Annotated in this window: 41 protein-coding genes (1 of these 41 running past the window's edge); 21 read left to right on the top strand and 20 right to left on the bottom strand. The window is 60.5% G+C overall.

All coding sequences use genetic code 11. From position 1 onward, the window contains the following. Positions 1-240: 240 nt before the first annotated feature. The 6 genes from msrQ to QWI20_RS24655 form a co-directional block, all read right to left on the bottom strand. A complete protein-coding gene (msrQ, locus tag QWI20_RS24630; protein ID WP_369307628.1) occupies positions 241-861 on the bottom strand; it encodes a protein-methionine-sulfoxide reductase heme-binding subunit MsrQ in 621 nt (206 codons plus the stop codon). Then, complete coding sequence (msrP, locus tag QWI20_RS24635; RefSeq protein ID WP_369307629.1) at positions 861-1,874, bottom strand: protein-methionine-sulfoxide reductase catalytic subunit MsrP; 1,014 nt, start codon at positions 1,872-1,874, stop codon at positions 861-863. The genes msrQ and msrP overlap by 1 nt, the downstream gene beginning before the upstream one ends. A 71-nt stretch (positions 1,875-1,945) precedes the next feature. Next, the gene (gene pssA / locus QWI20_RS24640) at positions 1,946-2,794 is read right to left on the bottom strand and encodes a CDP-diacylglycerol--serine O-phosphatidyltransferase (RefSeq protein ID WP_133776150.1); all 849 of its coding nucleotides are present in this window, start codon (positions 2,792-2,794) and stop codon (positions 1,946-1,948) included. Positions 2,795-2,943: 149 nt separating this feature from the next. Continuing rightward, positions 2,944-3,960: a ketol-acid reductoisomerase gene (gene ilvC, locus QWI20_RS24645; RefSeq protein WP_037018564.1), complete on the bottom strand. Its 1,017-nt coding sequence runs from the start codon at positions 3,958-3,960 to the stop codon at positions 2,944-2,946. Between the two features lie 46 nt (positions 3,961-4,006). Continuing rightward, positions 4,007-4,498 (bottom strand): acetolactate synthase small subunit, encoded by a 492-nt coding sequence (ilvN, locus tag QWI20_RS24650; protein ID WP_093469284.1) that lies wholly within the window; start codon positions 4,496-4,498, stop codon positions 4,007-4,009. Positions 4,499-4,500: 2 nt separating this feature from the next. After that, the gene (locus QWI20_RS24655) at positions 4,501-6,225 is read right to left on the bottom strand and encodes an acetolactate synthase 3 large subunit (protein WP_192174626.1); all 1,725 of its coding nucleotides are present in this window, start codon (positions 6,223-6,225) and stop codon (positions 4,501-4,503) included. Positions 6,226-6,636: 411 nt separating this feature from the next. On the opposite strand from QWI20_RS24655, the gene QWI20_RS24660 reads away from it, so the two are divergent. After that, a complete protein-coding gene (locus QWI20_RS24660) occupies positions 6,637-7,065 on the top strand; it encodes a DUF4124 domain-containing protein (protein WP_369307630.1) in 429 nt (142 codons plus the stop codon). Between the two features lie 3 nt (positions 7,066-7,068). On the opposite strand, the gene QWI20_RS24665 is transcribed toward QWI20_RS24660, so the two are convergent. From QWI20_RS24665 to mrcB, 3 genes are read right to left on the bottom strand one after another with little or no spacing between them, the layout of a single operon-like run. After that, a complete protein-coding gene (locus QWI20_RS24665; RefSeq protein WP_192174624.1) occupies positions 7,069-7,398 on the bottom strand; it encodes a YqcC family protein in 330 nt (109 codons plus the stop codon). Beyond that, positions 7,391-8,146 carry a hypothetical protein gene (locus QWI20_RS24670; protein ID WP_346627726.1) on the bottom strand — a complete coding sequence of 252 codons (756 nt, stop codon included), beginning with the start codon at positions 8,144-8,146 and terminating at the stop codon, positions 7,391-7,393. Before QWI20_RS24670 ends, QWI20_RS24665 begins: the two co-directional genes overlap by 8 nt. A 31-nt stretch (positions 8,147-8,177) precedes the next feature. Next, entirely contained in the window at positions 8,178-10,499 is a 2,322-nt protein-coding gene (mrcB, locus tag QWI20_RS24675) for a penicillin-binding protein 1B (RefSeq protein ID WP_369307631.1), read from the bottom strand. A 133-nt stretch (positions 10,500-10,632) separates the two neighbouring features. Here mrcB and QWI20_RS24680 point away from each other — a divergent pair, with 133 nt between their 5' ends. The 3 genes from QWI20_RS24680 (at position 10,633) to QWI20_RS24690 (ending at position 13,136) form a co-directional block, all read left to right on the top strand. Further along, positions 10,633-12,168, top strand: coding sequence for a bifunctional aminoglycoside phosphotransferase/ATP-binding protein (locus tag QWI20_RS24680; RefSeq protein ID WP_369307632.1), 1,536 nt, complete (start codon positions 10,633-10,635; stop codon positions 12,166-12,168). A gap of 102 nt (positions 12,169-12,270) precedes the next feature. Further along, entirely contained in the window at positions 12,271-12,615 is a 345-nt protein-coding gene (locus QWI20_RS24685) for a pentapeptide repeat-containing protein (protein WP_369307633.1), read from the top strand. Positions 12,616-12,857: 242 nt separating this feature from the next. Continuing rightward, a complete protein-coding gene (locus tag QWI20_RS24690) occupies positions 12,858-13,136 on the top strand; it encodes a TfoX/Sxy family protein (protein WP_369307634.1) in 279 nt (92 codons plus the stop codon). A gap of 189 nt (positions 13,137-13,325) precedes the next feature. On the opposite strand, the gene deoC is transcribed toward QWI20_RS24690, so the two are convergent. The 4 genes from deoC to QWI20_RS24710 form a co-directional block, all read right to left on the bottom strand. Then, positions 13,326-14,102, bottom strand: coding sequence for a deoxyribose-phosphate aldolase (gene deoC, locus QWI20_RS24695; RefSeq protein WP_369307635.1), 777 nt, complete (start codon positions 14,100-14,102; stop codon positions 13,326-13,328). A 191-nt stretch (positions 14,103-14,293) separates the two neighbouring features. After that, positions 14,294-15,061, bottom strand: coding sequence for a heme ABC transporter ATP-binding protein (locus QWI20_RS24700; protein ID WP_369307636.1), 768 nt, complete (start codon positions 15,059-15,061; stop codon positions 14,294-14,296). Continuing rightward, positions 15,061-16,044, bottom strand: coding sequence for a FecCD family ABC transporter permease (locus tag QWI20_RS24705; RefSeq protein WP_369307657.1), 984 nt, complete (start codon positions 16,042-16,044; stop codon positions 15,061-15,063). The genes QWI20_RS24700 and QWI20_RS24705 overlap by 1 nt, the downstream gene beginning before the upstream one ends. Before the next feature lie 50 nt (positions 16,045-16,094). Further along, positions 16,095-16,988, bottom strand: coding sequence for a hemin ABC transporter substrate-binding protein (locus QWI20_RS24710; RefSeq protein WP_369307637.1), 894 nt, complete (start codon positions 16,986-16,988; stop codon positions 16,095-16,097). A gap of 172 nt (positions 16,989-17,160) precedes the next feature. Here QWI20_RS24710 and QWI20_RS24715 point away from each other — a divergent pair, with 172 nt between their 5' ends. Beyond that, positions 17,161-17,490: a Rieske (2Fe-2S) protein gene (locus tag QWI20_RS24715; RefSeq protein ID WP_369307658.1), complete on the top strand. Its 330-nt coding sequence runs from the start codon at positions 17,161-17,163 to the stop codon at positions 17,488-17,490. Here QWI20_RS24715 and sfsA read toward each other — a convergent pair. Further along, complete coding sequence (gene sfsA, locus QWI20_RS24720; RefSeq protein ID WP_369307638.1) at positions 17,468-18,211, bottom strand: DNA/RNA nuclease SfsA; 744 nt, start codon at positions 18,209-18,211, stop codon at positions 17,468-17,470. The genes QWI20_RS24715 and sfsA overlap by 23 nt on opposite strands. After that, positions 18,211-19,383 (bottom strand): pyridoxal phosphate-dependent aminotransferase, encoded by a 1,173-nt coding sequence (locus QWI20_RS24725; protein ID WP_369307639.1) that lies wholly within the window; start codon positions 19,381-19,383, stop codon positions 18,211-18,213. Before QWI20_RS24725 ends, sfsA begins: the two co-directional genes overlap by 1 nt. Before the next feature lie 362 nt (positions 19,384-19,745). Between QWI20_RS24725 and dksA the strand changes: the two genes are divergently transcribed. From dksA to pgi, 10 genes are all read left to right on the top strand, one after another. Continuing rightward, positions 19,746-20,189, top strand: a complete 444-nt coding sequence (gene dksA / locus QWI20_RS24730) for an RNA polymerase-binding protein DksA (protein WP_065988293.1) — start codon at positions 19,746-19,748, stop codon at positions 20,187-20,189. Between the two features lie 176 nt (positions 20,190-20,365). Further along, a complete protein-coding gene (gene gluQRS, locus QWI20_RS24735; protein WP_369307640.1) occupies positions 20,366-21,253 on the top strand; it encodes a tRNA glutamyl-Q(34) synthetase GluQRS in 888 nt (295 codons plus the stop codon). Positions 21,254-21,374: 121 nt separating this feature from the next. Further along, positions 21,375-21,551 (top strand): hypothetical protein, encoded by a 177-nt coding sequence (locus QWI20_RS24740; protein WP_002552060.1) that lies wholly within the window; start codon positions 21,375-21,377, stop codon positions 21,549-21,551. Continuing rightward, positions 21,535-24,489: an ATP-binding protein gene (locus tag QWI20_RS24745; RefSeq protein WP_369307641.1), complete on the top strand. Its 2,955-nt coding sequence runs from the start codon at positions 21,535-21,537 to the stop codon at positions 24,487-24,489. Before QWI20_RS24740 ends, QWI20_RS24745 begins: the two co-directional genes overlap by 17 nt. A gap of 22 nt (positions 24,490-24,511) precedes the next feature. Then, the gene (locus tag QWI20_RS24750; protein ID WP_369307642.1) at positions 24,512-25,951 is read left to right on the top strand and encodes a sigma-54-dependent transcriptional regulator; all 1,440 of its coding nucleotides are present in this window, start codon (positions 24,512-24,514) and stop codon (positions 25,949-25,951) included. Between the two features lie 759 nt (positions 25,952-26,710). Then, positions 26,711-28,108: a polynucleotide adenylyltransferase PcnB gene (locus tag QWI20_RS24755; protein WP_369307643.1), complete on the top strand. Its 1,398-nt coding sequence runs from the start codon at positions 26,711-26,713 to the stop codon at positions 28,106-28,108. 6 nt (positions 28,109-28,114) lie between these two features. Further along, positions 28,115-28,597 (top strand): 2-amino-4-hydroxy-6-hydroxymethyldihydropteridine diphosphokinase, encoded by a 483-nt coding sequence (gene folK, locus QWI20_RS24760; protein WP_369307644.1) that lies wholly within the window; start codon positions 28,115-28,117, stop codon positions 28,595-28,597. A gap of 210 nt (positions 28,598-28,807) precedes the next feature. After that, positions 28,808-29,608: a 3-methyl-2-oxobutanoate hydroxymethyltransferase gene (gene panB, locus QWI20_RS24765; RefSeq protein ID WP_369307645.1), complete on the top strand. Its 801-nt coding sequence runs from the start codon at positions 28,808-28,810 to the stop codon at positions 29,606-29,608. Continuing rightward, complete coding sequence (panC, locus tag QWI20_RS24770) at positions 29,605-30,456, top strand: pantoate--beta-alanine ligase (protein WP_369307646.1); 852 nt, start codon at positions 29,605-29,607, stop codon at positions 30,454-30,456. Before panB ends, panC begins: the two co-directional genes overlap by 4 nt. 345 nt (positions 30,457-30,801) lie before the next feature. Next, positions 30,802-32,466 (top strand): glucose-6-phosphate isomerase, encoded by a 1,665-nt coding sequence (gene pgi / locus QWI20_RS24775; RefSeq protein ID WP_192174607.1) that lies wholly within the window; start codon positions 30,802-30,804, stop codon positions 32,464-32,466. A gap of 70 nt (positions 32,467-32,536) precedes the next feature. Here pgi and QWI20_RS24780 read toward each other — a convergent pair whose 3' ends face one another. Further along, entirely contained in the window at positions 32,537-33,106 is a 570-nt protein-coding gene (locus QWI20_RS24780) for a hypothetical protein (protein WP_369307647.1), read from the bottom strand. Between the two features lie 186 nt (positions 33,107-33,292). Between QWI20_RS24780 and QWI20_RS24785 the strand changes: the two genes are divergently transcribed. Continuing rightward, the gene (locus QWI20_RS24785) at positions 33,293-34,162 is read left to right on the top strand and encodes an oxygenase MpaB family protein (protein ID WP_369307648.1); all 870 of its coding nucleotides are present in this window, start codon (positions 33,293-33,295) and stop codon (positions 34,160-34,162) included. A 155-nt stretch (positions 34,163-34,317) separates the two neighbouring features. After that, positions 34,318-35,499: an acetyl-CoA C-acetyltransferase gene (locus QWI20_RS24790; protein WP_369307649.1), complete on the top strand. Its 1,182-nt coding sequence runs from the start codon at positions 34,318-34,320 to the stop codon at positions 35,497-35,499. A gap of 266 nt (positions 35,500-35,765) precedes the next feature. Here QWI20_RS24790 and mgtA read toward each other — a convergent pair whose 3' ends face one another. Then, positions 35,766-38,501, bottom strand: coding sequence for a magnesium-translocating P-type ATPase (mgtA, locus tag QWI20_RS24795; RefSeq protein ID WP_369307650.1), 2,736 nt, complete (start codon positions 38,499-38,501; stop codon positions 35,766-35,768). Positions 38,502-39,264: 763 nt separating this feature from the next. Between mgtA and QWI20_RS24800 the strand changes: the two genes are divergently transcribed. The 3 genes from QWI20_RS24800 to QWI20_RS24810 all read left to right on the top strand — a co-directional run bounded on the left by QWI20_RS24800 (position 39,265) and on the right by QWI20_RS24810 (position 43,682). Further along, positions 39,265-40,281, top strand: coding sequence for a class I SAM-dependent rRNA methyltransferase (locus QWI20_RS24800; RefSeq protein ID WP_369307651.1), 1,017 nt, complete (start codon positions 39,265-39,267; stop codon positions 40,279-40,281). 111 nt (positions 40,282-40,392) lie between these two features. After that, complete coding sequence (locus tag QWI20_RS24805) at positions 40,393-43,365, top strand: DUF748 domain-containing protein (protein WP_369307652.1); 2,973 nt, start codon at positions 40,393-40,395, stop codon at positions 43,363-43,365. A gap of 26 nt (positions 43,366-43,391) precedes the next feature. Next, positions 43,392-43,682, top strand: a complete 291-nt coding sequence (locus tag QWI20_RS24810) for a DUF2845 domain-containing protein (RefSeq protein ID WP_369307653.1) — start codon at positions 43,392-43,394, stop codon at positions 43,680-43,682. 175 nt (positions 43,683-43,857) lie between these two features. Here QWI20_RS24810 and QWI20_RS24815 read toward each other — a convergent pair whose 3' ends face one another. The 3 genes from QWI20_RS24815 to QWI20_RS24825 are packed head-to-tail and all read right to left on the bottom strand — an operon-like array spanning position 43,858 to position 48,773. Next, positions 43,858-45,231: an HlyD family type I secretion periplasmic adaptor subunit gene (locus tag QWI20_RS24815; RefSeq protein WP_369307654.1), complete on the bottom strand. Its 1,374-nt coding sequence runs from the start codon at positions 45,229-45,231 to the stop codon at positions 43,858-43,860. Then, positions 45,221-47,374, bottom strand: coding sequence for a type I secretion system permease/ATPase (locus QWI20_RS24820; protein ID WP_369307655.1), 2,154 nt, complete (start codon positions 47,372-47,374; stop codon positions 45,221-45,223). The genes QWI20_RS24815 and QWI20_RS24820 overlap by 11 nt, the downstream gene beginning before the upstream one ends. A gap of 49 nt (positions 47,375-47,423) precedes the next feature. Next, the gene (locus QWI20_RS24825; RefSeq protein ID WP_192174598.1) at positions 47,424-48,773 is read right to left on the bottom strand and encodes a TolC family outer membrane protein; all 1,350 of its coding nucleotides are present in this window, start codon (positions 48,771-48,773) and stop codon (positions 47,424-47,426) included. A 401-nt stretch (positions 48,774-49,174) separates the two neighbouring features. On the opposite strand from QWI20_RS24825, the gene QWI20_RS24830 reads away from it, so the two are divergent. Continuing rightward, positions 49,175-57,671, top strand: the 5' portion of a protein-coding gene (locus tag QWI20_RS24830) for a retention module-containing protein (RefSeq protein WP_369307656.1). The gene runs 5,975 nt beyond the window's last position; the window shows 8,497 of its 14,472 coding nt (coding positions 1-8,497); the start codon lies at positions 49,175-49,177; its stop codon lies off the right edge, out of view.

Genomic DNA, 57,671 nt, shown 5'->3' on the forward strand with positions numbered 1-57,671 from the left:
CAACTTCAACCACTTGCGCTTCGTTCGACTTGACGTCTCACATCAGCGGGAGGCGAATTCTACAGCGTTACAACCTGCTGTCAACTGCCTTTTTCACCGCTGTCGATTCAAGCATCTGAACCTAAGCATTCCTCGCTGCTTACTTCGTCCAACTCTTTGATTACCAAGGAGTTTTCCGTTTCGTCTGCGCCGGAAGTGGGGCGAATTATAGACAGATCCAGAGGAGCGTCAAGCACTTATTTAAACTTTAGTGGCAACGTTGCTGCTCTTGGCCCGACGACGCTGGATACGCCCAGCAATGACGGGGACCCTAGCCGCTAGAAGCAACACGCCAATCGTTGCATATATAGCCCACTCCTTCAGATCAGCTCGCACAATCCACAACATGTGCAGCAACCCCAGCCCGAGAATCAGGTAACTGAGTCGATGCAGCTTTTTCCAGCGAGCGCCCAAACGGCGCTGGCTATAGCGATTGGAAGTGACCGCCAGTGCCAGCAAGCCAAGAAATCCTAAAGCGCCGACAATGATGTACGGCCGTTTGACCAGCTCCACGCCCAATTGCGCCCAGTCGAAGCCCAGGATAAAGAAGCCATACCCCAACAGGTGCAGCGACACATAAGTAAAACACCACAGCCCCAGCTGCCGGCGGACCGAGATCCAGCCGGGCCAGCCTGTCGTGCGCTGCAATGGGGTCATCGCCAGCGTGATTAAAAGCAGAGTCAATGTTCCAAGGCCCAAGCGATCAACAAGCACTTTCCCGGGATCAGGCCCCAACGCAAAAATCCACGCCTGGTAGAGCCAATACATGGGGACTAACGCTGCTGCGATGAACACCGACACTCGCCAGTAGATGAAGCGCATCAATAGTTTTTCCGTAGATCCAGGCCTGTATAAAGAGAAGCGACCTGCTCCCCATACCCATTGAACATCTCGGTCTGGCGAATATTCGGGCTGAACAGCCCGCTAGGCAGACGTCGCTCGTGTGCCTGGGTCCAGCGCGGGTGGTCAACAGTCGGGTTCACATTGGCATAAAAACCGTATTCGCTTGCCGCGATGCTTTGCCAGGTCGTCTTCGGCTGCTCACTTGTCAGGCTGATGCGCACGATGGACTTCACGCTTTTGAAGCCGTATTTCCAAGGCACCACCAGGCGCAACGGCGCGCCGTTCTGATTAGGCAGCTCCCCGCCATACATACCCACCGCCAGAATCGCGAGCGGGTTCATCGCCTCATCCAGGCGCAACCCTTCTACATAAGGCCAGTCGATCAACGCAAAGCCGGAGCGCTGGCCAGGCATGGTCTTCGGGTCCTGCAGCGTCTCGAAGCGGATGTACTTGGCATTCGCCGTCGGCTCAACCTGCTTGAGCAACTCGGAGATCGGGAAACCCAACCACGGGATAACCATCGACCACGCCTCTACGCAACGCAGACGATAAATACGCTCTTCCAGCTGATAAGGCTTCATGAAGTCTTCAAGCGCATAGCGGCCAGGCTTGCCAACCTCCCCGTCAATGACCACGCTCCAGGGCTCGGTTTTCAAAGAGCCGGCGTTTTGCGCAGGGTCGCCCTTGTCGGTGCCGAATTCGTAGAAGTTGTTGTAGTGGGTCGCATCCTTGAACGGCGTGATCGTCTCGTCCTTGAGGGTAACGGCTTGCCACTTGGTCGCAGGCAATTTGGCTTTGAACCAGTCAGGAGCGGCACCAGCTTCAACGTCGGCGTAGCGCGAAGCTTCTTCGGCTTGGGCCCAACGAGGCATCGCACTGACGGCGAGCCCTGCAAGTGAGCTGCCAAGCAACGCGCGGCGGGAGAGATAAATGGATTCGGGCGTGACATCCGATTCTTTGCAATCAGATGTGGAGGGGATCTTGATCAGCATGATGACTCCGCAGTTATAGAGAACTGAAGCATCTATAGCTGCGGAGTATGCGGGAAATGCAGGCCGACTAACTACCTCTGGCGACGCAGACGCAGCAGGTACTGGATCGGACCAGACGCTGCATAGCCGAGGAATATCAGCAGCAGAATACGCGGAGGATCACTGAACACGACGGCGAACACCAGAACCACCGCCAGGATCGCAACAAACGGCACTCGCCCCTTGAGATCCAGCTCTTTGAAGCTGTTGTATTTGATGTTGCTGACCATCAGCATCCCGGCAGCAGCAACCAATAGAGCGACCAGGAACGACAATTTCGAACCCTGAATGCCGTAATCGCTGAAGGCCCAGACGGTGCCTGCGACTACGCCCGCGGCGGCAGGACTTGCCAGGCCGATAAAGTAACGCTTGTCCGCCTTGCCTACCTGAGTGTTGAAGCGCGCCAGACGCAATGCTGCGCCCGCGACATAGATGAAGGCGACCATCCAGCCGACCTTGCCCATGTCGCCCAGGGCCCAGCCAAATGCCAGCAACGCCGGCGCCACACCAAAAGCGACCATATCGGACAGCGAGTCATACTCTGCGCCGAATGCGCTCTGGGTGTTGGTCATCCGCGCCACGCGGCCATCCAGACCGTCCAGGACCATGGCAACGAAGATCGCGATGGCGGAGAACGCGAAATATTTGCTCGCGCTCACCTGATCACCCGCACTCAATGCGCTCTGCGCACTCATGGCGCTGATGATTGCGTAGAACCCGGCGAACAGGTTTGCGGTGGTGAACAGATTGGGCAGCAGGTAGATGCCGCGATGGCGCACCTTGCGCCCTTCGGCGTCATGGCCCTCTTCAATGTGTTCATCAATCGGTAGCAGGCTTTCGGCGTCAGAAGCCTTGTTCGGCTCTTCGGGACGTTCGCTCATGGACAATACCTTGCAGCTGAAGAATTTCGACAAATGCTTGCGACCGGCCGGCCGTCAAACGATGGAGCTTTATACCAGATGAGCCCCCATAACGAAAAAACGCGACCCTAGGGCCGCGTTTTTTTCATGCAAGAACCTGATTCGGGACCTTAGTTCTTGGCTTGGTCGACGATCTTGTTCTTGGCGATCCAAGGCATCATCGAGCGCAGTTGCTCACCGATGATTTCCAGACCATGCGCCTTGTTGTTACGACGCTTGGCGGTCATCGACGGGTAGCCGCTGGCGCCCTCGGCGATGAACATCTTGGCGTACTCGCCGTCCTGGATGCGCTTCAGAGCGTTGCGCATGGCCTGACGGGATTCGGCGTTGATGACTTCCGGGCCAGTTACGTACTCGCCGTATTCGGCGTTGTTGGAGATCGAGTAGTTCATGTTGGCGATACCGCCTTCGTACATGAGGTCGACAATCAGCTTCAGTTCGTGCAGGCACTCGAAGTAGGCCATTTCCGGCGCGTAACCGGCTTCCACCAGGGTTTCGAAACCGGCTTTGACCAGCTCAACGGTACCGCCGCACAGAACGGCTTGCTCGCCGAACAGGTCGGTTTCGGTCTCGTCCTTGAACGTGGTTTCGATGATGCCGGTACGGCCGCCGCCAACGCCCGAAGCGTAAGACAGAGCGACGTTCTTGGCGTTGCCCGACGCGTCCTGGTAAACGGCGATCAGGTCAGGAATGCCACCGCCTTTGACGAACTCGGTACGCACGGTGTGGCCCGGTGCTTTTGGCGCGATCATGATCACGTCGAGGTCGGCACGAGGAACAACCTGGTTGTAGTGAATCGCGAAGCCGTGGGAGAAGGCCAGTGTCGCGCCCTTCTTGATGTTCGGCTCGATTTCATTCTTGTACAGCTGAGACTGGAATTCGTCCGGGGTCAGGATCATGACCAGGTCTGCAGCGGCGACAGCGGAAGCCACGTCGGTCACTTTCAGGCCGTGAGCTTCAGCTTTGGCGACAGTGGCCGAACCCTTGCGCAGGCCAACGGTGACATCAACGCCGGAGTCTTTCAGGTTGCACGCTTGAGCGTGGCCCTGAGAACCGTAACCGATGATGGCAACTTTTTTGCCCTGGATGATCGAAAGGTCGCAGTCTTTGTCGTAATAAACTTTCATGAAATTCCCCTGATAACTTGGCCGCAAGGCCATTTGCAAAATTAGGTTAGATGCTCAGCACTTTGTCGCCGCGGGCAATGCCCGTGACGCCGCTTCGTACGGTTTCCAGAATGGCGGTGGTGCCAATCGCCTGGATAAAGCTGTCCAGCTTGTCGCTTGTCCCGGTCAACTGCACGGTATAGACGCTGCTGGAGACGTCGACGATCTGGCCGCGGAAGATGTCGGTGGTACGCTTGATCTCAGCACGTTGTGCGCCAGTGGCTTTCACTTTGATCAGCATCAGCTCGCGCTCGATGTGGGCGCTTTCCGACAGATCGACCAGCTTGACCACCTCGACCAGCTTGTTGAGGTTCTTGGTGATTTGCTCGATCACTTCATCATGGCCAACGGTGGTCAGCGTCAGACGCGAGAGAGTCGGGTCCTCGGTTGGCGCCACCGTCAGGCTCTCGATGTTGTAATTGCGCTGCGAAAACAGGCCGACCACACGAGACAGCGCGCCCGGTTCGTTTTCCAGCAATAGCGAAATGATGTGGCGCATGGTTATGTCCGCTCCGTCTTGCTCAGCCACATGTCACGCATGGACCCGTCTCTGATCTGCATCGGATAAACGTGCTCGCTGACGTCGACCTGGATGTCGAGGAACACCAGGCGATCTTTCATGGCGAACGCTTCTTCCATCTTCGGCTTCAGGTCCTTGAGATCGGTGATCCGCATGCCGACATGACCGTAGGCCTCGACCAGCTTCACGAAGTCAGGCAGCGACTCCATGTAGGAGTGCGAGTGACGGCCGCTGTAGCTCATGTCCTGCCACTGACGGACCATGCCGAGCACGCCGTTGTTGAGCAGGATGATTTTCACCGGCAGGTTGTACTGCAGGCAGGTCGAGAGCTCCTGAATGTTCATTTGAATGCTGCCTTCGCCGGTGACGCAGGCGACATTGTCATTCGGGAAACTCAGCGCAACGCCCATCGCGGCAGGCAGGCCAAAGCCCATCGTGCCGAGACCGCCGGAGTTGATCCAGCGATTGGGCTTGTTGAAACGATAGTACTGAGCCGCGAACATCTGGTGCTGACCCACGTCGGAGGTGACGTAGGCATCGCCTTTGGTCACTTCGCACAACGTCTCGATCACGGTCTGCGGCTTGATGACGCTTCCGTCGCCACGGTTGTACGGGAACAGGTCACCGCCGGCGCGCCACTCTTCGATCTGCTTCCACCACGTCTCGACCGAATCCTTGTTAGGGGTTTCGGCAAGCTCTTTGAGGGTCGCAACCATTTCGGTCAGGACGCTTTCCACCGGACCAACGATAGGCACGTCGGCCTTGATGGTTTTGGAGATGGAAGCAGGGTCGATGTCGACGTGAATGATTTTGGCGTTCGGGCAGAACTTGGCCGGGCCGTTGATGACGCGATCGTCGAAACGTGCGCCGACCGCAAGGATCACGTCGGCGTGGTGCATCGCCAGGTTGGCGGTGTAGCTGCCATGCATCCCCAGCATGCCGACGAACTGGCGATCAGTGCCCGGGTAGGCTCCCAGCCCCATCAGCGTGTTGGTGACCGGGGCGTTCAATTGCTGCGCCAGTTCGGTCAATGGCGCCGAACCGTTGCCCATGATCACACCGCCACCGGCGTAGATGACCGGGCGCTTGGCTGCGACCAGCATTTCCACGGCTTTGCGGATTTGACCGGAGTGGCCACGGACCGCCGGGCTGTAGGAACGCAGCTTGGCTTTCTTGGGGAAAATGTATTCGAACTTTTCAGCCGGGTTGGTCATGTCTTTCGGGATGTCGACGACGACAGGACCAGGACGACCGGATTGGGCGAGGTAGAACGCCTTTTTCAGGACTTCCGGGATTTCCGACGGATGCTTGATCATGAAGCTGTGCTTCACGATCGGCCGGGAGATACCGATCATGTCGGTTTCCTGAAACGCGTCGGTACCGACCATGTTGCTCGGGACTTGACCGGACAGCACCACCATCGGAATCGAGTCCATGTAGGCGGTCGCGATACCGGTGATGGCGTTGGTTGCGCCGGGACCTGAAGTTACCAGCACCACGCCTGCCTTGCCGGTGGCGCGGGCATAACCGTCGGCCATGTGAGTCGCGGCCTGTTCGTGACGAACGAGGATGTGGCTCACAGCCGGTTCTTTGAACAGCGCGTCGTATATATGCAGAAGGGCCCCGCCAGGGTACCCGTAGATATGCTCTACGCCCTCGTCACGCAAAAAGCGGACGACCATTTCAGCGCCAGATAAAAGCTCCACGTTGTTCACCTCTAAAACGCCAGAATACCGTCCACACAAGCGAGGAGACGGGTCTTAATAGGTTTACTGCAAAGCAGAGCATGAGCGACGGTGGTCGCCGACTACGTCAGCACTGACTGAGCAAGTATTGGGATCGCCCCTTTAAGTGTTTCGGGGTCTTCCCACCCAGCGCGAGGTAACGCGTTGCGGGTGTTACGGGTCGGCGCGGGTGTGCGCCTCATGATCTACCGAGACGGTCTGCTTCTGGCAGTCCCTCTACAGCGAACTTTGGATTGTTCGGATTCGACCCCCGCAAGTCAAGTCATCGATGCGCTTTCTTCGTCCGCCGTCCGCCAAAAGGCACCGAATGAGGTCGTGGCGCCGCGCTTGTGATAGGTTTCCGGCCAATGCCACAGAAGTAAGGAACCGGGAATGCGCTGGATGATGCTTGCAGCGACGCTGACACTTGCCGTCGCCCCGGCGGTAAGCCAGGCCGCGCAGATATACAAATGGGTCGACGCTCAAGGCGTCACGCATTTCGACGCCCAGCCGCCCGCCGGGCAGACAGCACAGGAAATCAATACAGGGAGCCCCGTTGCCGCCCCCCCTGCCCCGCCGCCGCCGAATCAGGACGGGGTACGGGAGCAGGAGGCGGTCGATGCCAAGGTCAGGAAGCAGGTCGCCGCTCAGGAAACGAAGCGCAAAGAGGCGTGTGACGAGCAGCGCACCAACCTCGCCCAACTGCAGAACAACCCGCGTGTGCGACAAGAGGTGAATGGTGAGTTCAGGCGGTTCACGGAAGAAGAGCGCCAGGCTCGTATTGCCGAGGTCAAGAAGTACCTCGACGACCAATGCAACTGAGGGTCAGACCGCCTCTGTGATCAGCCGGTCAAAGCCTTTCAGCAGGGCAAGCAGCTCGCGCGCTTCCCCGATACGGCTGGCGTACACCATCTCGGCCATTTCCAGAATGCCGGACGCCGTGGGCAACGGCAGATCCCGCTCAAGGATGATCTTCATGCGTGGCAAGAAGATCCATTGCAGCCACTGATCAAAATCCAGCGTATCGACGCAGAAGGGTTCACGACTGGACAGCGACTCATCGCTGGGCGGCACATCCTTCCACCATCCCAGCACTCTCAATTCGCGCTCGATCAACAGCAACTGGTCGGCGATTTTCGGGAAGCGTTTATCCATTGGCTTTCTGCCGCGCCAGCGCTGCGCCAGCGGCGTCACCCTGTTTTTCACGCGACTGGGCAATCAACCCCCAAAGACTGGCTTGAAGGCTGGCACGGCCATTGGCGTAGGTCAGACCGCGACGCGCCAGTTGCTCGGCCTGAGGCGCATCGCCCTGAGCCAGACGTACCTGCGCCAGACGGTAAAGAACCTGGGGCTCGCGGGGGGCAACGCGTTGCGCACGCTCAAGGCTGGACGCCGCGCCGTTGAGGTCACCACCGGACTGCTGTTGCTGAGCGGTGGTCAGCAAGGCCAGCACCGGGCCATCGAGTTGCTCGTCTTCCGATAACCCGCCGCTGGACGCAGACGGAATGCCCGTCGGGGCCGACGCCGGCATGTTGTAGGTATTGCTGGTCGCTGGCGGCGGTGTGTACGTGTTGTTCACCGGCGCCTGATTGACCGGCGACGTGCTAATCGGAGCGGTGCTGATCGGCGCCGTGGTGGGCGGCACGAACGTCGATATCGGCGCACCACTGGCGTTGGCGCCGCCGGGCACCATGACCGTGACACCGGAATCTTCCTGAATCGATTGGGACTGCGCTGGCGCCTGCACGGGCGCGCGATAAGTGTTGTTGCGTGTCGACGAAACACGCTCGCCGTTTGAAACGCGTGACCCTGAATCCACAACCGGAATCGCACTGCGCGTCTGGGACGCGCAACCGTTGAGCAAAGCCAGAGCCGTTACAGCCGGAATCCACCACTTGTTCACGTCACATCCTCTTTGCTTAATTCAACCAGGCTCAATTCAACCAGCCCTTGACCCAGTCCATTACCGAGTCGGCAGGCGCTGATGGCCCACCGCAGGTCGGGCCGGGTTGCGGCTCACTGCCGCGAATATACGGCATCTGTACGGCGTTCGGGCAGCTGGCGTCGGTGCCTTCGCCGGTGCTGGCATTGACCCATGCCTGCACGACGTTATCGGGCATCGCCATGTCCAGCGGCAGCGGATCGGCCTTCTTCATGAAGCTGGTCCATATCTGCAAGGCGCCGGTGGCCCCAGTGAACGGCGTCTTGCCGTTGTCATCGCGGCCCATCCAGACGATCGCCAGCAAATCCTGACTGAAACCGGCAAACCAGCTGTCGCGGGAGTCGTTGGTGGTGCCCGACTTGCCCGCCAGATTCAGGGTGCTCGGCAGCACGTTGTACACCGATTTACCGGTGCCTTCGCGCATCACCCGCTGCATGGCGTTCTGCAGCAGATAGATCGAACCCGGGTCAAAGCGTTGCTGAATCTGGAAAGGATAGCGCTTGAGCGGCTCGCCTTCAGCGGTCAGTACGCTGCGAATCCCGCGCAATGGCGTATTGAAGCCGCCGCTGGCGATGGTCTGGTACATCGTCGCCACTTCGATCGGCGTCAGCGCGCCAGCACCCAGGAGCATCGACGGGAAGGCCGGCCACTCGCGCGTCACGCCCAGCTTGGTCAGGGTTTTGAAGACATTCGGTATGCCCAGGTCCAGGCCCAGCTTCGCGCTGGACAGGTTGTAGGAATGCGCCAGGCCCTGATAAAGGAAAATATTACCGTGGGCTTTGTGATCGTAGTTCTGCGGCTTCCAGATCTGGCCGTCGGCGCCTTTCACCTGAAAGGGTTCATCGGGTACCCAACTGGTCAGCGTGTATTGCTGCGGACGTTCGAGGGCGGTGAGGTAGATGGCCGGCTTGACCAACGACCCAATCGGCCGAACGGCATCCAGCGCCCGGTTGAAACCCGCAAAGCCTGCCTGACGGCTGCCTATCAGCGCCTGGACTTCGCCGGTTTCCGGATTGGTCACGACCATGGCCGTCTCCATCTCGTCCGCGCCTTTGCGGCCAGAAATCTTGGCGAAGCTTTCGCGCACGGCAGCTTCGGATTTCATCTGCAGAATCGGGTCGAAGCTGGTGAAGATCCGCAGGCCTTCCTCGGTCAAGTCTTCGTCGCGGTAGTCCTGACGGAGTTGGCGTTTGACCAGATCAAGGAAGTCCGGGAACGAGCTGTCGGCCAGCGATCCGACTTTGCTCACGCCCAGCGGCATCTTCTTCGCCGCCGCAACCACTTCCGGCGTGGCGACACCCTGTTGCTCCAGCAGATCGAGGACCAGATTGCGCCGTTCCAGCGCTCGCTCCGGGTTGCGGCGCGGGTTGTAATAGGAAGGCCCCTTGACCAGGCCGACCAGCAAGGCGACTTGATGCAGCTTCAACTCCGATAGCGGCTGGCTGAAGAAATACTGACTCGCCAGACCAAAACCGTGAACCGCCCGCTGACCGTCCTGACCGACGAACACTTCGTTCAGATAAGCCTCGAGAATCTCCTGCTTGCTGTAATGGATCTCCAGCAGAACAGCCATCATCGCTTCGGTCAGCTTGCGGGTGATGCTGCGCTCGTTGGTCAGGTAGAAGTTCTTGACCAGTTGCTGAGTCAGCGTCGATCCGCCCTGGCGCATCTGGCCAGCGGATGCGTTGATCCAGAAAGCGCGCACGATCCCCTTCGGGGATACACCGAAGTGATGGTAGAAATCCCGATCTTCGACGGTGACGAGCGTGTCGAGCAAATAAGGCGGCGCCTGATCTAGCTTGATCAGAATCCGGTCTTCGAGATTCTTCGGGTACAAGCCGCCGATCATCAGAGGCTCAAGCCGCGCGACAGCCAGCTTGGCGCCATTGGCGGCGGTCAGTTCCGCGACGTAATCGCCGGAGAAGCGCACATGGATCTGCTGTGCCGGATCAGCGCCTTCATAGAACTGGAAGCCGCGGGTGTTGAGATCGACAGTGTTGCCGTTGACCGCAGCAGCGCCCGGCCCGTTGGCCACGCCTTCGCGGCGATAGCCCAGCGCATCGAGCTCCAGAAGGAAGTCGTCGCGTGAAAGCTTCTGGCCGACGAACAGCTCCAGTGGCCGTGCATAGACCTTGGCCGGAATGGTCCAGCGCTTGCCGGAGAATTTTTCCTGGACGATGGAATCCAGGTAAACGGCGAAGCAGCCAAGGATCACCAGCCCGACAAGACTGAGTTTCAGGGCCCAGCCCAACAGGCTGCGCAGGCGGCTGTTGGTGGGTTTGGGGGATTTTTTCGGGGTGCGGGATCGGGTCATGGCGGCGGATTATACGCACTTTCAAAGCCCCCGACAGACCACCCTATAAGCGGTTTGCAGCAATGCCTCCAGCGGCCATAATGGCCGCCTTTCGCTACTTCTCTATCGACTTATCACTCTTCAAGGATCGTCCGTGAGCCAGACACTGATAGCCGCGCTGCAAAACCCCGCCCTGTTTCCTCACCCGGTCGAACAGTTTCAGGTCATCGAGACGCATATTTCCTGGGTGCTGCTCACTGGCCCGTACGTCTACAAGATGAAGAAGCCGGTCAATTTCGGTTTTCTGGACTTCACCAGCCTGCCGGCGCGCCAGCATTTCTGTGAGCAGGAGCTGATGCTGAACCAGCGCCTGACGGACGATCTGTACCTGGAAGTGCTGCCGGTTACCGGCAGCATCGAGGCTCCGCAGCTCAATGGTGAGGGCGAGGCGATCGAGTACGTGCTGAAAATGCGCCAGTTCCCGCAGGACGGCCTACTCAGCACCTTGCAAGCCAAAGGCGAACTGACCACCGCGCACATCGACGACATGGCCCGGCAGATCGCAGAGTTTCATCTCAAATCGCCCAAAGTCCCGATGGAAAACCCACTCGGCAGTGCTGACAGCGTCATGGCGCCGGTCACGCAGAACTTTGAGCAGATTCTGCCCTTCCTCAGCGAAAAGTCTGACCTCATTCAGCTGGAAGCGCTGGAAGCCTGGGCCAACACCAGTTTCGAGCGCCTCAAGCCATTGATGAACCAGCGCAAGCTGGACGGGTTTGTCCGCGAGTGCCATGGCGACATCCACTTGGGCAACGCAACGCTGATCGATGGCAAGGTCGTGATTTTCGACTGCATCGAATTCAACGAGCCCTTCCGCATGACAGACGTCTATGCGGACATCGGCTTCCTGGCCATGGACCTTGAGGATCGGGGCCTGAAAAGCCTGTCCCGTCGATTCGTCAGTCAGTACCTGGAGCTGACCGGCGACTACGCAGGCCTGCAGTTGCTGAATTTCTACAAAGCCTACCGCGCACTGGTCCGCGCCAAAGTGGCGCTGTTCAGCCTGAATGCCGATGCGGACCAGGTGCAGCGCGCCGCAACCCTGCGCCAGTATCGTAACTACGCCAACCTGGCCGAGAGCTACAGCGCGATTCCGTCCAATTTTCTGGCCATCACCCACGGTGTTTCCGCTGTCGGGAAAAGTCAGGTGGCGATGCGGCTGGTGGAAGCGCTCGGTGCTATCCGCCTGCGTTCGGATGTCGAGCGCAAGCGTGTATTTGCAGACCATAGCGACCTGTATTCCGCCGATGTCAGCGCTGCCACCTATCAGCGCCTGAACGAGCTGGCCGGTGTCGTGCTCCGCGCAGGCTTGCCGGTGGTCATCGATGCAACGTATCTGAAGCTCGCACAGCGTCAGGCGACCGCCCAGATTGCCGAGGCGATGGGCGTTCCTTTCCTGATCATTGATTGCGCCGCGCCAAAGGCGGTTATCGAGGGTTGGCTGGCGCAACGCCGGGCACAGAATCAGGACCCTTCCGATGCAACGATGGAAGTGATTGAGGCGCAGCTGGCCAGTCGCGAAGCGCTGACCGCCGACGAGATCCTGCGCAGCCGGCACGTCGAGACCAACGTCAGCGGCGATCTGGACAAGCTGGTCGCGGACATCCGTCAGCATCTGCCGGGCCTGTAACCCGCCGGCCAAACCAGTGGTCGAGTCGTGAAGGATATCGCTTCACGGCTCGACACTGGTGGCATTATAGTGGCGTCAGAATTCCAACAAAGGAGACGTCAGATGAACCAGCCCAAACAGCTCGACTCGCCTCTGTTCGCGCTACTGCGGAAAGACGACGTGACCGCCTTCAATCTCGAACGGCCCAAGCAGGGCCCTGTTGATCTTTCGGGTGGGGATTTTCGTGGTCTCGACCTGCGTGAGCTCAATGCCGAAGAGGTCGATTTCAGCGACGCTTACTTCAGATCTGCGGACCTGCGTGGCGTTGACTTCCGGACAACCAGGCTCGAGGGTGCGAGCATTGCCCACGCGCAGATATCCGGGGCGTACTTCCCGCCAGAGCTGAGTGCTGACGAAATCCTCATGTCGGTCAATTTCGGTACGCGCCTGCGTTATCGCACCCGCTAACGTCATCGCAGCCGCCAAACCTCGCTCTATGCCTCGCCCCGCATGCGCCGCCGTGCCGGGCCCGTACCCGCCTTTCCTCCTCACTTGACCCCTACCGTTCGGCGGCGTGCGCCGCGTTCCACTGACGATTTCTCGCAGACCGATTCGAGGGCGTCTACGCTCAAGAGCATGGTTCGCCTTTTCAGTTTGTGTCGAGCCTACGGAGAGGTTATTACATGGAATGACTAGAAAGGGCTGCAATCATGGACGATGAGTTATTGGGTATGAAGAATCTGGGGAAGACCTCGGTTCAATGGCTTCACGCTGCGGGCATTCACACTGTCGCCGACCTGCGACGTCTTGGCGCAATCCAGGCCTACCGGGCCGTCAAGGTCAGGGGCTTCCGAGCATCCAAAGCGCTGCTGTATTCACTCGAAGGCGCGTTGTCGAATCGCCCTTGGAGCGAGCTGCCTCAAGAATATAAAGACTCTCTGGACACCGAATTGAGGAACGTGAGCCCTGGGGCAATAGGGGAACGCTGAGCTCGCACAGCAAAATAGCTGCAGAACATTGTTGACTTACAAATGAGAATCACTATGATTATCACATCCGGTCGCGAGACTGGCCGATAACCTGAAAGGCTCCTTGGTTCGGACTCTCAGATTATCTCCTCATCAGGCTAATCACGGTTTTTGACCCGGCTCTTTGCCGGGTCTTTTTTTGCCTGCGATTCAAGGGCCTACGCCCAGACGGACCAACAGATCATCCAGCAGGCTGGTCGCCCCGAGCCGCAATCTCCCCTGCTCAAGCCAGCGTGGGCCGAATCGTGCCTTGACCAGATCCATGTGTACCCGCGCTTCATCGAGCGTCCGCACATTTCCGGAAACGTTGATGCCCACATGCGCGCCTGACTCGGCGATGGCCGCAATCAAAATCCGGCTGGCCTGAGGCGTCGCGTTGATGATGTGTTTGCCCGTGCTGGTTTTCAGAAAGTTGGCGCCCTCCTGAATTGCCACACAGCTTGCGCCGTGAATGACCTGCGGATCACGCAGCACGCCGGTTTCCAGCGTAACGGTCAATGCTGCCCGACCGCACCTGGCTTTGCAGGCATTAATGATGTCCGCGCCAATCTGCCTGTCCCCGCCAAGCAACGCGTGAAAGGGGTAGACCAGATCGATTTCGTCGGCACCCGCGAGGATCGCCGCCAGGGTTTCCGACTCGGCGGAGCTGACAGAAGGCGAACCGCTCGGAAAGTTGACCGCGGCCACGACTTTGATCTCCCGCGCATGAAGGCTGTCGAGCGTGCGCCGCGCCAGTCCTGCGAATCGGGGCATTACGCAGACGGCAGCAACATACCCCACAGGTGTCAGGGCTCGATGACACAACGCAATAATCTTTTCCGGCGTGTCGTCGGCGTTCAGCGAAGCCAATTCCATCAGGCCAATAGCCAGTTGCGCCAGTGACGCATCGACCTCATACACGTCAATCGCTTCATTTATATCGTTCATTACACACCCTCAATGCCTTTGCTTGGGGCGACGATAGTCGAGAACGGCTGTGCCTGAACGGCCACAAAGACGCAAAAGAGCAGGCCTACATGATTACAAGAATTGTCCGAAGGACGTTGCCCGCACGAGCAACGGAAGTGGGGCGGCTACGCCGATAAAAGCAGCTGATGCCGTTCGATACGGAGCCCACTTCAGCGAGCGATCACCAGCGGATGCCCACGCTCGGGATGGGGCTGCACCAGAACATCCAGACCGAACACCGACTTTAGCGCTTCAGGCGTCAGCACTTGCTGTGGTGTACCAGACAGATATGCAAGCCCTTGATCCAGCAGCAACAGGCGATCGCAATAACGGGCGGCCAGGTTCAAGTCATGCAGGATTACCATCACCGCGCCGCCACGGTCGGCGAATGCGCGAACGGCCGACAGCGTGGTGTGCTGATGCAGCGGGTCGAGCGCCGAGGTTGGCTCGTCCAGCAACAAAATCTGACCTTCCTCGCCTGGCCACACCTGAGCCAGCACCCGCGCCAGATGAACCCGCTGACACTCGCCTCCCGACAGCGTCAGATAGCTGCGGCCCAGCAGGTGCAGCGCATCGGCGGCCTTAAGGGCGTGCTGGGTGATTTCATCGTCACGTTGCTGACCGCTGTCATGAGGCAAGCGGCCCATCGCAACCACTTCCTCGACCTTGAACGCGAAACTCAATGTCGAACTCTGCGGCAGTACGGCCAGCCGCCGCGCACGCTCGGGGCCACGCCATTGATTGAGGGGAATGTCGTCCAGCAACACTTGGCCGTGGGTCGGGGCAAGCTCGCCGCACAGGGTAGCCATCAGCGTACTTTTCCCGGCACCATTGGGGCCCAGCACGCCAAGCATCTGACCGGGCGCCAATGCCAAGTCGATGTTGACGACCACCTGTTTGCCATCACGCATGATGCCCAGGTCATTGGCGATCAACATCAGCGACGCCCTCGAACCAGCAGGAAAAGGAAAAACGGCGCGCCAATGAACACGGTGACAATCCCGATCGGCAGCTCCGCCGGCGCCATCACCAGTCGGGCGAAGATATCTGCCAAGAGCAGCAGCGTGGCGCCTGCCAGCGCTGAGGCGGGAAGAACAACGCGGTGGTCCGGCCCGGTCAGCAGTCGCACCAGGTGCGGCACGATGAGGCCGATGAAACCGATCAGCCCCGCCGCCGCGACGGCGGCCCCCACACCGAGGGCGATGCACAAAATCAGCTCACGCTTGAGGCGTTCGACCTCGATGCCCAGGTGACGCGCCTCCGATTCTCCCAGCAGCAATGCATTGAGCGCCTTGGCTCGACGCGGCAGCCAGAGGGTAACCGCCACGCAAACCAGCAAAAGAGGCCAGAGCCGGGCATAACTGGCGCCGTTGAGCGTGCCCAGATTCCAGAACGTCAGCGTTCGCAGGCTGGCGTCATCGGCCAGATACGTGAACAGGCCGATGATCGAACCGGCCAGCGCGGTCATCGCCACCCCCGCCAGCAGCATGGTGCTGACGCTGGTTCGGCCATCGCGGCGTCCGAGCCGATAGACGATTGCGGTCACCCCAAGCCCACCGGCGAAAGCGCAGATGGACAGCAGATACGGCTGGAACGCCTCAGGCAAACCGCCCAGGGATGCTCCGGCGACAATGGCCACCGCAGCGCCCAGCGCCGCGCCACTGGAGACCCCGACCAGACCGGGATCGGCGAGGGGATTGCGAAACAACCCTTGCATGGCCACGCCAGACAACGCCAGCACAGCACCGACAGCCAGTCCGAGCAACGTCCGGGGCAGGCGGATCTGGCCCACGATCAGTTCCGCCTGCTGCAGGTTGTCACCCGCCACCGGCACGCCTGCCAGATGAAGAAGTGCGCGCAAGGTGTCCATCATCGGCAGACTGACAGGCCCGAGCGCCAGGGACAGCCATATGGCCAGCAAACAGGCCAGGGCCAGCGGGATGAACAAGGTTCTGGAGCCGAAATCAAACTTCATGGGGTGTTCGAGACCCTGGCGCTAAGGGGGGCTACGTCGGGATAAAACGCATCTGCCAGTGATCTGACTGCGTCCGGCAATCGAGGCCCAAGACCGCCCACCAGTAACGTCGGATCAATTTCGATCACGCGGTTATCCCGAACAGCCTTGGTTGCCCCGAGCAGCGGATTTTCACGCAACAATGCCTCGCGGGGCTGAACACCGTTTTGAGCCCGGTCACTGATAACGAGCACAACAGGACTTAACCCGCTCATGGCCTCAGTGGAAAATACCTTGTAGCCGTTATGGGTCGCCAGATTGCGGCCGCCCGCCTGGTTGATCAGCCAGTCGCCAACAGTCCCGGCCCCAGCCACCATCGGCGCGCCGCCTGCATGGCTGACCAGCAACAGAACACCCGGCACGGCGCGCTTCAGCTGTGTCACTCGGTCATGCTCCTTCGCCAGGCGCTGCAGGTATTGGTCGCTCAACCGCCGTGCCTCGCCCTCCTTCCCCATCAACGCGCCGAGCCGTTCCAGGTTAGCCTGAAGCGCGGGCAGCGCTGCGTTGGCCGATAACACCTCGACCTGCACGCCTGCCGCTTGAATTTGCTGAATGACCGGAGGCGGCCCCATTTCGTCGGTGCCTATCAGCATCTTCGGACGCAACGCGAGGATGCCTTCCGCCGACAATTGCCGTTGATAGCCGATGCCCGGCAGCGATTTGACCGACGCCGGGTGCTGACTCGTGCTGTCCACGCCCACCAGACGCGACTCTCCGCCCAGAGCAACGATCCACTCCGTCAAGGCGCCGCCGGCACTGACCCACCGTTGCGGTTCAGGTGAAGCGGCCGCGGCCAGATGGGCGATAAACAGTCCTGCCATGATCGCGATCAGTTGGGATGCCAAGCGCATAAAAGGTGCGTCCTCTATAAATGAAAGCGCAGTCGATCACCTCTAGTAGGCGCGACTGGCTGGATTTCGTTCATCGACTGGCGGGTTTGACTGCTGGCAGAATGCGCAGCCTGCTACGGCCAGGCATTTGATAATTATTTGCATTTGAGCGTCAAGCGCCAAGGAGACCACGCTGAAATATCTGTGCGACAGCGCTGCGCTGATTGAAGGCAAAAGCCTCGGGTTCGATGTCGATGAGCTCAAGATTCTGGCCGTCCGGCGAGGGGGTCAGGTTTATGTGTACGCCAATCGGTGTCCCCATCGCGGTGTGGCGCTGGAATGGCAGCCCGATGAATTTCTCGATGCCAGCGCCAGTCTGATCCAGTGCGCCACTCACGGTGCGCTGTTCCTGATCGAGAACGGCGAGTGCGTCGCCGGCCCCTGCGAGGGCAAATCCCTGAGGGCTATCGACTGCGGCGAAGACGCTCAGGGCATCTGGATTAATCCAGTGGCACCGGACTGAGCGAGCGCGTTTCCATGAGGTGAATCTCAAGGCGCCGATCAATGCGCACTTCGTCAGGGGTCAGCTCCACGCCATACGCCAGGATTTCAACCCCTGCCGCAGCCGCCTCAAGCAACGCAGCGGCGTAGGCTGCGTCGATTTCGGCGGCGGGCCGGACGGCATCGATGCCTGTGAGGTTCACGCAGTACAGCAACACGGCGCGCACCCCCTCCCTCGCCAGGGCCGCCAATTCACGCAGGTGCTTCGCGCCGCGCTGAGTGACCGCATCGGGAAACGCAGCCACCCGGCTGTCATCAAAACCCAGGGTCACGCTTTTGACTTCCAGGTACAGCGGGCCATCGGGGTAATCCAGGCGGAAGTCGACGCGACTGTTTTCCTGGCCATAGGCAACCTCGCGCTTGAGCGCCGTAAACCCTTCCAACTCCGTGATCACGCCGGCCAGAAGTGCTTCTTCTACCAGCCTGTTGGCGCGCGCGGTGTTGACGCAAGCGAGCCGCCCCTGTGGTGTTTCGGTAATTTCCCAGGTGCCCGGCAGCTTGCGCTTGGGGTCATTGGACCTGCTGAACCAGACGCGACCACCCGGCATCATGCAATTGAACATCGAACCCGTGTTGGGACAGTGAATCGTCAGCCGCTCGCCGCTGGCGGTCTCGATGTCGGCAAGGAAGCGCTTGTAGCGCTGAATCAGCCGGCCTTCTTCAAGTGGAGGTGAGAAACGCATCAGCCTTGCCAACTCCGCAGACCACGGCCTATTCGCTCGACCGCCTCCTGAAGCCGAGGCAGGCTTTGGGTGTAGGCGAATCGCACATGATGCCCGGCGCGGTACCGACCGAAATCCAGCCCGGGCGTGAACGCGACGTGCTCGGTTTCCAGGAAGTGATGGCAGAACGCAAACGCGTCGCCGCCGAACGCGCTGATATCTGCGTATAGATAGAAGGCGCCCTCTGGCTCCACTGCAATGGTGAAGCCCAGTTCGCGCAGCGCCGGAAGCAGGAAGTCGCGACGGCGGGCAAACTCGGCACGACGTTGCTCGAGGATCTCCAGAGTCTGTGGCTCGAAACAGGCGAGTGCCGCACTTTGCGCCATGCTCGGCGCGCTGATGTAAAGATTCTGCGCCAGCTTTTCCAGATCACCGACCGCCGCCTCCGGAGCAACCAGCCAACCGAGTCGCCAACCGGTCATGCCGAAATACTTGGAAAAACTATTCAGCACGAAGGCGTCGTTATCGACTTCCAGCACGCTGCTCGCGTCGGTGCCGTAGGTCAGACCGTGATAGATCTCGTCAACCACCAGGTGCCCATCCCGTGCCTTGAGCGACGCCGAAAGTGCAGCGAGTTCGTCGCGGTGCAGCAATGTCCCGGTCGGATTGGCCGGAGAAGCCACCAGCGCACCCACGCTGTCCTCGTTCCAGTATTGAGCGACCAGATCGGCCGTTAGTTGATAACGCACGTCCGGCCCCACGGGCACCAACTGCGCGGCGCCCTCGACAAGCCGCAGAAAATGCCGGTTGCAGGGGTAACCCGGATCAGCCAAAAGCCAGTGTTTGCCGGGATCGACCAGCAGGCTCGCCGCCAGCAGCAATGCACCCGAGCCGCCCGGCGTGATCAGAATTCTGCCCGGATCGACGTTCACGCCGTAACGCTGAGCGTAAAAGCCCGAGATGGCCTCGCGCAGTTCCGGCAGACCACGGGCCGCCGTATAACGGGTCTTGCCAGCAGCCAACGCCGCCTGACCGGCCTTGATGATCGGCTCGGCGGTGGTGAAATCCGGCTCGCCGATCTCCAGGTGTATAACGTCATGCCCCGCCGCTTGCAGTTCATTCGCCCGCGCCAGCAGCGCCATGACATGAAAGGGTTCTATGGCGCGGCTGCGCGCACTGTAGGGCTGTGGCATGGGCCTTCCTGTGGTGAAGTGTGGGGTGAGGGGTGGCGAGATAAGTCGCCGATTCTACTCATCCGCCCGGGCGGGCTACAGCGTTTATCGGCCTGAGCAGCAGCGACGTGCAGCCGACAGTCCAGAAAACCGGGCGCTCGCGCCGCAGGCACTAAACTCAGCGCAGTGAAAAATAGATAAAACCGGGCGCTCAGGCTGTGGTCATAGTCCACGTGCGTACTGCAGGCCATCCTCGACAACCGGGAGTAGCGCGCTCCGATTCGATCTGGTAAGTTCGCCCGCTTGCAGCCGCAGGGCCGGCAGGTGTCGGCGATGGATCTTAACCTGTGTAATGGCTTAGAAGAGTGAGAGGCGGTCCGTTCATGCCCACCGAAGAAAAGCAAAAGAGCACCCCGGCAATCAGTGGTTTCGAGCCCTACGTCGCGACGAAGGGTGAGGAATACATGGGCGACCCCATGCGCAAGCACTTCACCAAGATCCTGTCCAAGTGGAAACAGGAGTTGATGGTAGAAGTTGACCGCACGGTTGTTCACATGAAGGACGAGGCGGCTAACTTCCCTGACCCTGCAGACCGTGCAAGCCAGGAAGAAGAGTTCGCGCTGGAACTGCGCGCCCGCGATCGTGAGCGCAAGTTGATCAAGAAGATCGACAAGACGCTGCAGCTGATTCAGGACAAGGAATACGGCTGGTGCGAATCGTGCGGCGTCGAGATCGGTATCAAGCGCCTTGAGGCCCGTCCAACGGCCGACATGTGCGTTGACTGCAAAAGCCTTGCTGAAATCAAGGAAAAACAGGTCGGTAAGTGATCCTGTTTATTCAGTAAAAGGACGCCTCGGCGTCCTTTTTTGTTTCCCCGCATTGACCGCCCGTGCGTCCGACGGTGTGGACTGGAATGTACCCTACGGGGGCGTCGCGTTTTCCCACACTGCACGACAGGTCGTCCGGTATTTCGTACGTTTTATTTCCAGTACCATCAGCGCCCATGAAAAACCCTTCTTATATAGGGCGCTTTGCGCCGACCCCCAGCGGTTATCTGCACTTCGGCTCTCTGGTCGCAGCGCTGGCCTCCTATCTCGACGCCCGTTCGGTCGGCGGAAAGTGGCTGATGCGCATGGAAGATATCGACCCTCCCCGCGAGGTGCCGGGTGCCCAGGCGGGGATACTCCAGACCCTCGAAGCCTACGGGTTCGAATGGGACGGCGAACTGGTTAGGCAAAGCGACCGGCATGAGGCTTACCAGGCGATCATCCATCGGTGGTTCAGCCAAGGCCTCGCGTACGCGTGCACCTGTTCGCGCAAGCAACTGGAAGGCTACAACGGCATTTACCCGGGCTTTTGTCGCAACGCGGGGCATTCACCCGAGGACGCCGCCATCCGGATTCGGGTGCCGGAGCTGGAATACCGCTTCGAAGACCGGGTACAGGGCGGGTTTCGTCAGCATCTGGGACGCGATGCGGGGGATTTCATCATTCGTCGCCGGGACGGCTTTTACGCCTACCAACTGGCGGTTGTCCTCGACGACGGCTGGCAAGGCGTAACCGACATCGTACGCGGCGCTGATCTGCTCGACTCCACGCCACGTCAGCTGTACCTGCAGGAACTGCTGGGCCTGCCGCAACCGCGCTACCTTCATGTGCCTCTGATCACCCAACCCGACGGCCACAAACTGGGTAAATCCTACCGCTCGCCACCGCTGCCACCCGATCAGGCCACGCCGTTGCTGCTTCGAGGGCTCCGCGCGCTGGGGCAAAAGGCGCCGGATGAACTGAACCACGCTACGCCCCGAGAGGTACTGGATTGGGCCATTGCCCACTGGAATGCCGATTCGATACCCCGCCTGGGCGCTATCGAGGAAGCTCGAATAGACTGAGCTCGCTCGGCCGATTCACAGGGAGGCAGCACAAAGGTGGCGGAAACGTCGCTTGCAGCGCCATCGCCATCCGTTACCATGCCGCTCCGTCATCGTCTGGTCAGTCAACCTGGGAGGCCAAATGTATATCTATCGATTGGTCCTGCTGCTGGTGGTGGGTATCTACCTGTTTTCCCCGGCCATCATGGACTGGTGGATCGATGCCACCGGCGCCTGGTACAGGCCGTACATGCTGTGGCTGATCCTGATCGTGGTGACCTTCATTCTGCAGAGCCAACGAGATGCCGATGAGCTTTAGCCTGACCCAGATGATTCTGGTCAGTGCCGCCTACCTGACGGTGCTGTTCGGCGTTGCCTGGATCAGTGAACGTGGCCTGATCCCGCGCTGGATCATTCGTCACCCGCTGACCTACACGCTGTCACTTGGCGTCTACGCCAGTGCGTGGGCGTTCTACGGCACGGTGGGGCTGGCTTACGAATACGGCTACGGCTTTCTGTCGAGTTATCTGGGGGTGTCCGGCGCTTTCCTGCTCGCCCCCGTCCTGCTTTACCCCATTCTCAAAATCACCCGCACCTACCAGCTCTCGTCACTGGCCGATCTGTTCGCCTTCCGCTTTCGCAGCACCTGGGCGGGCGCACTGACGACCATCTTTATGCTGATCGGCGTCTTGCCGTTGCTGGCACTGCAGATTCAGGCCGTGGCCGACTCCATTGGCATTCTTACCCGGGAACCCGTGCGCAACTACGTGGCCTTTGCGTTCTGCGTACTGATCACGCTGTTCACCATTTTCTTCGGCTCGCGCCACATCGCCACGCGGGAGAAACACGAAGGGCTGGTGTTCGCCATCGCCTTCGAGTCGGTCATCAAGCTTGTGGCCATCGGTGGCATTGGTCTCTATGCGCTGTACGGCGTGTTCGATGGACCGCAGAGCCTTGAACAGTGGCTGCTGCAAAACCAGAGCGCACTGGCAGCGTTGCACACGCCACTGCAAGAAGGCCCGTGGCGCACGCTGCTGCTGGTGTTCTTCGCCTCGGCCATCGTGATGCCGCACATGTATCACATGACCTTCACCGAAAACCTCAATCCGCGCTCGCTGGTCAGCGCCAGTTGGGGTCTGCCACTGTTTCTGCTGCTGATGAGCCTGGCGGTACCACTGGTGCTCTGGGCCGGATTGAAACTGGGCGCCACCACCAGCCCTGAATATTTCACTCTGGGTATTGGCATTGCCGCGCACAGCAAGACCCTGGCCTTGCTCGGCTATATCGGCGGACTTTCTGCGGCGAGCGGGCTGATCATCGTCACCACGCTGGCGCTGTCCGGCATGGCGCTGAACCATCTGGTGCTGCCGCTTTACCAGCCGCCTGCCGAAGGTAATATCTATCGCTGGCTGAAGTGGACCCGGCGCGGCCTGATTGTTGCGATCATCATGGCCGGCTTTGGCTTTTACCTTTTGCTCGGCGCCAAGCAGAATCTGGCGAATCTGGGCATCGTCGCATTCGTTGCAACATTGCAATTTCTGCCCGGTGTGCTGTCGGTGCTGTACTGGCCGGCCGCCAACCGCCGCGGTTTCATGGCCGGGCTGATCGCCGGCATTGCGGTCTGGACCGTCAGCATGTTGCTGCCGCTGATCGGCGACTTCCAGGGGTTCTACATCCCGCTGCTGAACATGATTTACGTGCTGGATGACACCAGCTGGCACATGGCGGCAATTGCCTCTTTGGCGGCCAACGTGCTGGTGTTTACCCTGATTTCGCTGTTCAGCAATCCCAGCCCCGAAGAAGCGAGCGCAGCCGAGGCCTGCGCGGTGGACAACGTTCGCCGCCCACAGCGTCGCGAGCTGCACGCGGCCTCGCCCCAGGAGTTCGCCACTCAACTGGCCAAACCTCTGGGCGCGAAAGCGGCGCAGAAGGAAGTCGAACAGGCGCTGCGGGATCTTTATCTGCCGTTCGACGAGCGCCGGCCTTATGCGCTGCGGCGTTTGCGCGACCGTATCGAAGCCAACCTCTCCGGCCTGATGGGGCCAAGTGTTGCGCAGGACATGGTCGAAACCTTCCTGCCGTACAAGTCCGGCAGCGAGAACTACGTCACCGAAGACATCCACTTCATCGAAAGCCGCCTCGAGGATTACCACTCCCGCCTCACCGGCCTGGCTGCCGAGCTCGACGCCCTGCGCCGTTATCACCGCCAGACCTTGCAAGAGCTACCGATGGGTGTTTGCTCCCTGGCCAAGGATCAGGAGATCCTGATGTGGAACAAGGCCATGGAAGAGCTGACCGGCATCGGCGCTCAGCGCGTCGTCGGGTCACGGCTCGAGACCATCGTCGATCCCTGGAAGCAGCTGCTGCTGGGCTTCATCAACGTCCCTGACGAGCACTTGCACAAGCAGCGTCTGGGCCTCGACGGTCAGACTCGCTGGCTCAACCTGCACAAGGCCGCCATCGATGAGCCGCTCGCGCCGGGTAACAGCGGGCTGGTGATTCTGGTTGAAGACCTGACCGACACCCAGATGCTTGAAGACAAGCTGGTGCACTCCGAGCGGCTTGCGAGCATTGGCCGACTGGCTGCCGGCGTTGCCCACGAAATCGGCAACCCGATCACCGGCATTGCCTGCCTGGCGCAGAACCTGCGCGAAGAACGCGAAGAAGACAGCGAGCTGACGGAAATCAGCAGCCAGATCATCGAGCAGACCAAGCGCGTTTCCCGCATCGTGCAGTCACTGATGAGCTTCGCCCACGCCGGCGGACATCAACACGCCGACGAACCCGTGTGCCTGGCAGAGGTGGCGCAGGATGCCATTGGTCTGCTGGCGCTGAACCGGCGCAATTACGAAGTGCAGTTCTACAACCTGTGCAACCCGAACCACTGGGTAGACGGCGATCCACAACGTCTCGCACAGGTGTTGATCAATCTGCTGTCCAACGCCCGCGACGCATCGCCCGCCGGCAGTGCGGTACGGGTGAAAAGCGAGGCCTCCGAACACACGGTCGATCTGATCGTCGAAGACGAAGGCAGCGGCATTCCGAAAGCGATCATGGACCGCTTGTTCGAACCTTTCTTCACCACCAAGGATCCGGGCGAAGGAACAGGACTGGGGCTCGCGCTGGTCTATTCCATCGTTGAAGAGCATTATGGACAAATCACCATCGACAGCCCGGCTGACCCCGAGCACCAACGCGGAACCCGGATTCGGGTGACCTTACCGCGACATGTCGAAGCGACGTCCGCCGTGAACTGAGACCGTCGAGAGAACCGAATCAATGCCTCACATTTTGATCGTGGAAGACGAAACCATCATCCGCTCCGCCCTGCGTCGACTGCTGGAACGTAATCAGTACCAGGTCAGCGAAGCCGGATCCGTGCAGGAAGCTCAGGAACGTTTCAGCATCCCTTCGTTTGACCTGATCGTCAGCGATTTACGCCTGCCCGGCGCCCCCGGCACAGAGCTGATCAAGCTCGGCCAAGGCAAGCCGGTGCTGATCATGACCAGTTACGCCAGCCTGCGCTCGGCCGTGGACTCGATGAAAATGGGCGCGGTGGATTACATCGCCAAGCCTTTCGACCACGACGAAATGCTTCAGGCCGTCTCGCGTATCCTGCGTGATCGCCAGACGCTGCAAAGCATGCAGGCCGAACGCGCTGCCACCGCAAAAACTGCGTCAGGCGACAAGTCCGGTCCGGACAACAGCAACGGCGAGATCGGCATCATCGGCTCCTGCCCGCAGATGCAGGACATGTACAGCAAGATCCGCAAAGTCGCGCCAACCGACTCCAACGTGCTGATTCAGGGCGAGTCCGGTACCGGCAAGGAACTGGTGGCCCGCGCGCTGCATAACCTTTCCCGTCGCGCCAAGGCCCCGATGATTTCGGTCAACTGTGCGGCGATCCCTGAATCCCTTATCGAATCCGAACTGTTCGGCCATGAAAAAGGCGCCTTCACCGGTGCCAGCGCCGGGCGCGCCGGTCTGGTTGAAGCGGCGGACGGTGGCACTCTCTTCCTCGATGAGATCGGCGAGCTACCGTTGGAAGCTCAGGCGAGACTCCTGCGCGTCTTGCAGGAAGGCGAAATTCGCCGCGTGGGCTCGGTACAGTCGCAGAAAGTCGACGTGCGCCTGATTGCAGCGACTCACCGCGACCTCAAGAGCCTGGCCAAAGTCGGCCAGTTCCGCGAGGACTTGTACTACCGCCTTCACGTAATCGCGCTGAAGCTGCCCGCATTGCGTGAACGCGGCGCGGACGTCAACGAGATCGCCAATGCGTTTCTGGCGCGGCAAAGCCTCAAGGCCGGCCGCAACGACCTGCGTTTTGCACCGGACGCCGAGCAGGCGATTCGGCACTATTCGTGGCCAGGCAACGTGCGGGAACTGGAGAATGCGGTCGAGCGCGCAGTGATCCTGTGCGAGAGCCCGGACATTTCCGCAGAGCTGCTGGGTATCGATATCGAGCTAAGCGATCTCGACGTTAACGAGTTCATCGGCCTTGCCCCGCAAACGTCAGGCTCGTCAAGTTCCACCGCTGGCGAGCCGACCGAGGACTTGTCGCTGGAGGACTATTTCCAGCACTTCGTCCTGGAGCATCAGGACCACATGACCGAAACCGAGCTGGCCCGCAAGCTGGGCGTCAGCCGCAAATGCCTGTGGGAGCGTCGCCAGCGTCTGGGCATCCCGCGACGCAAGACCGGAGTGGCCAGCGAAACGTGAGTCAACCACTGCGCAGGCTCTGGCACGCGGGTTACGGGCAATGTGAAAAAACTGTTACCTCAAAAACGATGGCGTAACAAAACCGGGGCGTACGGTAACGAACCCCCGGTTTTTTTTTCGCCCGCGCAAAATAGCGTCAATTTGCCACACCCTTGGATTCAGCGGCCTGCAGCTCGTTTTGCAAAAGTTGGCACAGGTACTGCTATAGGTATCCGTACAAGAACAACAAAAATCAGTCACCCGAAACACCAACATAATAAAAACAAGACGAATCGACTCACGCATAACAAGAACAACACGGCGGAGGCGCAGCTAACTGATTGTTTTGGAGAGGCGTTGCATTTGGGACTTGTCCCGCAACCAGGCCGAGAACAACAAAAACTACCCTTAGGTAGAGCCTGAACTGGTTGGATCGATAGATCACTGCCGCACAGCGACCAAAGCAATCCGTTTGCTCTTGACTCCCGATTGGGAGGTTTCACAGGCGAAAGCCGTGAATTGGGCGGTCAACAAAAATAAAAAGCCCATCAGACAATAAAAATAAGAGCACGCACTTTGGGGGAGCTTCGGCTCCCCCAGTAGCATCCGCACTAAACACTTCCCCCCCGCTCGACACCCCGCGCCACGCAGCGCATTCAGTACCCGCACGCACCCATCGCGCTGCCTCCTACACCATCCCCCGACTAAATGCTAGAATCCCCGCCCATCGTGCGGTCACTCTTCGAAATTGGCCGAATATTCCTTCAAACAGTGCCTCCCATGCTGAAGAAGCTGTTCCAGTCATTCCGTTCCCCACTGCGCAAGCCGCAGCAACATGTGCGCACAACGCCTGAAGTGCTCAGCAGCAGCCAGCATTCGTTGCAACGCAATCAATTCAGCCGCTATGCGGTAAACATCGTCGAGCGCCTGCAGACCGCCGGCTACCAGGCCTATCTGGTTGGCGGCTGCGTCCGCGACATGATGCTCGGCATCACTCCCAAGGATTTCGACGTCGCCACCAGTGCCACGCCCGAGCAGATCCGCGCCGAGTTTCGCAACGCCCGTATCATCGGCCGCCGCTTCAAGCTGGTTCACATCCATTTCGGCCGTGAAATCATTGAAGTCGCGACCTTCCGCGCCAATCACCCGATCGATGACGAAGATGAAGACAGCAACCAGTCTTCACGTAACGAGAGCGGGCGCATTCTGCGTGACAACGTCTACGGCACCCTCGAAGACGACGCCCAGCGTCGCGACTTCACGATCAACGCCCTGTATTACGATCCGGTCACCGAGCGCGTCCTCGATTACGCCAATGGTGTGCACGACATCCGCAATCGCCTGATTCGTCTGATCGGTGATCCACAGCAGCGTTACAAGGAAGACCCGGTGCGCATGCTGCGGGCCGTGCGTTTCGCCGCCAAGCTGGATTTCGGTATCGAGAAGCACAGCGCCACGCCCATCCGCCCGCTGGCGCCCATGCTGCGCGACATCCCTTCGGCACGTCTGTTTGAAGAAGTCTTGAAGCTGTTCCTCTCGGGTTATGCCGAAGCGACGTTCGAGATGCTCGTCGATCTCGAATTGTTCGAGCCCCTGTTTCCGGCCAGCTCCAAAGCGCTGGAATACAATCCGACCTATACCCACACGCTGATCAGCGAAGCGCTGGCCAACACCGATCTGCGCATCAAGCAGAACAAACCGGTCACCCCGGCGTTCCTGTTTGCCGCATTGCTGTGGCCTGCCCTGCCCGCGCGCGTGCTGCGTCTGCAAGAGCGCGGTATGCCGCCGATCCCGGCTATGCAGGAAGCGGCTCACGAGCTGATCACCGAACAGTGCCAGCGAATCGCGATTCCGAAACGCTTCACCATGCCGATCCGCGAGATCTGGGACATGCAGGAACGTCTGCCGCGCCGCTCGGGCAAGCGCGCCGACCTGCTCCTGGAAAACCCGCGCTTCCGTGCCGGCTACGACTTTCTGTTGCTACGTGAGTTGGCCGGCGAAGAAACCGACGGGCTGGGTGAATGGTGGACGGATTATCAGGACGCCAACGATTCCGGACGCCGCGACATGATTCGTGACCTGGGCAGCAAGCCCGACGCTACCGGCCAGGCTCCGCGCAAACGCCGTCGCAGCAGCAGCGGCAAGCGCAAACGCGCCGGCGTCGACGGGGCGGAATAGCACCCGATGATCGAGCGCGTTTACGTCGGCCTGGGCAGCAACCTGGCCGACCCCGCCGAACAATTGCGAGAAGCGATCAAGGCCATGGGCCTGTTACCGCAGAGCAGTCTGTCAGGCATTTCGTCCTTTTATGTCAGCGACTCGCTGTTGCCGGGTCAGCCGCGTTACACCAATGCAGTCGCGGCGCTCGACACCTCGCTCCCTCCTCTCGCGCTGCTTGATGCCTTGCAAGGCATCGAAAACGATCAGGGCCGCGAGCGCCTTGAACGCTGGGGGCCGCGCACGCTGGACCTCGACATCTTGCTGTTTGGCGATCGCCTTATCGATGAGCCGAGACTGAAGGTGCCGCATTATCAAATGCAGGTGCGCGCGTTCGTGCTGTACCCACTGGCCGAGTTGGCGCCGGGGATCACCCTCGCCGATGGCCGCGCGCTGAATGATTTGCTTGCCCAGTGCCCGTTCGAAGGCCTGGAACGATTGCCGAGCTGACGCCGTTCTGCAGGCACGTTCAAACCGGTAACACCCGGAATTGACTTCCCGCCCCCTCCTCACGAAGATAAGCGTCCCAAAGCCGGGCGACCGGCCACAAGGCGCGGATCAGGCCGTTGCAAACATCGCGAAACGACGATGTGCCTGCCTCCCAAGATGAATCACGCGTTGCTCGCCGCAGTATTCACAGCGCCTGAATGAGGACTTTCCATGCCCGATATCACCGTTACGTCCCTGCTGGCTCTGAAGCAGAAAGGTGAAAAAATCACCATGCTGACCTGCTACGACGCGACTTTTGCCCACACCGCCAGCCAGGCCGGCGTGGAAGTGCTGCTGGTCGGCGACTCGCTGGGCATGGTCCTTCAGGGCCACGACAGCACGCTGCCCGTCACCACCGCTGAAATGGCGTACCACGTGGCCGGCGTCAAACGCGGCAACCAGGGCGCGCTGATTCTGGTGGATCTGCCGTTCATGTCCTACGCCAGCCCCGAGCAGACCTTCGCCAACAGCGCCACGCTGATGCAAGCGGGTGCGCACATGGTCAAGATTGAAGGCGCGGCATGGCTTGCCGACTCGATCCGGCTGCTGGCCGAGCGCGGCGTTCCAGTGTGCGCGCACATGGGCCTGACGCCCCAGGCGGTCAACGTGCTGGGCGGCTATAAAGTGCAGGGTCGTCTGGAGTCGCAGGCGCGGCAAATGCGGGCCGACGCGATTACCCTTGAGCAGGCCGGCGCCGCGATGATTCTGCTGGAATGCGTGCCGAGCGGACTGGCCCAGGAAATCACCCACGCCGTGAAAATTCCGGTGATCGGGATTGGCGCCGGCAGCGCCACAGACGGTCAGGTGCTGGTGCTTCACGATATGCTCGGGCTGTCGATCACCGGCCGTGTTCCCAAGTTCGTGAAGAACTTCATGGCCGGTCAGCCGGACATTCAGTCAGCGATCGCCGCTTACGTCAGCGCGGTCAAGGACGTCAGCTTCCCCGCCCCAGAACACGGATTCTCGGCATGAACACAGTTAAAACCGTTCGCGAGTTGCGCGCCGTCGTTGCCCGCGCACGCAGCGAAGGCAAGCGCATCGCCCTGGTGCCCACCATGGGCAACCTGCACAGCGGCCACATCGCGCTAGTCACCAAAGCCGTTCAACGGGCTGATTTCGTGATCGCCAGCATCTTCGTCAACCCGCTTCAGTTCGGTCCCAACGAAGACCTTGCGTCGTACCCGCGCACCCTCGCCGCCGATCAGGAGCAGTTGCTCCAGGCCGGTTGCCACCTGTTGTTCACGCCGACGGTCGAAGAAATGTACCCCCATGGCATGGCTGATCAGACCATCGTGCGGGTGCCGGTGGTGTCCGAAGGCCTGTGTGGCGGCAGCCGTCCCGGTCACTTTGACGGCGTTTCGACGGTGGTCAGCAAGCTGTTCAACATGGTGCAGCCGGACATCGCAATTTTTGGTCAGAAGGATTTCCAGCAACTGGCCGTCGTCAATGCGCTGGTGCGTGACCTGAACATGCCCATTCAAATCATCGGCGAACCCACCGTGCGTGCCGCCGATGACCTGGCCCTGTCGTCGCGCAATGGCTACCTGACTGAAGACCAGCGCGCTGCAGCGCCTGCGTTGTACCGGGTGATCAAACAGATCGGCACGGCATTGCAGAATGGCGAACAGGATCATCAGCAGTTGGTCGGCGATGGCGTCAAAGCCCTCGAAGCCGCGGGCTTCCGTCCTGATTACCTGGAAATTCGCAATGCAGTCAGCCTGCGTCCTGCGAGCCCGGATGATCATGATCTGGTGGTGCTGGGCGCGGCGTTTATGGGCAAGACGCGCCTGATCGACAACCTGCATCTGATCAAGGAATAACCTGCCCGCCCGGCTGAAGAACGCATCCGGTCACGTGTAAAGCAAAAGTCACGTGATCGGATGACCATCTGCGCCTATGCTCACTGCGCGAAACCGAGTGTGAAGCGCAGGCTTCGGCCTTTGCAGGGCGCTGGCGATGAACTTAGCCACACCCGCAATGCCATACCGATACAGTTCGTGTCAGACCAGCAACTCTACTCCGTGAGAAAAAGTACCGAGCAAAGGTAAAGCAAGGCGCAGACATCGGCGTTGCCGGGGACTAGTCTCTTATGCATCCACGAATTCATGTCCAATCCTGCTTTTCAGTGTCCAAAAGGCAGTTCAAGTACAAGGAAACCCGCAGCGATGGCGTACTACCGCACTCCTCATGACGTCACCACCCTGCCCGCCTGGCAGGCGCTCAAAGATCACCGCCAAGCGATGCAAAATTTCAGCATGCGCGAAGCATTCAACGCAGACCCCAAGCGTTTCGACGAATTTACGCTCAGCAGTGCCGGTCTGTTTCTCGACTACTCGAAGAACCTGATCACCGCCGAGACCCGTCAGTTGCTGGTCAATCTGGCCAATGAAGTCGGCCTGAAAGACGCCATCAAGGCGCAGTACGACGGCGAATTGGTTAACGCTTCGGAAGGTCGCCCTGCGCTGCATACCGCGCTGCGTCGCCCGGTGGGCGACAAGCTGCTGGTCAACGGCGTTAACGTGATGCCGGAAGTGCACAAGGTGCTGAACCAGATCACGGATCTGGTCGGGCGCATCCACGACGGCCTGTGGCGCGGCTACACCGAAAAGCCGATCACCGATGTGGTCAATATCGGCATCGGCGGCTCGTTTCTGGGCCCTGAGCTGGTGTCCGAAGCGCTGCTGTCCTACGCGCAGAAAGGAGTTCGCTGCCATTATCTGGCGAACATCGACGGCACCGAGCTGCACGAGCTGACCCAGAAGCTGCGCGCCGAAACCACGTTGTTCATCGTTTCGTCCAAGACCTTCACCACCCTCGAAACCCTGAAGAACGCCACCGCTGCCCGCGCCTGGTACCTCGCCCAAGGCGGGTCCGAAGCCGAGCTGTATCGTCACTTCATCGCGGTGTCGAGCAACAATGCTGCGGCAGTTGCGTTTGGCATTCGTGAAGAAAACATCTTCCCGATGTGGGACTGGGTCGGCGGCCGTTACTCGCTGTGGTCGGCCATCGGCCTGCCTATTGCGCTGGCGATCGGCATGTCCAACTTCAAGGAGCTGTTGTCCGGCGCCTACACCATGGATCAGCACTTCCAGAACGCCGAGTTCGAAGAGAACATGCCGGTCCTGCTGGGCTTGCTGGGTATCTGGTACGGAAATTTCTGGGGCGCGCAAAGCCACGCGATCCTGCCGTACGACCATTACCTGCGCAACATCACCAAGCACTTGCAACAGCTGGACATGGAATCCAACGGCAAGAGCGTTCGCCAGGACGGCGTGCCAGTCAAAACCGACACGGGTCCGGTCATCTGGGGTGGCGTTGGCGCGAACGGCCAGCATGCATACCATCAGTTGCTGCACCAGGGCACCCAGATGATCCCGGCCGACTTCATCGTGCCAATCGTCAGCTTCAACCCGGTGTCCGACCACCACCAGTGGCTGTACGCCAACTGCCTGTCCCAGAGTCAGGCCTTGATGCAGGGTAAAACCCGCCCCGAAGCGGAAGCCGAACTGCGCGCCAAGGGCGTACCGGAAGACGAAGTGCAGCGTGTCGCGCCGCACAAGGTCATTCCGGGCAACCGTCCGAGCAACACCATTGTCGTCGAGCGCATCAGCCCTCGCCGTCTGGGCGCACTGGTCGCGATGTACGAGCATAAAGTGTTCGTGCAAAGCGTGGTCTGGGGCACGAATGCCTTCGACCAATGGGGCGTTGAACTGGGCAAGGAGCTGGGCAAAGGCGTTTACAGCCGTCTTGTCGGCACCGACGAAACTGTCGCTGAAGACGCGTCGACCCAGGGCCTGATCAACTACTTCCGCGGTCGTCACCGCGGCTGATCTGCCGTCCTGTAACACCTCGAAACCCGCTCTCTCGCAAGAGGCAGCGGGTTTCGTGCATCTGCGTGTCTCAGTCTTCTATGTCGGGAAGCACCGTCGGATCGAGTTGAACGGTGTGCTGCGCCGGATTGCGCACGCAGAGCAACTGATCGTCACGCCGCCCTTCCTTCGGGCCGACGCGCCGCAGGTGCATCAACGACCCGCACCAGGGGCATTGCGCAGTCAGACGATTCACCCTCAGACGCCCCGCCTTGCTGATCTCCAGATAGTGCCGGGAGCCGAAGAAATGCTCGAATTTATGTCGCCGAAGCAGGGCCGACATCCCGACGGCCATGACCCCAACGATGAATGAAAACATGAACAACGTTGACCACGAGCTCTGCCCGCCCAATGGCGGCTGGAACAGGGTGAAGTACAGCCCGATCAGGCTGGCGATTCCCGTGATATACCCAAAGACAGAGACGTTGTGGCTGTCGAGGCTGCGCCCGCCAAACGCCGGGTGGCGCTCGATGTGCAGTTGCTCGGGTGTGAAGGTGGGGCGTTCGTTGTGACTGATGTTCACGTTGGCGCCACGAAAGTCGCCGACGCCGACGTTCAGGCTGTGGTCGCCGCTTTGATTGCCATGGTTATCGTTCGACAAAAGTGGGCTCCTGAAGCATGACCGCGGGAATGGCCGGCGATTGTCACTGCATTCACGCGTGCCAGACATCAGCCGCGTCCGGAACTTGAGTGGGAATTCGAGACACTTTCTGTCATATATTTCCGAAGGAGACAGCCTGCCTAGTCACCGCCACCTCCGCGCCCTTTCACACTTTCACGGATCTCCATGGAATTCATACGTACGCGCATCGAAACCCAGGTCATGAGCATGACCGGCCTGGCGCTGGGCCAGCTGGACATGGAAAACCCAAAGGGCGACCCCGGCTTATATGGGCCGCAGGCCGTGTGCTGGCGTGTGCACGGGGATTTTCCGAGCATGCTGATCGGCGGGATCTGCGCGTTGATGCTGCAAATGCTCCATCCGCGGGTGCTGGCCGGGGTCTGGGATCACTCCAATTTCCGCGAGGACATGCTTGGTCGGCTGCGGCGAACCGGGCAGTTCATCTCAGGCACGACCTTCGGTTCGACCCATGACGCCAACTGGCTGATCGACAAAGTGCGCGGGATTCACTCGAAGATCAGCGGTACCACCCCGGACGGCAGCGTCTACCACGCCAACGATCCGGAGCTGCTGACCTGGGTGCATGTGGCAGAAGTCAGCAGTTTCCTCGCAGCGCATTTGCGCTATCTGAATCCAGACATGTCGCGGGAAGATCAGGACAGGTACTACGCCGAGACGGCCATGGTCGCCGAGCGGCTGGGCGCGCGCGGGGTGCCGCATTCAGTACAAGAGGTCGACGCATACGTTCGCAAGATGGGCTCGCAACTGCTGTGCGACGAACGCACGCTGGAAGTGCTGCATGTCTTGCGCAACGCCCCTGCGCCAAGCCGGCTCGCCAAACCCATGGGCAACCTGATGATGCAGGCGGGCACTGAGTTGCTGCCTGACTGGGCCAGCGAGATGTTGGGCATTCATCATGGCGCGCTTGCACGCACGATGATCCGCGCTGGCATCAACCGCACCGCGCCCGTGCTGCGTTGGGCAGTGCGCAACGCGTCGGTTCATCGGGCGAAACGGAGGATGGGGGTGGTTTGATCGCCGTAGCAGCGAAATCCGGGCGACAAAGGGCTTAAATTATCATCGTCATTCATGCAACCATGCTCTCCCTTGATCCGGCTGCCCGTCCTGTTTTCTTCACCTTTTTCATGCCCGGGCCGGCGCCGCGTCGCACACCACTGAGGATTCGCACCATGCAAGACGTCGTAATCGTTGCCGCTACCCGCACCGCGGTGGGCAGTTTCCAGGGCTCGCTGGCGAATATTCCGGCAGTGGATCTCGGCGCTACCGTTATCCGTCAACTGCTCGCGCAGACCGGTCTGGACGGTGGGCAGGTCGATGAGGTGATCATGGGCCAGGTGCTGACGGCGGGCGCCGGGCAGAATCCAGCACGTCAGGCTGCGATCAAGGCGGGTTTGCCGTTCACAGTGCCGGCCATGACGCTGAACAAGGTCTGCGGCTCGGGCCTCAAGGCGCTGCATCTGGGGACCCAGGCGATTCGTTGCGGTGATGCGGAGGTGATCATCGCCGGAGGCCAGGAAAACATGAGCCTGTCGAACTATGTGATGCCGGGCGCGCGAACCGGTCTGCGCATGGGCCACGCGACGATGGTCGACACGATGATCAGCGACGGTCTGTGGGACGCTTTCAACGATTACCACATGGGCATCACTGCCGAGAACCTGGCCGAGAAATACGACATCAGCCGTGAGGCGCAGGATGCGTTTGCGGCTGCGTCGCAACAGAAAGCTGCGGCGGCCATCGAGGCCGGGCGCTTCGTGGATGAAATCACCCCGGTCCTGATTCCTCAGCGCAAAGGCGATCCGCTGTCCTTCGCCATCGACGAGCAGCCACGCGCGGGCACCACCGCTGAATCCCTGGGCAAGCTCAAGCCGGCGTTCAAAAAGGACGGCTCGGTCACGGCAGGTAATGCGTCATCGCTGAACGACGGTGCGGCGGCGGTCATTCTGATGAGCGCCCGCAAAGCGGAAGAACTGGGCTTGCCGGTGCTGGCGCGGATTGCGGCTTACGCGAACGCGGGTGTTGACCCGGCGATCATGGGCATCGGCCCGGTGAGCGCAACTCGCCGCTGCCTGGACAAGGCGGGTTGGTCGCTGGAGGAGCTGGATCTGATCGAAGCCAACGAAGCCTTCGCTGCGCAATCCTTGTCGGTTGGCAAGGAACTGGGCTGGGACATGGACAAGGTCAACGTCAACGGCGGCGCCATCGCCATCGGCCACCCGATCGGCGCATCGGGCTGCCGCGTGCTGGTGACCCTGCTGCACGAAATGATCAAGCGCGACGCGAAGAAAGGCCTGGCGACGCTGTGCATTGGCGGCGGACAAGGCGTGGCGCTGGCGTTGGCCCGGCCATAAAAGCCTGGCCGAAACTGAAGTGTAGGACCGGCTTCAGCCGGGAAGAAGCCGGTGCGAATACCCTTTCGCGGTGTGACGCCCGACGCTTTCCCGGCTAAAACCAGTCCCACTAAAAGCACGCGCTCGGTCAGTGGGACCGGCTTCAGCCGGGAAGAGGCCAGCTCAAACGCCCTCACTTTCGCGGCGTCACGCCTGACGCATTCCCGGCTAAAACCAGTCCCACTAAACGCACGCGCTCGGTCAGTGGGACCGGCGTCACATGCACATCACTGCCAGCCAAACCTGCGGACATAGAACCCCTTCACCGCCTGAGTCAGCGCCACGTACCCGATCAGGATCAGCGGCAGGATGGCGAAGTACAGCGGTGGCAGCGCCTCCAACTTGAAGTAGTGCGCCAGCGGCCCCATCGGCAGGAAGATGCCCACGGCCATGATCACCCCGGTCATCACCATCAACGGCATCGCCGCGCGGCTTTGCAGGAACGGGATTTTCGGCGTGCGGATCATGTGCACGATCAGTGTCTGCGTCAGCAGGCCCACGACAAACCAGCCGGACTGGAACAGGGTCTGATGCTCAGGCGTGTTGGCGCCGAACACGTACCACATGACCGCGAACGTAGTGATGTCAAAGATCGAGCTGATCGGCCCGAAAAACAGCATGAAGCGTCCCACATCCGCAGGCTGCCAGCGCTGAGGTTTTTTCAGCAGTTCCTCATCGACGTTATCGAACGGAATGGCGATCTGGGAGATGTCGTACAGCAGGTTCTGCACCAGCAGGTGCATCGGCAGCATTGGCAGAAACGGGATAAACGCACTGGCGACCAGCACCGAGAATACGTTGCCGAAGTTGGAACTGGCCGTCATCTTGATGTACTTGAGCATGTTGGCGAAGGTCCGGCGCCCTTCCAGCACGCCCTCCTCCAGCACCATCAGGCTCTTCTCCAGCAGAATGATGTCGGCGGCTTCCTTGGCGATGTCCACCGCAGTGTCCACGGAAATACCGATGTCGGCCGTGCGCAGCGCAGGCGCGTCGTTGATGCCGTCGCCCATGAAACCCACCACGTGCCCGTTGGCCTTGAGCAGCCGCACGATGCGCTCCTTGTGGGAAGGCGTCAGCTTGGCGAACACATTGGTCGTTTCGACCGCGACCGCCAGCTCAGCGTCGCTCATGCGCTCGATATCACCGCCCAGCAGCAGGCCCTGACGTTCCAGACCGACTTCGCGGCAGATCTTCGCGGTGACGCGCTCGTTGTCGCCGGTCAGCACTTTCACCGCCACGCCATGCTCGGCCAGCGCTTTAAGCGCCGGTGCCGTGCTTTCCTTCGGTGGATCGAGAAACGCCACATAACCGATCAGGGTCAGGTCGCTTTCGTCAGCCAGACCATACGTGTCGCGGCCCGCCTCCATAGGACGTGCTGCCACTGCCACCACGCGCAAGCCTTCTTCGTTGAATGCAGCGGTGACGTTCAGAATGCGCTCGAGCAATTCAGGCGTCAGCGCTTCTTCGGCATCGCCATGACGCACGCGGTTGCACACGCTCAGCACTTCTTCCAGCGCGCCTTTGCAGATCAGCAGATGCGGTTCGCGCTGCTGTTGCACCACCACCGACATGCGCCGGCGATTGAAGTCGAACGGGACCTCATCGACCTTGCTGAACGCGGTGCCGACTTGCAGCTCGCGATGAATCTCGACGTGCTCCAGCACCGCGACGTCCAGCAGGTTTTTCAGGCCGGTCTGGTAGTAGCTGTTGAGGTAGGCCATTTCCAGCACGTCGTCGGACTCGTCGCCCCAGACGTCAACGTGGCGTGCGAGAAAAATCTTGTCCTGGGTCAGCGTGCCGGTCTTGTCGGTGCACAGCACGTCCATGGCGCCGAAGTTCTGGATGGCGTCGAGGCGCTTGACGATGACTTTCTTGCGCGACAGGAACACCGCGCCCTTGGCCAGCGTCGAGGTGACGATCATCGGCAGCATTTCCGGGGTCAGCCCGACCGCGATGGACAGCGCGAACAGCAGCGCTTCCATCCAGTCGCCCTTGGTGAAGCCGTTGATGAACAGCACCAGCGGCGCCATCACGAACATGAAGCGGATCAGCAGCCAGCTGACTTTATTGACGCCTGCCTGAAACGAGGTCGGCGCACGATCAGTGGCGCTGACCCGCTGCGCCAGTGCGCCGAAATAGGTGTTGTTGCCGGTGGCCAGAATGACGCCCGTCGCCGCGCCGGATACCACGTTGGTGCCCATGAACAGGATGTTTTCCAGGTCCAGCGGGTTGACCGTATCAACGCCCTGTCGCCGCGCGAATTTCTCCACCGGCATGGATTCGCCGGTCATCGCGGCCTGGCTGACGAACAGGTCCTTGGCGCTCAGCACGCGGCAGTCCGCTGGGATCATGTCGCCGGCAGACAGCACGATCAGGTCGCCCGGTACCAGTTGCTTGATCGGCAGTTCGATTCGTTTTTGCTTTGCGTTATCGGCAGGGTCGAACGTGCTGTCAGCACGGCGCATGACGGTCGCCGTGTTACTAACCATCGCCTTGAGCGCGTCGGCGGCCTGATTGGAGCGCGCCTCCTGCCAGAAACGCAGCAGTGTGGAGAGCACGACCATGGAGAAAATCACCGTGGCGGCTTTCATGTCTTCGGTCAGCCACGAGATGAACGCCAGCAGGGTCAGCAGCAGATTGAACGGGTTTTTGTAGCAGTGCCACAGGTGCACCCACCATGGCAGCGGCTGTTCGTGCTCGACTTCGTTGAGGCCGTGTTGCTCGCGCAGGCTTTGCGCTTCGGTTTCGGTGAGACCGTCGGCGTGGCTGCTCAGGCGTGCGAGCAATTCAGGCACCTCGCTGCTGGCACCCCGTGTCAGGGTTTGCGCCAGGGTGGGCGGCACTTCGCGGCTGACGGTTGCGTCGGTCACGCTGTCGAGCGTCGCCAGCCGACGAAAGTGCCGGCCGAGTTTGCGGGTGCGGACGAAGTCTGCGAGGAATTCTTTCAGGAGGGTGTACTTCATGGTTATGTCCCCTGGACTGAAGGCTGCTGGAGCTGAGAGCACAGGAACCTTGAGCGGGTACGGCCGACCTCAGGCGCCGCGCTCGTTCATGGGCAGGCGCCGCAGGCTGGCCCGCGCAGCAAAAGCCGCGCGCGTCCGATACGCAGACGAACGATAGAGGCGTCGGTCATCACGCAGGATTGGGCGTCAGGGAAAGGACAGGAGAGCGGGCTCTGATCAGAGTCCGCTGGCACTGCCGCTTCTCACGTTGTCGGCGAGATAGCGGCAGTGAAAAGACTGCGCGTTATCGTGCCGAGGATTGGCCGGTCGTCATCACCGGCTGACGTCTGTCACTCGAACAAGTACCCACTGTGGGTCTCCGCATTGGTTGAAAACGGGCGAAGCATACGCCCGGGTTTTATGAGAGTAAATCGCCAGCACGGAGGGTGTGGGGGTTTTGTAGAAGTCTTCAGGAACGGTTCAGGAACCGGGGGATGACGCCCCTTGTAGGAGTGAGCTTGCTCGCACATGCGTCATATCTGAGACCCCAAGGTTGAACTGATTCACCTCAGTTTCTGTAGGAGTGAGCTTGCTCGCGATGGCGTTATGTCTGCGAAGAGGATGTCGTCTGACACGCCGCTATCGCGAGCAAGCTCACTCCTACAGTGGTTTGCGGCGAGGGCAGTGCGAAAGTCCGTAGAAGCTTGCTGGCGAACGGGCGGCAACACCGGCATTGGCCTTGCTGATAAACTCCCACGCCCTCATTCCTGCCCCAAGGCCGAGCATGTCTTCGTTGAATCAGGCGCTCAGCGTCGCCCTCGATAATCGTCAAACCCTGCTGGCGGAACTGCACGCCCAAGGCACCGACTGTTATCGCCTGTTCCACGGCAGCCAGGAAGGCGCGAGCGGGCTGACGGTCGACCGCTACGGCCCGCAACTGCTGGTGCAGAGTTTCCACAACAGCCTGGATCTTGATTCGCTGCTCGCGCTGCATGCCACCGTCAATGCGCGGCTGGGCCTGGAATTGATGCTGGTTTACAACGACCGCTCCCAGGGCAATTCGCGGGTTGACCGGACTGACCCGATCTATAAAGCCGACGACGCTGCGCTGGCCGATCTGATCGGCCATGAATGGGGCCTGAATTACCGGGTGCGCGGTCGTCATGCCGGGCAGGATCCATTGCTGTTCCTCGACCTGCGCAACGCCCGCGGCTGGGTCAAGCAACATGCCGCCGGCAAGAGCGTGCTCAATCTGTTCGCTTACACCTGCGGCGTTGGCCTGAGTGCAGCGGCGGGTGGCGCGCGCGAGGTGTGCAACCTGGATTTCGCCGAGGGCAACCTGGCGGTCGGGCGCGAGAACGGCCTGCTCAATCCGCAGCTGCCGACCATGCAGTTCGTCCAGTCCGATTACTTCCCGGCCATTCGCCAATTGGCCGGGCTGCCCATCGCTTCCCGTCGCGGCCACAAGCTGCCGAGTTACGTGCGCCTTGAGCAACGCCAATACGATCTGGTCCTGCTGGACCCGCCGGCCTGGGCCAAGAGCGCCTTCGGCACGGTGGATCTGCTGCGTGATTACCAAAGCCTGCTGAAACCCGCGCTGCTGACCACCGCCGAAGACGGCGTGCTGATCTGCTGCAACAATCTGGCGAAAGTCAGCCTGGACGATTGGCGCGAGCAAGTGCTGCGTTGCGCCAGCAAGATCGGCCGACCCGTGCGCGACTGCCAGGTGCTGACCCCGGGCGCCGACTTTCCGTCACAGGATCAACAGCCCCCGCTCAAGACATTGATCTTGCAGCTGTGATGCTCAAACGGGCCTGAGGAAATTTCCCACACGGATTGAAGCGACTGGATTCGGAACCAGATTGGCGTGCCATACTCCAAGGACCTCCCATCGAGAGAGTCGGCGACCTACATGCCCAAAGGATTGAAACGCGCCATCGGCGCCCTGCTGGCCGTCTTCGCCATTTACAGCGTGCTGGGGTTTCTGATCCTGCCAGGCGTTGCATTGCGAACCATCAATCAACAGCTGGCCAATTACAGCACGGTGCCGGCCAGGCTCGACCGTCTTGAGCTCAATCCCTACAGCCTTGAAGTCACCCTCTGGGGCCTGAACGTCGGCACTCCGGGCAAGGAACAGGTCGCTTTCGCACGGCTTTACGCCAACCTGCAAATCGACAGCCTGTGGACCAAGGCCCTGCACCTCAAGGCCGTCGAACTCGACAAACCCAAGACCGAGCTGCTGTTCGCCAAGGACGGAACGCTCAACCTGGCTGGCCTGTTCAAGCTGCCTGCCAGCGAACCCGCAAAACCAGACGAACCTCCAGGCAAGCCATTTCCGCTGCGTATCGGCGAGATCAAGCTGGCCGACGGTTACGTGCATTTCCAGGACATGCGCCCCAGCGAGCCGATCGAGTTTCTCTACGACGCGCTGAATTTCGAGCTGAAAAACCTCAGCACACTGCCGGAAGACAACGCCGACATGACCCTGGTCGCCGCAGGGCCTGAAGGCGGTCAGATCGACTGGGTCGGGCGCATCAGCCTGGTGCCGATCGCGTCGGAAGGCACGCTCAAAGTCACCGATGGCAAGATGAAAGTCTGGTGGCCCTACGTTCGCGATGCCCTGCCGCTGGTGCTCAAAGACGGCGTGCTCAATTTCAACACCCACTACACACTCAGTCTGGCCAAGGAGACCGAGCTGCTGCTGGACAACACGTCCTTGAGCGTCGCGCCCTTCGCCATCGATGCCCCGGACGGCAGACCGCTGGCTCGCCTGAAAAAACTGAGCGTGAGCGAGACGTCGATCGATCTGGCCAAGCAGTTGGTGACCGTCGGCAAGATTCGCAGCGACGGCCTGGAAACCTGGGCGACGCGTGAGTCGGACGGTGAGCTGGACTGGCAGAAGCTGTTCGCCAGCCAGCCTGCTAAAGCGCAGGCGAAAAAAGTTGAGGCTGAAAAGCAGCAGCCCGCGACCGCCACCGCCACCGCCACCGGCACTGAAACCACCGCCAGCGCAAAACCAGCGGCGCCGAGCAAGCCGTGGCAGGTGTTGCTGCGCGATACGCAGCTGCGCGACTACCGCATTCACCTCGCCGACAAGGTGCCGAAAGAGCCTGTTGCGGTTGATGTCGGTCCGCTGAACCTGGACCTGACCGGCTTCGACAGCCTCAACAAGTCCCCCTTCAAGCTCAAACTCGATACCGGCGTGGGCAAGCAAGGCAAGCTGACCGCCGAGGGCGAGGTGAATCTGGCGCCGGTTCGCGCCAATCTCAATGTCACCACCCGCGATATCGACCTGCGGGTCGCGCAGTCCTACGTCACGCCATTCATTCGTCTGGAAGTTCGGAGCGGCATGCTCAACAGCGATCTGGCAGTCGACCTGAAAAGCACGGAGCCCTTGGCGCTGGGCATTACCGGCAAGGCGCAGGTCGACCAGTTGCACACCCTAGACACCCTCAAGTCGCGGGATTTCGTGAAGTGGCAGCGGCTGAATGTCGAGGGGCTGAATTTCCAGCTCGGCGACAGCCTGACCATCGCTACGATCAACATTGATCAGCCCTATGCCCGATTCATGATTGCCGACGATCGCTCGACCAATATCGACGACCTGCTGATTCCTCAGCCTGCTGATCAACCCCCTGCCGCGCCGAAAGCCAAGGCTGCCGCCAGTAGCGAAAAGCCGATGGGCATTCGCATTGGCGAAGTGAACATCACCAACGGGTCGGCCAACTTCGCCGACTTCAGCCTCACGCCGAACTTCGCCACGGCCGTTCAGCAGCTCAACGGTAAGATCGGCACGCTGGATAACCGCCAGGACAAACCGGCGACGGTGAACATCAACGGCAAGGTGGATCGCTATGCGCCGGTGACCATCAAGGGCGCGCTGAACCCGTTCAACCCGATGGCGAGTCTGGACATCGCGACCAGCTTCAAGCGCGTGGAACTGACCACGTTGACGCCCTACTCCGGCAAGTTCGCCGGGTATCGCATTCGCAAGGGGCGGTTGAATCTGGACCTGCATTACCTGATCACCAAAGGCCAGCTCAAAGCCGAGAACAAGGTGGTGGTCGAGCAGCTGCAATTGGGCGAGAAGGTGGACAGTCCGGACGCGGTGAATCTGCCGCTGAAACTGGCGATTGCCCTGCTCAAGGATACCGATGGGAAAATTTCCATCGAGCTGCCCGTAACGGGCGATCTCAACAATCCGCAGTTTAGCGTGATGCCGATTGTCTGGCAGACGCTGCGCAATCTGGTGGTGAAGGCGGCGGCGGCGCCGTTCAAATTCATCGGCGGATTGATCAGCGGCGGTGGCGGCTCTGAAGACCTGGGCACGGTGTCCTTCGCGCCAGGGGTTGATGAGTTGAGCCCTGAAGCCATGGCTTCGCTGGACAAGCTGGCGGCGGGATTGAAAGCGCGTCCGGCGTTGCGCCTGGAGATTGAAGGCACCAGCGCTGAAGCGAGCGATGGGCCTCTGATTGCCCAGCAACGCCTGGAGCGCGAATACCAGAGCACGTACTACAAGATTCTCCAGCGCCGTGGCGACAAGGTGCCTGCGCAGCCGAGTGATCTGACCGTGCCTGCTGATGAAAAGGCGCCGATGCTTGAGGGCATCTATCGCACGCGCCTGAAACAGCAGCCGCCGGCCGAGTGGGTAAATCTAGGCAAGGAAGAGCGTCAGAACAAGCTGCGCGAGGCGGTGCTCAAATCCTGGAGTTCGAGTGCGCTGCTGTTGCGTCAGCTCGGTCAGGCGCGGGCCGGAAGCATCAAGGACTACTTGGTGGACAAGGGCCAGTTGGCAGACGAGCGGGTGTATTTCATCGACACCACCCTCGGCCAGCCGGAAAAAGACGGTCGCGTCATCAGCCCCCTGCACCTCGACAGCGAGTAATGATTTTGATGAATGCGATAACGAGGATGGCGTTGGTTCTCGGATTGACCGCGCTTGTTGGCGTTGCCCAAGCGGATACATTGCGCTGCGGCAGCCAGTTGATCAGCGTGGGCGACCGGATGTTTGAAGTGCAGCAGAAATGCGGCCAACCGGTCAGCCAGGACATAATCGGCTACAAGGAAACCGTCAATCACTACCGCCAGGTGGATCAGGTGCAGGTTCAGGAGTGGATCTACGGCCCGAGCAACGGGATGTACCAGTACCTGAGATTCGAAGGCGGGCGATTGGTGAGGATTGATAGCAAACGCGGGAGGTGATGGCGCCTGCCCTGACGCTTTCCCGGCTAAAGCCGGTCCCACAAAAAGCACGTGGTCTGTCTGTGGGACCGGCTTTAGCCGGGAAGAGGCCCGTGTGAACACCATAGATTTCCGGTGCCACGCCCAACGCATTCCCGGCTAAAGCCGGTCCCACTAAGTGAAGGGCCATCAGCCATCAACGCTCGTGCAATGCCTCGGCGCGGGCTTTCAGCACGGGTTTGAGCAGGTAGCTCAGGATGGTTTTCTTGCCGGTGATGATGTCCACCGAAGCGACCATGCCGGGGATGATCAGCAGCGGGTGCTCATCGGTGCCGAGGTGGCTGCGGTCGGTGCGCAGTTTGATCACGTAGAAGGTGTTCTTCTTCTCTTCGTCCTGAATGGTGTCAGCGCCGATCTGCTCCAGCTTGCCTTTCAGCCCGCCGTAGATCGTGTAGTCGTAAGCCGTGAACTTGATCATCGCTTCCTGCCCCGGGTGCAGGAAGGCGATGTCTTGCGGGCGAATGCGCGCTTCTACCAACAGCGTGTCATCCAGCGGCACCACTTCGGCAATGTCGCTGCCCGGTTGAATAACGCCGCCGACGGTGTTGACCAGCATTTGTTTGACCACGCCGCGCACCGGCGATGTCACCATCGTGCGGTTGACGCGGTCTTCAAGGCCCTTGGCCGTCGACTGCGCTTTCGAAAGATTGGTGCGCGCTTCGTTCAGTTGGGTCAGCGCGTCGCTGCGGAATTTGCCACGGGTTTCATCGATCTTGCGCTGCACTTCGGCAATCGCCGCCTGTGCGCGAGGGATCGCCAGCGTGGTGCCATCCAGCTGACCACGGGTTTCCACCTCGGAGCGTTTCAGCCGCAGGATGTCCACCGGCGACACGGCGCCTTGGGACACCAACGGCTCGGACATGCCGATTTCCTGGCGCAACAGGCCCAGGCTGCTGCGGTACTGCTCCTGCTTGGAGCCGAACTCACGCAATTCCTGCTGACGCTGAATCAATTGCTGCTGCAAACCACCAATCTCATCCACCAGTTGCTGACGGCGGCTTTTGTACAGCGACTCTTCGTTGGCTGCCTGATTCGGCACCAGCTTGCGGGCTTCGGCGCTGATGTTCAGCGGACGGTCATCGACCTCGGCGCTCAGACGCTCAACCCGCAGCTGCATGGCCAGACGATCAGCCTCGGTTTCGCCAACGTTGGAGGCAAAGCGCGTGTCGTCGAGGCGAATCAGCGGGGCGCCGGCGTCGACGATCTGGCCGTCGTGGGCGTAGATCTGCGCGACGATGCCGCCTTCCAGGTTCTGGATTTTCTGGATCTTGGTCGACGGAATGGCCTTGCCCTCGCCCTTCGTCACTTCATCGATCACGGCGAAGTTGGCCCAGGCCAGCAAGAAGACGAAGAACAGAATCACGGCCCAGATGGTCAGCCGCACGATGCGCGGAGCATCATCGACCAATGCCTTTTTGACTTCGGGCAGCGCCTGGCCTTCCAGCGACGGCGAGCCCTTGAAGTAGCCGAAGATGCCGCCACCGGAGTTTTGACCTGATTTAAGCAACACTGATCTGCCCCTTCTTCAACGCTTCCATAACGGCGGCTTTCGGGCCGTCAGCCACGATCTGGCCGCGGTCGATGACCACCAGGCGATCAACCAGGCTGAGCAACGAAGCGCGGTGTGTCACAAGAATCACGGTCTTTTTCTCGATAACGCCATGCAGGCGCTGCTTCAAACGTTCTTCGCCGGTGTTGTCCATGGCGCTGGTGGGTTCGTCGAGCAACAGGATCGGCGGATCGAGCAACAAGGCCCGCGCCAGGGCAACGTTCTGCCGCTGCCCGCCGGAAAGGTTCTGCCCGCGCTCGCCCACTTGCAGCTCGTAGCCCTGCGGATGCAGGCTCGCAAATTCATGCACACCGGCCAGTTCGGCGGCCTGCAGCACCATTTCGTCGTCCACGTAACGCGCGCCGGAAATCAGGTTGTCGCGCAGCGTGCCCGACAACAACTGGATGTCCTGGGCGACGTAGCCGATGTTGTGGCGCACTTCGCTGACGTCGATCTGGCGAATGTCGACGCCATCCACCAGCAGCGAGCCTTCGTCCGGTTGATAAAGGCCGACCAGCAGTTTGGCCAGGGAGCTTTTCCCCGAACCGCTGCGGCCGATGATGCCGACCTTCTCGCCCGGGCGGATGACCAGATTGATATTACGCAGCGCCAGGTTCTGCTGGTTCGGGTAAGTGAACTCAAGGTTGCGGAATTCCATGGCGCCCTGCAGGACCTGACGGCTGAGTGGGCGCTCGTCGAAGTTACGCTCCTGTGGCAGCTCCATCATTTGATCGACCGACACCATGGTCACTTTCGCTTGCTGGTAACGGGTCAGCAGACCGGACAGTTGCGCCAGCGGGCCAAGGGCGCGGCCGCTGAGCATGTAGCACGCCACGAGGCCGCCCATGCTGAGGACGCCGTCCATGATCATGTAAACGCCGAAACAGATCATCGCCACGCCTGCCAGTTGCTGGATCAGCAGGGTGATGTTCATGGCGAGACCGGAAAGCACTTTGACGCGCAGTTCCAGGCGGCTGAGCGTGCCGATGGTGTGTTCCCACTGGTACTGACGCTCGCTTTCGGCGTTGTTGACCTTCACCGCGTCGAGGCCGGCGAGGGTTTCGATCAGGCTCGACTGACGCTCGGCACCCAGCGCCATGGTGCGCTCAAGGGTGGAAGTCAGCGGCTTTTGCAGGAAATGGCCGATGCCCAGCGCCAGCGGGAAGGCAATGATCGGAATCCACACCAGATGCCCGCCCAGCAGCGCGATCACCAACAGAATGATCAGCGTGAACGGCAGGTCGATGAGGCTAGTCAGGGTCAGCGACGTGAGGAAGTCACGCATGCCCTGGAACTCATGAATGTTCTGGGCATAGCTGCCGACCCGCGCCGGGCGAAACTTCATCGCCATGCCGACGATACGTTCGAACAGCGTGGCGGAAATGATCAGGTCGGTTTTCTTGCCGGCCAGGTCCAGGCACAGACTGCGCAGGCCCTTGAGCAAAAGATCAAACAGAAACGCGCCACAGATACCGGTCGCCAGCACCCACAATGTAGCGGTGGCCTGGTTGGGCACGACTCGGTCGTAGACGTTCATCACGAAAAGAGGGGTAGCCAGCGCGATCAGGTTGATCACGAAGCTGGCAGCGATCGCGTCGACGTAAAGCCAGCGAGACAGCTTGAGGGTGTCCTTGAACCAAGAGCGAGCGCGCGGGATAAGCGAGCCTTGGGTCACGTCAAATTTATGTTGCGGTTGTGCGAAAAACACCCGACCGCTGTAGTCCTGCGCCAGCGCTTCGGTTTCGATCAGCACTTCGCCGCCATTGCTTTCGCTGATCAGCAGGCGGGCCGATTCGCCCTCCCAACCAAGCAGAACGGCAGAGCGCCCGTCTTTCAGGAGCAGCAAGGCGGGCAATGCGATCTCGGGAATCTGGTTGAGTTTGCGTTGCAGCAAACGCCCCTGCAAACCCGCCCGGGCTGCGGCGCGGGGCAGCAAATCCGGGCTCAGGCGCTGGTCGGGCAATGGCAGACCGGTGGTCAGCATGGCCCGGCTCGCCGGCTTGTGATGCAGGGCACAGAGTGTCAACAGCCCGTCGAGTAGCGGATCGTCGTGCTGGCTGCGTGGATCATGACCTAATTGAGCCGAAGGTAATTCCAAGTCCACGCTGACACTCTCTTTCTTAACGGTTAAAAGAACCTGACTCCGTCAAGAATCAGTTCATGCCCGGCAGCTGAACTGTCGGTTTCACATCGTTCTGCACAACCGATGCCATCGGCGCCACGACGCCCTGGCTTTTCAGCAATGTGCCCATGTCCGCCTTGATGCGGTACTGGGTGTACGTCTGCAGGTTTTTCAGCTGCACCAGACGCTGTTGCGCGGTGAACAACTCGTTCTCGCTGTCGAGAAGGTCGAGCAGGGTACGCTCTCCCAGACTGAATTGCTGCTGGTACGAAGTACGCACGCTGTTGGCCCGCTCGACGTACTGCTGAGCGATCGGCACCTGGGCGTTGGCGTTGTTGTAGGCGTTCCAGGCCAGGCCCAGTTCTTCGTTCAACTGACGCAGCGCGTTGTTGCGGATATCCAGGGCCTGACTCGACAGGTACGACTTGGATTGCAGGTCAGCCTTGTTGCTGCCACCGGCGTACAGGTTGAAGCGCATGCGGACCATGGCTTCCCAGCCATTGTTGTGGCCTTCGTCGCCGCCAATGTTGTTATCGGCATTGCGGCCCAGTTCTGCATCGAAACGCGGGTAGTAATTGGACTGCGCCGAGGTGTACTGCTTTTCAGCGGCAACGATGTCAGCTTCGGCCGAGCGCAGCACCGGGCTGTTTTCCAGCATCTGGCGGCGGGCTTCGTTGAGATCGGCAGGCATCATGGCGAATGGCGACGGTGCTTCCAGTTGATCAGCTTCCAGACCAACGGCACTCAAGTAATTGGTTTGGGCGTCGGCCAGGTTGGTTTGTTCGGTGATCAGGTTATTACGGGCCTGTGCCAGACGGGCATCGGCCTGGTCCATATCGGCCATACGACCTACACCGCGGGAAGTGCGCAGTTTGATTTGGTCGTAAATACGTTCGTGGCTCTTCAGGTTTTCTTCGGCCAGCCGAACCATTTCACGTTGAGTAAGAACATCGAGATAGACCTGCGCAACTGTCAACGCGGTCCGTTCGGTTGTATTTAACAGCGAGTAAGCCCGGGAATTGGCGGTGGCTTGTTGACGCGCAACTTCGTTACTTGTCGCGAAGCCATCAAACAGCATTTGCTGGAGACGGATTTGCGACTCGCCGCGGTCCAGCGTCTGGTAATCGTGACGACCGGTCGAGGCACGGGTGCTTGGCGTATCGGAACCGGCCCGGCCGTAGCCCGCAGTGACATCGACACGCGGCAGGTAGCCGCCTTTTGCAGCACGGAGCGCGTAGTCCTGGGCGATACGGGCATTGATGCCGGCCTGCACCTCGGGATGCTCGTCCATGGCTTTCTGCATGGCGGACTGTAACGTCTGGGCCTGAACGAAACCGGCACAAAGGATGAGAGGTACAGCAGTGAAGAGGTGCTTACGCATTTTGGTGATTTCCCGAGAACGTACTTGTTCAAAATGCAGCAATACGCACTGCCGCATCGTAAAAATGGCCATTGAAGTGATCGTCTCGAGAGTGTTCTGAAGGGCGCTTGCGATCACACTGCAGAAATCCGCGATCTCATCAAATATCAATGTGACATTACGGAGGCGATTGTTTAGGATGTCGCCGAATAGGTCAATACTTTGGCAGAAAGTTAATTCCTGTGCCGACCTGCTGTTAATAAATTGACGCCAGATTACGAGCAACTTAATAAGTTCCCTAACTTGTTATCTGGCAATGAACAAATGCGAATCTTTACGTATTCCAGTAATGAAGCGGCGTTAGTTAAGGCCGGTCGGCATGATGGATACCAACTGAACGGTAATTTCGGAGAGTCACCCCCATGAGCAGTGTTGTTGCCATCGTCAAAAGCATTGTTGGCCAAGTCGTCGCAGTTTCCCCGGAAGGGATTCGTCGTGTGCTCATCGAGGGTGACCGGTTGTTCACCGGCGAGCAGCTTGAGACAGGCCCGGGAGGCGCAGTCACGCTGCAGCTTGCCGATGGCCGTCAGCTGGACATTGGCCGTGACAGCCAGTGGAGTGCCGACGCACCGGCGTCCACTACCAACCTTGCCGAAGCCAGCGCGCAAGCGGCGCCGTCAGTTGCCGAACTGCAGCAGGCCATCGCGGCCGGCGCCGACCCGACCAAAGACCTCGAAGCCACTGCAGCAGGTCCGCAAGCAGCGCCAGGTGATGGCGGCAACGCGGGCGGCGGCCACAGCGTGGTGATGCTCACCGAGACGGCGGGCGAAGTGAATCCGACCATCGGCTTCCCGACCAACGGCCTGGGGACGACGACCACGCCGCCACCTACGCTGAGCAACGGCCTGGCGATCGACAACGGCAACGGCAACGGCGGCACCCCCGTTGCGCCGCAACCGACGGGCACCCTGACACTGACCGCCACCCCGACGCTGACCGAAGCCGGCGGCGCGCTGGTTTACACGGCGAACGTCACTCAGGCACCGACGTCGGACCTGACGGTCACCCTGTCCAACGGTTCAACCATTGTCATTCGTGGCGGCGACACGTCCGGCTCAACCACTGTTCAACTGGCTGACAACAACACGCCGTACATCGACCCGTCTGTCATCAGCACCACGATCACTGGCACAACAGGCGGTGGCGGGCTGGTCGTGACGACCGATCCGACGCCGGCGGTGACCACCATCACTGACACCATCGACACCACCACGGTCAGCCTCAGCGCTGCGCCGACGTCTGTCGAAGGCACCTCGATCACTTACACCACAACGCTGACCAACCCGGCGCAGACCCCGGTCAACGTAACCCTGTCCGACGGTTCGACCATCACCATCCGTGCGGGCGAGTCCACCGGTTCGGTCGTCGTCGCGGCTCCAGCCAATGACGTCTACAACACCAACACCGTTATCAGCACCACGATCACCGGCGCGACCGGCGGCAACTTTGAAAGCCTGGTGCCCAACACGGCGCCGGCCGTGGTGCAGATCGTCGACACCATCGACACCACCGTTGCCAGCATCACCGGCATCCAGTCGGTGGTTGAAGGGCAGGCCGCCACGTACACCATTACGCTGAGCAACCCGGCGCAGACTGAAGTCACGATCAACCTGACCTACAGCGGCACCGCAGCCAACGGCACCGACTACACGCAAGTGGTCAGCGTGAAGATCCCTGCCAACAGCAGCAGCGTCACCTTCGACCTGAACACCCTTAATGACACGATCCCGGAAGGCGTTGAAAACGTCACCGTCGCGATCGGCGCCATCACCGGCGGCAACTTCGAGAACATCGTTGCCAGCGCGACCAATGGCAGCGTCACCACCACCATCATCGACAACGACGCTCTGCCGGTTGTCGATCCGAATGGCGGCGGTAACGGCACCAACAGCGAAACCACTTTCACCGAAGGCCAGGCCGGCGTTTCGATCGCCGACCAGCTGACCGTCACTGACGCCGACAGCCCGACCCTGCAAGGCGCGAAAGTCACCCTGACCAACGCTCAGGACGCCGACACCCTGGTGGTGGGCAGCCCTAACGCGAACATCGCGGTCACTACCGCCACCGTCAACGGCCAGATCGTACTGACCCTGACCGGTGCCGCCACCGCCGCCGAATACGAAGCCGTGATCAAGTCGATCACCTTCCAGAACAGCAGCCAGGACCCGAGCGTCGCGGACCGCACCATTACTGTGACCGTCAACGATGGCCAGAACGATTCCGTGCCAGCCACCAGCATCGTGCACGTCGTCGCTGTCAATGACGCCCCGACTGTCTCCTTCACCAGCACCGATTACGTCGAAAACGGCGCGCCTCAGGCACTGGTCAACAACCTGCAAATCGGCGACGTCGACGGCGGCCAGCTGAGCGGCGCGAAGATCACCGTGACTGGGGTTCAGGCCGAAGACCTGATTGCTTCGCCGTCCTTCCAGGGTGGCAACACCGGCACCACGGCGTCGGGCATCAGCTACACGCTGGGCAACGACGCCAACGGTAACGTCGTCATTCAGTTGAGCGGCAACGCCTCGATCGCCGACTACACCACGCTGATCAACTCGATCACTTACGCCAACAGCAGTGACGCCCCGATCACCACCCCGCGCGGCGTGACGATCGAAGTGACTGACGTGGACACCCACGGCACCAACAACCTGACGGGCAGTGCCACCGGCGAAGTCGACATCACCCCGGTCAACGATGCACCGACCGTCATCGACGCCTCGGGCAAAGGCGACGAAGACACCACCATCGCGGTCAAGCTGACCGGCGCTGACGTCGACGGCACCATCGACCACTTCAACCTGGTCACCCTGGCAGCCAACGGCACGTTCTTCGCCGATGCCGCCGGCACCCAGGCGCTGACCAACCTCAGCAACATCGCCGCCACCGCCAACGGCGCGACGATCTACTTCAAGCCGAACGCCAACTGGGCGGGCGACACCAGCTTCACCTATACCGCGGTCGACAATCAGGGCCAGACAGCCGGCGCGCCAGCGAACGGCATCATCAATGTCACGCCAGTGGCCGACGCGCCAATCGTCACCGTTGCCGACGCCCAAGGCGCCGAAGACACGGCGATCAAGCTGACCCTGAGCACCGCGCTGGTCGACACCGACGGCTCCGAATCTCTGGGCCCGTTGGTTGTGTCCGGCATTCCGGTTGGCGCCGTGCTGACTGACGGCACCCACAGCTACACCTCGATTCCGACAGGCGACGGCGCTGTTTACATCGACGGTTGGGACCTGAACAACCTGACGATCACCCCGCCGAAAGACTTCAACGGCCCGATCACCCTGCAAGTGAGCTCAACCTCGACCGAAGGCGCCAACAAGGATTCGGCCACCACGACACAGTCTCTGACCGTCAACGTGACGCCCGTGAACGACGGCCCGGCGGTCAACTTCGACAGCACGACCTATACCGAAAACGGTGCGCCGGTCGCGCTGGTCAACAACTTCAGCATCACCGACATCGACAGCACTCAGCTGAGCAGCGCGAAGATCACGCTGACCGGTATTCAGGCTGAAGACCTCGTTGTGTCCCAGTACTACAAAGGCGGCACCACCGGTGTTACCGACCTGGGCATCACCTACACCCTGAGCAACGACGCCAACGGCAACATCGTCATCGACCTGACGGGCAATGCCTCGGTCGCCAACTATGAAACCCTGATCAAGTCGCTGACTTACGCCGACAACAGCGAAAACCCGAGCACCGTACCGCGCGGCGTGAGCATTTCCGTCACCGACCTGGACGCCAACGGCACCACCAACCTGACCGCCGTGCACGACGGCCAGATCAACGTGATCGCCGTCAACGACGCGCCGACCGTCAACGCAGCATTGGGCAAAGGCGACGAAGACACCGCCATCGCGGTCAAGCTGACCGGCGCTGATGTCGACGGCACCATTGACCACTTCAACCTGGCCACCATGGCCGAGCACGGCAAGTTCTACGCCGATGCCGCCGGTACTCAGGAGCTGACCAACCTCAGCAACATCGCCGCCAGCAACAACAGCGCGACGATCTACTTCAAGCCGAACGCCAACTGGGCGGGCGACACCAGCTTCACCTACACCGCGGTCGACAATCAGGGCCAGACAGCCGGCGCGCCAGCCAATGGCATCATCAACGTCACGCCTGTGGCCGACGCGCCGATCGTGACCGTTGCCGACGCCCAAGGCGCTGAAGACACGGCGATCAAGCTGACGCTGAGCACTGCACTGGTCGACACCGATGGCTCCGAATCCCTGGGCCCGCTCGTTGTGTCCGGCATTCCGGTCGGCGCCGTGCTGACTGACGGCACCCACAGCTATACCTCGATTCCGACAGGCGACGGCGCTGTCTACATCGACGGTTGGGATCTGAACAACCTGACGATCACCCCGCCGAAAGACTTCAACGGCCCGATCAACCTGCAAGTGAGCTCGACCTCCACCGAGCTGACCGGCCAATCGGCCACCACGACTGTGCCCCTGACTGTCACCGTCGGGCCGGTCAACGACGCACCGACCGTCACCTTCACCAACCCCGACTACGTCGAAAACGGCGCACCTCAGGCATTGGTCAGCAATCTGCAGATCGGCGACGTCGACAGCGCACAGTTGAGCAGCGCGAAGATCACGCTGACCGGCATTCAGGCTGAAGACCTGATCGTTTCCCAGTACTACAAGGGCGGCAACAGCGGCACCACCGACCTGGGCATCAGCTACAACCTGAGCAACGACGCCAGCGGCAACATCGTTATCGATCTGATCGGCAAGGCGTCGATCGCTGACTACACCACGCTGATCAACTCGATCACATACGCCAACAGCAGCGACAACCCAAGCACTGCCCCACGTGGCGTGACCATCGAAGTGACCGACGTTGATGCCAATGGCACCAACAACCTGTCGGGCAGCGCCACCGGTCAAATCGACGTGACCGCGGTCAACGATGCGCCGATAGTCAACGCCGCTACGGGTGCAGGCAACGAAGACACCCTCATTGCCGTCAAGCTGACTGGCTCTGACGTCGACGGCACCATTGGCCACTTCAACCTGGTCAATGCGCCTGCACACGGCACCTTCTTCTCGGACGCGGCCGGCACCCAGCCGCTGACCAACTTGAGCAACATCGCCGCGACCAACAACGGCGCGACGATTTACTTCAAACCGGAAACCAACTGGGCGGGCGACACCAACTTCACCTACACCGCGGTCGACAACCAGAACCTACCAGCCGGCACTCCGGCGACCGGCACCATCAATGTCACACCTGTGGCTGATGCCCCGATCGTCACCGTCACCAACGCCCAGGGCGATGAAGACTCCGCGATCAAGATCAGTGTCGGCACTGCACTGGTCGACACCGACGGTTCGGAAAGCCTGAGCGGCTTGACCGTGGGCGGCATTCCGGTCGGCGCTGTGCTGACCGACGGCAAAAACAGCTACACCTCGATCCCGACCGGCGACGGCAAAGTCATCATCGATGGCTGGGACCTGACCAAGCTGACCCTGACGCCACCGGCTGACTTCAATGGTTCGATCACGCTGCAAGTGAGCTCGACTTCAACCGAGCTTACAGGCCAGAAAGCGACCACAACCGAGTCGCTGACCGTTAACGTCACGCCAGTCAACGACGCGCCAGTGGTCAACTTCGACGGTACGACGTACACCGAAAACGGTGCACCGGTTGCGATCGTCAACAACTTCAGCATCACTGACGTCGACAGCACTCAGCTGAGCAGCGCGAAAATCACGCTGACCGGTATTCAGGCTGAAGACCTGATCGTTTCCCAGTACTACAAAGGCGGTACGTCTGGCGACACGAGCCTGGGCATCAAATACACCCTGAGCAACGACGCCAACGGCAATATCGTTATCGATCTGGTTGGCAAGGCTTCGGTTGCCAGTTACGAAACCCTGATCAAGTCGATCACCTACGCCGACAACAGCGAGAACCCGAGCACCGCGCCACGCGGCGTGACCATCGCTGTGACCGACGCTGATGCCAATGGCACTAACAACCTGACCGTCGTACACGACAGTCAGATCAACGTCATTTCCGTGAACGATGCGCCGGTAGTCAACGCCGCTACGGGTGCAGGCAACGAAGACACCCTCATTGCCGTCAAGCTGACTGGCTCTGACGTCGATGGCACCATTGGCCACTTCAACCTGGTCAATGCGCCTGCACACGGCACCTTCTTCTCGGACGCGGCCGGCACCCAGCCGCTGACCGACTTGAGCAACATCGCCGCGACCAACAATGGCGCGACGATCTACTTCAAGCCAACCGAGAACTGGGCGGGCGACACCAGCTTCACTTACACCGCGGTCGACAATCAGGGCCTGCCTGCGGGCGCGCCAGCCAACGGCATCATCAACGTCACGCCGGTGGCCGATGCCCCGATCGTCACCGTTGCTGACGCACAAGGTAATGAAGACTCCGCGATCAAGCTGAACGTAAGCACCGCGCTGGTCGACACCGATGGCTCGGAATCTTTGGGCCCGTTCGTGGTGTCCGGTATTCCAGTGGGCGCTGTGCTGACTGATGGCACTAACAGCTACACCTCGATTCCGACAGGCGACGGCGCGGTCTACATCAATGGTTGGGACCTGACCAAGCTGACCCTGACGCCGCCGGCTGACTTCAACGGCCCGATCACCCTGCAAGTGAGCTCGACCTCCACCGAGCTGACCGGCCAATCGGCGACCACGACCCAGTCGCTGACCGTTAACGTCACGCCAGTCAACGATGCGCCAGTAGTCAACTTCGACGGTACGACGTACACCGAAAACGGTGCACCGATCGCGATCGTCAACAACTTCAGCATCACTGACGTCGACAGCACTCAGCTGAGCAGCGCGAAAATCACGCTGACCGGTATTCAGGCTGAAGACCTGATCGTTTCCCAGTACTACAAGGGCGGTACGTCTGGCGACACGAGCCTGGGCATCAAATACACCCTGAGCAACGACGCCAACGGCAATATCGTTATCGATCTGGTTGGCAAGGCTTCGGTTGCCAATTACGAAACCCTGATCAAGTCGATCACCTACGCCGACAACAGCGAGAACCCGAGCACCGCGCCACGCGGCGTGACCATCGCTGTGACCGACGCTGATGCCAATGGCACTAACAACCTGACCGTCGTACACGACAGCCAGATCAACGTCATTTCCGTGAACGATGCGCCGGTAGTCAACGCCGCTACGGGTGCAGGCAACGAAGACACCCTCATTGCCGTCAAGCTGACTGGCTCTGACGTCGACGGCACCATTGGCCACTTCAACCTGGTTAATGCGCCTTCACACGGCACCTTCTTCTCAGACGCGGCCGGCACCCAGCCGCTGACCGACTTGAGCAACATCGCCGCCAGCAACAACGGCGCTACGATCTACTTCAAGCCGGAAACCAACTGGGCAGGTGATACCACCTTCACCTACACCGCAGTCGACAACCAGAACCTGCCAGCCGGCACTCCGGCGACCGGCACCATCAACGTCACGCCAGTGGCTGATGCCCCGATCGTCACCGTCACCAACGCCCAGGGCGATGAAGACTCCGCGATCAAGATCAGCGTCGGCACTGCACTGGTCGACACCGACGGTTCGGAAAGCCTGAGCGGCTTGACCGTGGGCGGCATTCCGGTCGGCGCTGTGCTGACCGATGGCAAAAACAGCTACACCTCGATCCCGACCGGCGACGGCAAAGTCATCATCGATGGCTGGGACCTGACCAAGCTGACCCTGACGCCGCCGGCTGACTTCAACGGTTCGATCTCCCTGCAGGTGAGCTCGACGTCTACCGAGCTGACCGGCCAATCGGCAACCACGACCCAGTCCCTGACTGTAAACGTCGCGTCGGTGAACGATGCGCCTGTGGTCAACACAGCCACCGGCAATGGCAACGAAGACACACTCGTTGCGGTCAAGCTGACCGGCTCTGACGTCGACGGCACCATTGACCACTTCAACCTGGTCACCACGCCTGCCAACGGCACGTTCTTCTCCGACGCTGCCGGCACTCAGCCGCTCACCGGCACCACCAGCATCACGGCCACTGACAACGGCGCGACGATCTACTTCAAGCCGGACACCAACTGGAATGGCAGCACGCCGTTCACCTACACCGCCGTTGACAACCAGGGGCTGGCGTCCACCACCCCGGCAACCGGCACCATCACGGTCACCCCTGTCAACGACGCGCCTGTGGTCAACTTCGGCAGCATCACCTACACCGAAAACGGTGCACCGATCGCGATCGTCAAAGACTTCAGCATCACCGACGTCGACAGCACTCAACTGAGCAGCGCGAAGATCACGCTGACCGGTATTCAGGCTGAAGACCTGATCGTTTCTCAGTACTACAAAGGCGATAACAGCGGCGATACCGGTCTGGGCATCAAGTACACGCTCAGCAACGACGCCAACGGCAACATCGTTATCGATCTGGTTGGCAACGCTTCGGTCGCCAACTACGAAACCCTGATCAAGTCGATTACCTACGCCGACAACAGCAACAACCCGAGCACCACACCGCGCGGCGTGACCATCGCTGTGACCGACGTGGATGCCAACGGCACCAACAATTTGACCGTCGTTCACGACAGCCAGATCAACGTGATTTCCGTCAACGATGCGCCGGTAACCAAGCCAGCGTCGGCCACGGGCGACGAAGACAACACCGTCGCGGTCAAACTGACCGGCACCGACGTCGACGGCACCATTGACCACTTCAACCTGGTCAACCTGGGTCAGCACGGCACGTTCTTCGCCGATGCCGCAGGCACTCAGGCACTGGACAGCACCAGCGTCATCAAAGCGACCGGCAACAGCGCCACCGTCTACTTCAAGCCGGTCGGCGACTGGA

The sequence above is a fragment of the Pseudomonas sp. W2-17 genome, from assembly GCF_041060445.1.
In the GTDB taxonomy this organism is placed as follows: Bacteria; Pseudomonadota; Gammaproteobacteria; order Pseudomonadales; family Pseudomonadaceae; genus Aquipseudomonas.

What these genes read in the sequence shown, in the direction of transcription:
- msrQ (WP_369307628.1), bottom strand. Translation starts at nt 861, where the DNA reads ATGCGCTTCATCTACTGGCGAGTGTCGGTGTTCATCGCAGCAGCGTTA.
- msrP (WP_369307629.1), bottom strand. Translation starts at nt 1,874, where the DNA reads ATGCTGATCAAGATCCCCTCCACATCTGATTGCAAAGAATCGGATGTC.
- pssA (WP_133776150.1), bottom strand. Translation starts at nt 2,794, where the DNA reads ATGAGCGAACGTCCCGAAGAGCCGAACAAGGCTTCTGACGCCGAAAGC.
- ilvC (WP_037018564.1), bottom strand. Translation starts at nt 3,960, where the DNA reads ATGAAAGTTTATTACGACAAAGACTGCGACCTTTCGATCATCCAGGGC.
- ilvN (WP_093469284.1), bottom strand. Translation starts at nt 4,498, where the DNA reads ATGCGCCACATCATTTCGCTATTGCTGGAAAACGAACCGGGCGCGCTG.
- QWI20_RS24660 (WP_369307630.1), top strand. Translation starts at nt 6,637, where the DNA reads ATGCGCTGGATGATGCTTGCAGCGACGCTGACACTTGCCGTCGCCCCG.
- QWI20_RS24665 (WP_192174624.1), bottom strand. Translation starts at nt 7,398, where the DNA reads ATGGATAAACGCTTCCCGAAAATCGCCGACCAGTTGCTGTTGATCGAG.
- mrcB (WP_369307631.1), bottom strand. Translation starts at nt 10,499, where the DNA reads ATGACCCGATCCCGCACCCCGAAAAAATCCCCCAAACCCACCAACAGC.
- QWI20_RS24685 (WP_369307633.1), top strand. Translation starts at nt 12,271, where the DNA reads ATGAACCAGCCCAAACAGCTCGACTCGCCTCTGTTCGCGCTACTGCGG.
- QWI20_RS24690 (WP_369307634.1), top strand. Translation starts at nt 12,858, where the DNA reads ATGGACGATGAGTTATTGGGTATGAAGAATCTGGGGAAGACCTCGGTT.
- deoC (WP_369307635.1), bottom strand. Translation starts at nt 14,102, where the DNA reads ATGAACGATATAAATGAAGCGATTGACGTGTATGAGGTCGATGCGTCA.
- QWI20_RS24700 (WP_369307636.1), bottom strand. Translation starts at nt 15,061, where the DNA reads ATGTTGATCGCCAATGACCTGGGCATCATGCGTGATGGCAAACAGGTG.
- QWI20_RS24710 (WP_369307637.1), bottom strand. Translation starts at nt 16,988, where the DNA reads ATGCGCTTGGCATCCCAACTGATCGCGATCATGGCAGGACTGTTTATC.
- sfsA (WP_369307638.1), bottom strand. Translation starts at nt 18,211, where the DNA reads ATGCGTTTCTCACCTCCACTTGAAGAAGGCCGGCTGATTCAGCGCTAC.
- QWI20_RS24725 (WP_369307639.1), bottom strand. Translation starts at nt 19,383, where the DNA reads ATGCCACAGCCCTACAGTGCGCGCAGCCGCGCCATAGAACCCTTTCAT.
- dksA (WP_065988293.1), top strand. Translation starts at nt 19,746, where the DNA reads ATGCCCACCGAAGAAAAGCAAAAGAGCACCCCGGCAATCAGTGGTTTC.
- gluQRS (WP_369307640.1), top strand. Translation starts at nt 20,366, where the DNA reads ATGAAAAACCCTTCTTATATAGGGCGCTTTGCGCCGACCCCCAGCGGT.
- QWI20_RS24740 (WP_002552060.1), top strand. Translation starts at nt 21,375, where the DNA reads ATGTATATCTATCGATTGGTCCTGCTGCTGGTGGTGGGTATCTACCTG.
- QWI20_RS24745 (WP_369307641.1), top strand. Translation starts at nt 21,535, where the DNA reads ATGCCGATGAGCTTTAGCCTGACCCAGATGATTCTGGTCAGTGCCGCC.
- QWI20_RS24750 (WP_369307642.1), top strand. Translation starts at nt 24,512, where the DNA reads ATGCCTCACATTTTGATCGTGGAAGACGAAACCATCATCCGCTCCGCC.
- QWI20_RS24755 (WP_369307643.1), top strand. Translation starts at nt 26,711, where the DNA reads ATGCTGAAGAAGCTGTTCCAGTCATTCCGTTCCCCACTGCGCAAGCCG.
- folK (WP_369307644.1), top strand. Translation starts at nt 28,115, where the DNA reads ATGATCGAGCGCGTTTACGTCGGCCTGGGCAGCAACCTGGCCGACCCC.
- panB (WP_369307645.1), top strand. Translation starts at nt 28,808, where the DNA reads ATGCCCGATATCACCGTTACGTCCCTGCTGGCTCTGAAGCAGAAAGGT.
- panC (WP_369307646.1), top strand. Translation starts at nt 29,605, where the DNA reads ATGAACACAGTTAAAACCGTTCGCGAGTTGCGCGCCGTCGTTGCCCGC.
- pgi (WP_192174607.1), top strand. Translation starts at nt 30,802, where the DNA reads ATGGCGTACTACCGCACTCCTCATGACGTCACCACCCTGCCCGCCTGG.
- QWI20_RS24785 (WP_369307648.1), top strand. Translation starts at nt 33,293, where the DNA reads ATGGAATTCATACGTACGCGCATCGAAACCCAGGTCATGAGCATGACC.
- QWI20_RS24790 (WP_369307649.1), top strand. Translation starts at nt 34,318, where the DNA reads ATGCAAGACGTCGTAATCGTTGCCGCTACCCGCACCGCGGTGGGCAGT.
- mgtA (WP_369307650.1), bottom strand. Translation starts at nt 38,501, where the DNA reads ATGAAGTACACCCTCCTGAAAGAATTCCTCGCAGACTTCGTCCGCACC.
- QWI20_RS24800 (WP_369307651.1), top strand. Translation starts at nt 39,265, where the DNA reads ATGTCTTCGTTGAATCAGGCGCTCAGCGTCGCCCTCGATAATCGTCAA.
- QWI20_RS24805 (WP_369307652.1), top strand. Translation starts at nt 40,393, where the DNA reads ATGCCCAAAGGATTGAAACGCGCCATCGGCGCCCTGCTGGCCGTCTTC.
- QWI20_RS24810 (WP_369307653.1), top strand. Translation starts at nt 43,392, where the DNA reads ATGGCGTTGGTTCTCGGATTGACCGCGCTTGTTGGCGTTGCCCAAGCG.
- QWI20_RS24825 (WP_192174598.1), bottom strand. Translation starts at nt 48,773, where the DNA reads ATGCGTAAGCACCTCTTCACTGCTGTACCTCTCATCCTTTGTGCCGGT.